This is a genomic window from Paraburkholderia panacisoli (genome assembly GCF_008369935.1).
Taxonomy (GTDB): Bacteria; Pseudomonadota; Gammaproteobacteria; order Burkholderiales; family Burkholderiaceae; genus Paraburkholderia; species Paraburkholderia panacisoli.
The window spans coordinates 1-56646 of record NZ_VTUZ01000016.1; the positions used below are offsets into that span (position 1 = coordinate 1).

A 56646-nucleotide genomic window follows, 5' to 3' on the forward strand; every position below is an offset into this window, starting at 1 on the left:
GGACATGCCGTAGCCGGTAAAGATATCGATGCCACGATCGAGCGCAGCGCGCGCGAGGCCGTGAGGCAATGCGCCGCCGCCGATGATGACTTTCCACTTGCCCAGATCGACATCCTTGGCCTCTGGACAGCCCAACAGCATGTGCAGAATCGTGCCGACGCAGTGCGAGAACGTGACCTCCTCGTCGCGTATCAGTTGCACGAGCCGCTCCGGCACATAACGTCCAGGATAAACCTGCTTCACGCCGAGCACCGTGGCGATGTAGGGCATGCCCCAGGCGTGAACATGAAACATCGGCGTCAGCGGCATATACACGTCGCCGCGATGAAAGCGTTGCCCCGACACCGGGCTCGCCAGCGCAGCCATGCCGGTAATCGTGTGCAGCACCAGTTGCCGATGTGAGAAGTAGACACCCTTGGGCAAGCCGGTGGTGCCTGTCGTGTAGAACGTGGTGGCCCGTGTGTTCTCGTCGAAATCCGGGAACGCATAGCTGGACGCGCTCCTGGCAAGCAGGCTCTCGTATTCGTCGGAGAACGGAATCGTATGCGCGCACGCTTCGCTGCCTTCCTCATCGATCCAGACAAATGTGCGCACCGTTTCGAGCTTGTCCTTGATCGCTTCCACCACAGGCAGGAAATCGGTGTGAACGAGCAGGATCTCCGCGCCGGCGTGATTGATGGTGTAGGCGATTTCTGAAGGCGAGAGCCGCACGTTCACCGTCTGCAAGACCGCACCCATCATCGGGATGGCGAAGTAGCATTCGAGGTAGCGATGACTGTCCCAGTCCATGACCGCGACGGTACTGCCATGCTGCGCTCCGAGTCCGCTCAGACCACTGGCGAGCCGCGCAATGCGTTCGCCCAGCGTCCTGTAGGTCAAGCGTTTCTGCCCTCTGTAGACGATCTCCTGGTCCGGCGCCTGGGCGAGCGGCGTATGCAGCAGATGCTTGATCAACAATGGATAAGCATAGGCTGACGGCGTCGGGTTCATCGTCTGGTCGTGCATCTACATCTCCCTGGTTCCGATAGTGGGTACCCGTTCACGAATGCATCCGCCAACGGCGTCCGCGTAGTGACTTCTCTGCGATGCTCTCGCGTCGGGTTGTGCAGCCATACTATTGAGGGCATAAACCCATGACTGCCAGAAACCTTGCAATCTCGGGTTTCTCCCAATCGCCCAGCGCGGAAAACGCGGGGACCGGAACCGGTGGAACAATGGGTGCAGTCGGCGTGGAAAAGCAGATCGGTGTTTTTCTTTCGCTTTCCCAACTGCCGAAGAGGCGCTGCGGTTCTGGGCTTGCCTACCGCTTATTGGCGCGACGGAAATGTGCATCGGCGGCGGCGAGCGACCGGGCACGCCGGCGACGCACGCGTCGATGGATGGCTGACATAAGTCTGGAAGCGGTGTGACCACCGATAACAAAAGTAATGCGACGCAGGATCCTCAGACGTACTCCTGGAATGCCAGGAGCATTTCTTTCGACAGAATCTCAATGCGCCCGTAACGCAAATTGACGGCACCCTTCGCGGCCATCGCCTTTAGCTCCAGAGCCAAAGTTTGTCGAGTAATTCCGAGCATCATCGCGAGTGTGTCCTGCGATACGGTTATTTCCCGGCGAATCTGCGGCGCCATGGTCACGTCGCCGTATGCAAGGAGCAAAAGTCTCCGGGCGATTCTTGCCCGCGTCGAATGCAGCGTGACATCCTCGACCATTCGATACAGCCAGTTCATATGTATCGATTGGAGATCCGCGATGGCCCTGAAAAACGTGGCGTTTTTCATCAATGCCTCGAATGCCTGTGGCTTGACGGTGAAGATCGTTGACTCATCGAGGGCCACCACATCGCGCATGCGAGGCAAGCGCTGGGTCAGCGATGTCTGGCCAAACCAATTGCCGGCTTCAATGACAGCAAGAATCGCCTCCTTGCCATCTTCACGCACCGTGGACGCCTTCAGGCGCCCACGATTGAGTCCACAGAAACCATCAGGCGCGTCTCCCTGCCGGAACAAACAATCGCCAGCCTGCAGCGTGGCGACTTCGCTGCTGCTCAGCAAAGCCTGCTGCTCAGCCGGCGGCAACGAGCTGAACCAGGCGTTGACACGCATTTCTTCGGACGTATCCGTAATGGAGGGCATTCGACACCGTTGATGTTAAAAAATACGAGAAGACACCAACAATATGAAGTCAGTGGTCTTTATCGAGGAGGGGTTACGTGAGTCCGTGCGACTTTTCAGGCAGCATTTCGTCATTCCGGATCGTACGAACAGCTAATGTAACGAACTTCTGACTCACGATACTAGTGCCGGATTACGTTTCTCGCGGTGGACGGCTATTGCGGGCGCCACTTTTTTCCGCAACTCCAGCGCCGGAGTTCAAATAGTCATCCAGGTCCCGTGACATCGCTGAAAAGCGTTCCACCAGGAAGTCGAGGAGTGTCCGTACGCGCGGCGCCATATACCGGCTACGTTGGTACAGGGCGTGCACAGGAACATCCGGAGACCGCCACTCCGGCATCAGAATCTTTAGTTTCCCCGCGCGCAGATCCGATCCGATGTCCCATACCGATTTCATCGCTATGCCGTAACCAGCCACTGCCCACTCGCGCGCGAGCGCGCCGTCGTTTGTCTCCCGAGAGTTTCCAAGGGGCACGGTATAGGTCTCCACCTCATCGCCGCGCGTGAACCTCCAGTCGTTCGCAAGCCCGGATGTCGTCCCGAGAACGATGCAGTCGAAACGCTCGAGGTCCTGCGGACGCTCCGGCGCGCCGTGCGTCGCCACGTACTCCGGCGACGCACAAAGCACGCGTCGATTGGGTGCCAGGCGCCGAGCGACAAGCAAACTATCGGGAGGCACGCCAAATCGGATCGCAAGGTCGATTTCATCAAACAACAGGTTCGACAACGAATCGGACAAAACCACCGCGAATGTGACCTCCGGATATTGAACGTTGAACTCGTCGAGCCAACCCTTCAGGACATGACGGCCGAAATCCGAAGTCGCTGAAACCCGCACTTTCCCGCTAACAATGCTCCGACCAGCTTGCAGCGCTGCATGGGCATCCTCCAGGGACTGAAGCGCCTGCTGACAATGCATCAGATAAATCCGGCCCTCTTCTGTGAGCCGTAGCTGGCGCGTCGTGCGCTCAAAGAGCCGCGTATGCAGGGTCGCCTCCAGCTTCACAAGGCGTGCACTCGCAGCAGCCGGAGACAGCCCGAGCTTTCGCCCGGCTACAGATAACCCGCCCAGGTTCGCCGCTTCTACAAAAAGCCGGATGTCACCGAGGTTCTCCACGAGATTTCCGTTTTTTTTGAAGATCATTCAAATCTTACGCCAATTATCAAAGTGTCCTGGGCTCAGCACAATACGCCACATCAGCAATCAACCACCGCCCACATGAAGCTCGACCACGCAACCATCGTCACCAGAGACCTCGAAGGTGCGCGGAACTTTCTTTGCAGCATCGTCGGCCTGAGCGACGGCCCGCGGCCTCCTTTCCGGGTAGGTGGCTACTGGCTATACGCCGACGGTCGCCCGGTCATTCATCTCGTCGAGGCAACCCGTCCTGCGCTCGAAGGGAAGACCTCACCGCGTATCGACCATGTTGCGCTGCGTATCGATGACGCCGCGGAGTGGGCAGCGCTGCTTGACCGCATACGGTCAAACAGCGTTCCTTATGAACTCGCAGAGGTACCGCTAGCAGGCGAACTCCAGCTCTTCGTGTCGCCGGCACCCAGCGTGGTCATCGAATTCGTAACCCGGAAAGGCATTTCCATTTCAACCTTCGTCAACTAAGCACGGATATCCGCAACCATGTCGACTACTACCACCTCGCCGCTTTTCGCACCGATCACAGTCGCCGGCCGCAAGCTCGCTCACCGCGTCGTGATGGCCCCCATGACGCGTGCGCGCAGCTCTCAGCCCGGTGACGTGCCCAATACAATGAACGCCCGCTACTATGCCCAGCGTGCCTCGGCTGCGCTGATCGTGACCGAAGCCTCCCAGATCTCGCCTCAAGGCAAGGGCTATTCCTTCACGCCGGGCATCTACAGCCCCGAACAGGTCGCCGGATGGCGACTGGTGACGGATGCGGTTCACGCCGCCGGCGGCCGGATCTTCCTGCAACTCTGGCATGTGGGCCGCATGTCTCACCCGGAGTTCCACAACGGCGAGCTGCCGGTCGCTCCTTCCGCCGTCCCCTTCGACGCCCAGATCTGGAAGGTTGACCCGGCCACCGGCGTCGGCGCCATGTTCGACTGCCCAACCCCGCGCGCACTCACCCGTGACGGAATCAAGGGCGTAGTCAACGATTTCCGCCTGGCTGCCCGCAACGCCATGGACGCGGGATTCGATGGCGTCGAGGTTCATGGAGCCAACGGCTATCTGGTCGACCAGTTTCTCCGCACGACATCCAACACGCGCACCGACGAATACGGCGGCTCACGTGAAAACCGATTGCGCTTTCTCAAGGAAGTCGTCAACGCCGTAGCGGACGAAGTTGGCGCAGAGCGCACGGCCATTCGCCTGGCTCCGTTCCTGACCGCGCGCGGCATGGCCTGCCCAGACATTCTGCCGACCATCCTCGAAGCCACTGAATTCCTGCAGGCACGCGGCGTTGCCTATCTGCATCTGGTCGAGGCGGATTGGGACGACGCACCGCAGTTCACCGAGAAGTTCCGCCAGGACATCCGTGCCCGCTTCACGCGGCCGATCATCGTTGCCGGCAACTACGACGAGGCGCGTGCCGAATGGGTTCTGTCCAGTGGCTATGCCGACCTGGTCGCCTTCGGCCGACCGTTCGTAGCCAATCCGGACCTCCCGCGCCGGCTCGCTGAGGGCCTGCCGTTGAGCGCCCTCGACGGCAGCACGCTGTTTGGCGGCGACGAGCGCGGCTACAGCGACTATTCGGCTTCGCCCGAAGCGGAAGTTTTCGTCGGAGACCAGGACGCAGTCAGCCTCTCGTGAGTAGCGGCACTGCCGATGTAGATCGGATCGCCGCGTGAGTCGATCCGGTGCCCGCACACTCCCGGACTTCAATTCCCCACTAATCCGGGGACCAGCAACCATGTCCACCAGTTCGTCACTGCGTTTCGTGCCGGCTGCCATCGCCGTCGAATGACGTGACCAGCAATTTGCATCTGGATCAAACGTGCGGAAGGGCATGACACATTACGTTCAACGCAAGGAGCAGAACATGTTTGTCTATCGCGGCGCGACCGCCCTGATTACCGGCGCATCGAAAGGATTAGGGAAGGTCTTCGCAGAAGCACTTGCCGCGCGTGGCATGAACCTCGTGTTGGTGGCCAGGTCTAGCGACGTTTTGAACGCCTTATCGTCAGACCTTGCAGCCAGGTACGGCGTGCAATGCGTCCCGCTCAATGCCGACCTGGGGGTTCCCGAAGCCCCTATCCAGATCGGCGAGGAACTCAAGCGCCGCGGCATCCAGATAGACCTGCTGGTCAACAACGCAGGGCTGGGGCTGACTGGCAGCTTCCTCTCGCACGATCTCAAGAAGGAACAGTCGTCGATTCAGGTCAACGTTCAGACGCTCGTCGGCCTCGCCCACCTGTTCGGGCGCAGTATGGCAAAACGTGGCAAGGGGGGCATCATCAACCTCGCATCCAACGCGAGCTTTCAACCGCTCCCTCATATGGCAACCTATGCCGCGACCAAGGCCTTCGTTCTTTTCTTCAGCGAGGCACTGCAATTCGAGGTCGCCGGCACGGGCGTACATGTGATGGCCGCTTGCCCAGGGCCGACTGCAACGAGCTTCTTTGATGGGGTTTCGACCAGTGTGTCGCCGAAGGATATGGACAGCGCGGAATCGGTTGTTCAAAAAACCCTCAAGGCTTTCGATCAGAGAAAAGCTGTCGCCTACCCTGGACGGACAAGCGTCCGAGTGGCAACCTGGTTGTCGCGATTTCTTCCTCGAGCGCTCGTTGTGCGCCTCGCGGCGATGGCTAGCGGCAAAATGGGGCTTCACAGCTGACAACATCTGCATCTGATGTGGGCCGCCATGATCGAGAGCTTTTCCACGATCCGGTTACCCACGCTGCACGAGTGGTCCCCGTTTAGATCTCTCGACGCGTGGTGCCTCGTATCCGGATGCTATTTCTCATCTAGAATACCATTTGCTCTTTGAATTCTATATGGTATTCTTAGACATCGATTTGACTCAAGCCATCTGCACCGCGTTGCCGAAGACGGCCATCCACATAGTCGAAGCAGGGACACCAAGCGGCGCACGACCCAGTTCTCGCGTTCCCCGGAGCACGCGCAACTCAACAACTCGCCAGAACCCAGACGGCGACTTTAACTCTCAGATCCAATGGATTGCGGGCCTGAGACATCAGCAAAGAATGCTGAACTATCAAGGAGAAGTGCAATGAAGATTCTCGTGACCGGCGCGACCGGTTTCATCGGTGGCGCTGCCGCCAAGGCGCTCGCCAAACGGGGACACGAGGTCTTCGGCCTCGCGCGTTCGGAGGATTCTGCCGGGAGGCTTCGCCTTGCCGGAATCACCCCTGTCGCCGGCGACTTCGCCGACAGCGCAAGTCTCATCAAAGCGGCCAACGAAGTCGAAGCGATCGTCAGCACGGCAAGCATTGGCTCATTGGCGGGTAGCGCTGAAACGTTCGCGCAGGATCGGGATGCGATTCGCGCCATGCTCGGCGCTATCGAAGCAACGGGCAAGACACTGATCTTTACCAGCGGCTCGGCAGTCCTTGGCATCGTCAATGGCGGCGAGGCTACGCCCAACGTTTTTGATGAAGATGTGGATCTACCGTTGCCGCCTTCAGTCTTCGCGCCTGCGTCGGCAAATGTGCCACCAGTGATGGTCGAAATGTTCGGCGCAGCCATGGCCGCGCGCGTCGAGACGGAGAAGGAAGTAGCGAGCGCCTCTGGCGTCCGCGGCATCGTAATGCGCCCCGGCCTCGTCTACGGACATGGCGGCAGCTATGACCTACCCGGCCTCATCCGCATGGCTCGCGCTCAAGGGGTCGCGCCACACCTCGGATCCGGTGCGACGTTGCAGGGCTACGTTCATGTTGATGAACTCGCCGAGTTGTACTGCCTCGCTGTCGAACGCGCACCCGCTGGTGCGGTGCTGCACGGCGTCGCAGGTGAAGTGAGCCAGCACGAACTCGCCGCCGCCGTCAGCCGCATGATTGGGGCCGGCGATCGCACGGCAAGTCTTGAGTTCGCGGAAATGTTCGCGACCGGTGGTCCGATCGGCGTTAGTCTTTCGTTGAACAAGCGCATGTCGTCAGAGAAGACGCAACGTCTGCTGGGCTGGTCGCCGACCCGCACGGACATCCTGCACGACATCAAGTTTGGGTCGTACGCGATCTGAATCCGTTGAGATTGCGTTTGTAGCAGAAAACACATCTCAAGCTGCTCCAACTCCGCGTATGGTGCCGTGGAGAGCCCTGCGTGCGCAGTCGCTCTCCACAGGTGCCTGAGCGGCGCTTCCTGTCGGCGCGCTCGATGACGAGTCGCGACAGCCGCGCAATCTTGCCGTAACGAGCGATCGGCCGATCCGGCATTGCGCAATGCATTGATTTTCGTGGGAGCGGAGGGCCTAGGTAGGCTCAATCAGGCACAACAGCGCTTCGACCATGTACAAACGCTGTGGCTATCTTCAGGATCGGCGATACCGGGACGAATGCGTCACGGCTGACCGCCGAGTAGGACGAGCGGCGACTTCCGATGCCGAGGAACGCCATCAGAACCACGGATGCGCGGTGCGGCGGACTGGCACGCATTTTGAACGAGTTTGAAATTGAACAATGTTGGCAACGCACTGGACCAGATGAGCGACCTCGTTGACGCTCAGACGAAGACCATGGGTGTTCCAGGGCGCACGGGCACTTGAGCAGGAATCGGCCGCGCGTCAGTAGTTGACCCCGGACAACTGCTTTTGTGGGCTGCTGAACCCCGCCTCAGGTCCCAACACTCACCGGGACAATCGGGCCGCTCGCAGCACCCGCTACTTCGTCAGAAGAACCTGCAAAAGTTCATCGATCACCCTGCCGGCCTGACTACGGGATCTGGACTTGCCCATCGGACGCTGGAGGCTCAGACCATGGGCCAGCGCGATAATACATGCCGCAAGGTCCGCGGCATCAATTGGAAGGTCGGCCGCAGACACCTTGAAGTACGCGCGAAGAATGCGGGCGAGAGTGCGTATCTGCTGCTCCTGAAGTGCATAATAGTGCTCCGCAAACTCTGGACTGCGGCGAGCCTGCAACTGAAGCTCCGTGGCAAGAACGGGACAATCGCTTTCCGAATGCATGGTAGCAAGCCATTGGCTGATCGCCTGATAGAGTTCCTTTGGCTCCAACTCGACGATTTTTTCCAGCGCCTCCATGTCGCGCTCCATGTTTAGTCGCAACAACTCGAGGAACAGATCCTCCTTCGTTGCGAAATTGGAGTAGATGGCGCCTTTCGAGAGGCCTGCTTCTGCAGCGATGACGTCGACCGAGGCGCCACCATAGCCGAACCGGGCAATCGCACTCTCGGCCGAGGCTAGCAGCCGCCCACGCGTGAGCGCTTGCTGTTCAGCACGACTACGGCGAACGGGACGCTGAGCTTCCATTTGCATTTTGAAGTTTAATCGGTATTTAGAATGTCACTGTAAGTTGTAACCTATTTTTGCCGTTTAGGAAAGCCCCTTTGCATATACCGCCCCCGTCCGGGCGACGTAAAGCGCATCGCGCGAAACCGAACGACAAACCAGCGTAACCATACCGACAGATACTCCAATGTCCATCCCTGACCAACCCAGCACTATCGGCTTTGCGTTCAATCCCCTCGACCGGCGCAACGAAAAACGCGACGATACAGCGTTCATCGAGGGTTTGCGGCGCGATCCGTCAACGCGTTTTATCGTCTTCTCAGTGGAAATTCCTGTCCTGAAGCGCGGCAGCGAGCACGACATGCTCTTCTCGGCACTCGAAGTATCAGAGTTCGGCCCCCCTGCACAGGTCGTTTTCCTAGGACTGGCTGACGGCGGGTCGGCACGCTTCGCCCTCGGGTTCCATCAAGGTGCGTTCGATTCCCCTGCACTATCGACACGCTTCGAGCTGATCGATCTGCGTTCAATTGCGGTTGGCGGCCTGGCCTCGCCCCGCCTGCTGGGCGCACTCGGTCAGGCAAAAGCAATGCTCGATTGGCATCGGCGCCATCGCTTCTGCGCAAATTGCGGCCAACCGAGCCGAGCGTCGACCGCAGGCTGGCGACGTTCGTGCGATGCTTGCGGATCGCAACACTTTCCACGAGTCGATCCGGTCGTGATCATGTTAGGCATCAACGACAATCACTGTCTGTTGGGACGTCAACGTCAGTTCGCAACAGGAATGTACTCGGCGCTTGCTGGCTTCGTCGAGCCCGGCGAAACGGTGGAAGACGCGGTACGTCGCGAGGTGCTTGAGGAAACCGGCGTGCATTGTTCACAGGTCGCCTATTTCGCTTCTCAGCCCTGGCCGTTCCCGTCATCACTGATGATCGGCTGTTTCGCTCGGGCGAATGATATGGAAATCACCGTTGATACGACAGAACTGGAGGACGCGCGCTGGTTCTCACGAGAGGAAGTCGTCGCGATGTTGTCCGGCACGCACGCTGGAGGACTGTCCGCACCCAAGCCCTTCGCCATTGCACACCATCTGCTCCGCGCGTTCGCCAGTGAAGGCGCTGCGGTTCTGCGCGCTACTGAACCGGCTCCTTCCTGAATCCGTGCGTATCATGTCGAACAGAAGCCGTTAGCCTCCGATCGCCCACTCACATGGCGACCTGCGGTTTCCGGACAACATCCACTCCCCAGCTCAACTGGACGCAACGCGTGACTTCGCCCCTGGTGAGCCCGAATCTTTCTCCGTCGAAGGCAATTTCGACACGTCCCTCAACAGAAAATGCGAGAGAGCTGGGATCAGGACCAATGCGCCAACCATATTCCAGAGAAACATGAAGGTAAGCAAGATCCCCATATCAGCCTGGAACTTGATTGGCGACCACGCCCAGGTCACCACAGCAGCGGCTAATGTGACGCCAATGAGCGCGATCACTTTTCCCGTAAAATTCAAAGCCGACAGATGCGCCTCCTCCAGGGAGTAGCCTCGACGCTGCATTGCCAGTTGTACGCTAAGAAAATATAAGGCGTAGTCCACGCCAATACCGACTCCGAGTGCTGTTACCGGCAGAGTGGCCACCTTTACACCTATCCCCAGCACCACCATCAGTGCCTCACAAAGGATCGACGTTATCATCAGCGGAACCAGCGCGACGACAACCGCGCGCCAACTGCGGAAGGTAACGAAACACAGCAACATCACCGCGCCGTAGACCATGAACAACATACGTCTATTCGCATTGCGGACCACGATATTCGTGGCAGCCTCGATACCAGAACTGCCCGCCGCAAGCAGGAATTTGGTCTCGCCTGTGTTATGCGTAGCCAGGAATTGCTGCGCGGTTGCAACGACGCGTTCCAGGGTCTCCGCCTTGTGATCCGAAAGAAACGCAATAATGGGGGCCACGGAACGATCGTTGTTCACAAGTTCCGGGTTTGCAACATAAACATTGTTGATCGCATCGTTTGTCACATAGGGGTCCCGATTGATCGTCATCCATCGCGGGTCACCCTCGTAACCAGACGCGGTGTACAAGCGCGCGAGGCTGCTGGCCGAGGTCGTAGTTTGCACCCCGGGCACATCGCGCAACGCTTCCTCGAGCCGGTCCATCTCCAACAGTGTCCGAAAACCGGTAACTCCTGTTTGCGGGGTCTTCACGATGATCGCAAATTGATCCGTCGACAATCCGTAGTGGTTTGTGACGTAGGCCGCATCACGGTTGTAACGCGAATTGGCACGCAATTCAGGCGCCCCCGGATCAAGGTCGCCTATCTTGAGATGTTCGCCTACGACAAGGCCGCCAACAGTCAGGCCGAACGCGAGAAGCAGGACAACGCTCGCCACGCGACGGCGTGAGAACGGTGCGAGAAGTCGTATAAACGGGTGACTAGTGCTCGTTCGCAAACTGCGTTCAGCCGCAGCCTCGCTCACACCCGTATATGACAGCAACACGGGCAACAAAATCAAATTCGTGAAAACCAGCACTACCACGCCAATACAAGCTGCCAGCGCAAGCCCACGGATAACGGGAATGTCGATGAACATCAGAACAGCGAACCCAACGGCGTCCGCCAGCAACGCAGTCAGGCCCGCCGCAAATAATCGGCGAAACGTATAGCGCGCTGCCACATATCTGTCTGTCCCACGACCGATGTCCTGCGTCACGCCGTTCATTTTCTGCGCACCGTGCGAGACGCCCACCGCAAAGATCAGGAACGGTACAAGTATCGAATACGGGTCAAGCTTTGCACCCAGCAGGCGCATAATCCCAAGCTGCCACAATACCGCCGTCAGAGAGCATAAGCTTACGAGTAATGTACTGCGTGGACACCGCGTGTACAGGAACACAAACCCCATCGCGATCAGTGCGGCAAAAATGAAATACACGACGACCTGTCTGAGGCCGTGAATCAGGTCACCCGTGAGCTCGGCAAAGCCGATCACGTGGATCGCAATCTGGTCATTTGAATAGTCGGCCCGGATCTTCTCAATCGCGTCTCGAACAGCAAGGTCATCAAGGGGCTTTCCACTATCGCCGTACGTTGTCAGTAGCGGCACAAAAATCGTACTGGAATTCTGGTCGCCTCCGACAATGGAACCGACAATGCCCGCGCGAGCAATATTGACGCGAAGGCGCTGAATACTTGCCGGTGAACCATCGTAATCGTCAGGCATGACAGGACCGCCCTGGAACCCGTCGGCGGTGACTTCCGTCCACCGGACAACGGGCATCCAGAGAGATTTGACAAAAGCGCGATCGACCCCACGAATCACGTAAACCCGGTCGTTGATCTGGCGCAATGTTTGAAGATACTGCGGGCTATATATGTTCCCCTTTTTGTTTTCAACAACAATGCGTACCGAGTTACCCAGACTACGCAGAGAATCAGCATTCTCGAGGTAGTTATGGATGAATTCGCTTGATTGGGGCATCATGTCGCGGAAACTCACGCCTATTGTCAGCTTTGACGCTTCGAACCCCAAAATAGCAACCAACAGTAGGCTGATGATCATGATCAACCGTCTGTGATTGAAAATCAGTCGCTCCAGACGGGATCCTGAACGGCGATCGAAGTCTTTTTGCGAACGTACGACAGGCATCCCGTCACCGCTTCCGATATTGCTTTCCATAAGACACTCTCAAGATCTCGAAGCAAAGGCCCTACCAGGGGCCATCTGCTAAAGTCAATGAAGCGTTAAGACGCGCGTGCCATCTAATCCGGACAACGCCACTGCGCTGTTTCCCATGTCGTGAACGGCCGTAAAGACAGTCGGTTTCCCGATTACCTGCAACTGAAACCTCTCACCCATCTCATCGCCGGTCGCAATCTCTCCGGCGCTTGTCACCAGCACAAACGCGTGACGCTTCGGGAGATAGGCTGCGCCGGTGATGGCGCCGTGCATAGGTACGGTCGTCGGCATCCACGTAGTGCCCGAGTCCGTGCTGCGATAGACAGTACCGCGCAAGCCGTAGGCCAACAGCACCTTGGCGTTGCCCACAATGCCGAAGAAGCTTCCCGGGTAACCCGTGGTCGTTGCGACAAACCGTCCAGATTGGCGGTCGAATTTGAAGACGGTCCCTTTCTCCGCGGCAATATAAAGGTTCCCTTCGATGTATTGAATCGAGTTCAGATGCAGGAACTGCGGGTCATCAATACGGTCCAGATACGGTTGCCAGGTCTTTCCACCATCCTCAGTTGCTACGATCATCCCGAAGGAACCAACCGCGAACCCCCTGCGGGCGTTTTCGAAGGCCACGCTGACGAACGGCAACGTGGGGCCGCTTTTATAGTTGAGATTCAACTGGTCCAGATAGGGTTGTACGGACTGATCGCCGGCCGCGACCTTCTGTTGATATGTGGCAGACAAGCTACGGGCCGCAACGCGCCCATCCAGTTGTCGACTCCACGTCGCCCCGCCATCCCCGCTATGCAGCACCACACCGTCGTGCCCCACCGCCCAGCCTTCGAGGTTCGTTGGAAAACTGAGCGCCAGCAAATCGCTTTGGACCGGCACAGAAGCCTGCGCCCACGTCTTGCCGCCGTCATCGGATATCGCGACCAAGCCGCGCATGCCTACCGCAACGAGGCGTCGACCCGCACCCACAACTGACATTACGGGTCGTCCGCCAACCGACGTACGCATCAGCGCCGGCGCGTCAAGAGGATCGACGAAAGCTCGGTTAGGCGAGCCGTCCGCTGCCGACGTTGAGGCATTCGCGGCCTGATTGCCCAGTCCCGCACACGTCATTGCGATAACCACAGCGACGCTTGCCCACTTCCTCATACCGCGGGCGTTCAACACCTTCTCGAAGATGACCATAGCAGTAAACCCAATCAAAGACCGATTCGAGGCATAACGCACTATCCAGATCCATTTTCAGAGCGGCACATCCGAAGGTCGGACCGATGCGCCGCTCTGATTTGCATCAGTGCATACCGGTTCCGGCCATGCCTGCTGGAGTGAACAAGTTCTCTTTTTGATGCGTATCGGACGGCTTGATCAAAGGACGGCCATCGACGGGGCCGCCAGAATTTGTTCCGAAATAGTTTCCTTTCTGTAAATCGTAAATGTTATAGGTTGCGCTAAATACCCCTCCGCCTCCATCGTAATAATTGAATGTGTAGTCAAATCCAACCTTCCATAGCTTTCCTTCCGGATCGTATGCGTCCGCTTCCACGATGGCCCAGCTATCCTCATCAACGTAGAAAGTTCTCTTCGAATAGGCATGCCGCTCCCCATGTTTCAGAGTTGCTTCGACAACCCATACCCGGTGCGCCTCCCAGCGAATTGCGTCCGGATTCAAATGCTCCTTCCCAAACAGCTGGTCTGGCGGTGTCGACAGATACTTATATGAGCTGTACGGAATAATCAATTCCTTCTTACCGATCAAATTAAAATCGAACCGGTCCATCCGCCCATGAAAGAGTCCAAGGTCGTCCCAGAACATAACGCCACCGAATTGGGAAATCGGTGTGTCGTATTTATAATCGGGTGCCATTCTCGTCCGCCGTTGCCCTGGCATATAGAGCCACGTCGTTTGATCGTCTACCGAATTGTTAATTGGAGTGTACGCAAGTATTGCCGTACCGACTCCGGTTGGTGGCGATACCTGAACAACGTGATAAACGTCGTAAGCGTTATGCGGCGCCTTTCCTTGCCCTAACGCCCGATCGTAGTACGGCCTGTAATCGTTCGCATCATTCTCGGGAAGTTCGCTTCGATTTCCCGCGCTGTCCACCAGCCAGGACTTTGCCTGATCTTCGTACTGGGTCCTCTGGAAATTCAGACTGCTATTGAACATGACTTCATAGCCATCTTTCGGAATTGGAAACGGAAGGCCGCCAAATGCACCCTCCACGCCATCCCCTTGAATCTTCCCAACAAGCTTTGCGTTGGTGGCGTTCTTGAGTGTGTTGTCGAGCACCCACTTCGGATAGTGCATGGTCCGATGTGTGGGGTAGACGTCAAGACGGTAAGTCGGAAAGCGCTTCAGCAATGCCTGGACCCCGGGCGTCAGTCGATCCGCGTACTGCGACATATTCTTCGCGGTAATGCTGTATAGCGGCTTTTCGTCCTTAAACGGATCGGGAATCAAGCCGCTCTTCGGATCAAAATCTGCCGGTGGCGTAGTAAGTCCGCCCGTATACGCGGGAACCGCGCCATCCGCACTTGCTTGTTTCTCAGCGCCGAACTCTGTCAGCGAGGTGCCCAGCTTACTGGCCTCGTCCGCCGACACCGCTGCGAGCGCAGTTCCTGAATGCGAGACAATGACAAGCATTCCCGCGACGATTCCAAATACCTTCTTCATAACGTCTCCTCCAACAAGAATTACTAGAACGAGCTTTGCAGTGTGAGTGAAACCCAGTTACGGTCGTTATTGCCAAACAGTCCGTTGCCGCTCGAGTAGTAGGCAAGACCGCTTGGTGTAAAGGCAATGCCGTTGGTATGAGCGTGGTACCCGTTGTATGCGAGCGTCACGGTCGTTTTCTGTCGGATCGTGGCCTGTACACCAATCGAAAACGAGTTGGTCCCCTGCCCGTTCTGTGCGGTGCCGACCTGCGCACTATTTCCGTAGATACCGAACACGTCCGAAATGGGCATACTCAGATCGACGCCCGGAAAAACCTGTAGCCATTGCGGCTGGAACAGAATTGCCGCCGCGGCATAGTTGCGAGTTGAGCAGCCGTCCCATTTGTTACCGCTACTGCAACCGGCGTAACCCACGCCGTTGTAGAGAGCCTGATTCGCAGTAACGGACAAAAGCCTGGTATACGCGAGTTCGCCAGTCAGCGTGCCTGTATCCCACAGAAACGACCGCGACAGTGGGACAATCGCATTCGCGATAAGGTTGAGCGTGTTTCCCTTCGCACCTTCCGGCTCAGCCGCGACGAGCGGACTAGGAGTGCTATTCAGTGCTGTGTTTCTCCGGTACGACGCTTCAAAGCCAGCGCCGACATTTCCTATCGTGGTATCAAACGAGTATCCGAATAACTGAACGCCCCGGTTGTACGATAAATGGTAATCCGTAGGAACTCCGCCCGGACCGAAATCCAGCAAGGGAGCCCACGGCTGCGTTTCGTCGAAACGTCGGAAATAGAATCCCATCCCACCGTTCAGAGACGCCGGAGTCCAACCCACTTTCACACCGAAATTGTTATCAAGATTCCGCGGCACATTGCTTGCGCCAGCCGGTACGTTGATTGGCATGAATCCGCCCGCCGGCAAGCCCAATTGACTGCTAGGCACAGCTCCAACGAAGAAATTGGAGGGGCCAGTAAATAGAAAATCAGCGGGTGCGAGGAATGTCCCCCCGGCAGGTAAGCGATTTGAGTTGAAAACGAATGCGTATTGCCCTGAAAGCGAGACCTCAGGCGTGAGATGCGCAGTCAAACTAAGTTGCGGGCGAGGCAGAAATAGCTGTTGAACCTCGGCTCCAGGATTTGTAGACAACGCTATGGCGTCGATAGCTCCCTGACCGTATGAGATGCCTTCAAGTGGAAAAAATAGAGCGTTACCCCAATATTCCGTGAACTGCCCAGCCTTCAACGAAACGTTTTTCCCCGCCACATCAAAGTCATCAAACACAAATGCATCAAGCAATTGCTGGCCCTGCACATAGTATCTATTCGTAAAAGAGGAAAACTTACTGTCCGGATAAGAATCGATGGAGCGGTACGTGATAGGGGGCAAACCACCACCTGCGGGCGCGTAGATCCCAGGATTTGAGACGTTCCCGCCTCCGTAAGCGAAGTCTTTCCATATTGATGCAGAAAGACGAAAACCTGCATGCCCCTTGTAGGTTACGTTTAATTCTGAAAGCAATGCTGTACGGTTGGTGACGATGTCGCCCGCGTGCGCAAACTTATAGTCGGATTCGTCATTGTCCGGATTGTTACCTATGAGCGGATCAATACCACCGGCGCGCATTCCGAGGTTGTATGTCAGCGTGTTGTCCCAACTGACCTGCCAGTCCGACGGCATGTTGAATGAAAATGCCCACGCACCCGTGGGGACCGTGGCCATCAACACCGCTGAGAGAGCAATCGTTCCCTTCAGCCGCCCGGCTATCGTCTCTTGCGATCTGGCATCCAACATTTCCGGCGTCTCCTGTTTGCTTAAAGCCGCGATGTTCAGCGCAGCCGTCTAGTACTTATGTCCGGGCAGCCATTTCATCCCGAACCATTTATATGAATTGCATTCCTAACTATCGTCCATTGATACTCGTCAACTCTCTCGCAACGCAGAATTACATTTTCATGGACTTTGAGCCCAACCGGATCGCAACATTAGCCAGCCTGAAGACTCTCAACTGCTACAGGCCCCGTGGTCACAACAATCCGTGCGCCGCCCCTCGCCACGCTTAAGACGATTGCCACCTTCACGGTCAAGTGAACCGCGAGTCATAGTGTCGGCCTTGTCGATTGCGCCTCTGCATCCGTCAGTCAACCTACTGCAAATGTCTAGCCTTCGACAAATGATACCAATCAGACTTTAAATATCAATTGGTATTTGTATTGACGTCGCAAAAAATCACCGAGGCTCAGGAGGCTGTGCCGACGATTTGGCGACGGGGGTTTGGCCCTGCGGTGACGTCAGGTAGCAAGCAATTCACGCCGATATCTTTCTGCGCATCGTCGAATCACGTCGCTCTGTCGAACAAGTTGACTACACCTTCGATGCAACGTGGCCGGCACGCCCGGGAACGCGACAGATCTTGATAGCCCAACGGTCGTCGCTTCCTTCGAACAACACGTTCGGCGCTCAGGGAGCAGTCTGCGTTGCTCGGCCCGCAGCAGCGACTCAAGAAATCCACGGGAGAGCTTCAATGACTGCCATCCCCGTCGCCACCCCGATGATGGCACCAGCCAGGCTTGGACGATATCGTTCAAGTTTGAGCGCTCTAAGCATGTTCCCGATGAGAACGATCCCGAGCAGTGAGAAAACAACAAGAAGAAAGCAGATTTCGAAGGGGTTACTGATAGTCATGACACTCCCTATCTTCGTTGCTCACAACCGCCTCGATGACGAGCCAAGTTCTGCCCCCCCGAAGTCGTTGGACGAAAATCCTCTTTGGCGCCAGACGGAAGACATAGCGTCAGGCTTTTTAGTGCCCTGGCGACTGCCGAGTCGATGTCGCCAGTACCCCATGCAACCCGGTTCTTCGTTGACTTCCTTTCTTCACGTGTGACGATAGTCCGTTCTGCCTCGCTCATCATTGGCCTACACGATCAATCAGCCCGCTCCATGCCGTTCTACACCTGCGCCGCTCCACCGTCCGCGAATATTTCGGTACCTGTCACGAAGCTGGATGCATCAGATGCCAAAAACAAGGCGACGGTCGCAATTTCCGCCGCGTGAGCCAATCGGCCCGCCGGAGCCAAGCTAGCAAATCCGGCCTTCATGTCGTCCGACATCGGCGCGATGATCGGCGTATCTGTCGTCCCTGGACTTAACAAATTCACCCGGATCTTGCGATCCTTGAGCCCCGCTGTGCAGGTCCTGGCTAGCGAACGCAATGCCGCCTTGGTCGCGCTATAGACGACCAGATCGCCAAAACCCTTTGCGCCAGCGATCGAGCCGGTCAGGATAATTGAACCGCCGTCTCTGAAGAGCGGCAACGCCTCCTGAACGGTGAACAACGTTCCTTTGAAATTGACACCGACAATATGATCGAAGTGCGCTTCGGTGATCGTGCCGATAGGCCCAACGTCACCCACACCAGCGTTGGCGAACAATACGTCAATGCAGCCCGCCTCTGCCGCGACTATTTCGTAGAGGCGTCGGCGATCGGCAGCGTTGGAGATATCGCCTTGTACAGCGCGAACATGATGGCCAATCTCAGACATCGCGCGATCCAATTCAGACTGTCGCCGGCCTGTAATGAAGACAAACGCCCCTTCGTCAACGAACAGCTTCGCTGCTTCAAGGCCAATTCCAGTGCTTCCGCCAGTTACCACGGCGACCTTGCCTTGCAAACTCGTGCCCATTGCTCTCTCGCTTTCGTATTGGCAGTGCGCCGGTTTGTCGAAAACCGGCGCATTCCAGTCATTCATTCGCACGGCAAACTGTGGAGCCGCGCACCGATTCGATGACTAAAGTCTTGCGCCGGCGTCCACCGCGACCTCCGCGCCAGTCATGTAGCTGGCTGCGTCTGACGCCAGAAAGGCAACCGCTTCGGCCACTTCTCCCGGCTTGGCCATCCGTCCCAGCGGCACCATCTTCGCGTAGAACGCGTTGGTCTCCGGCGAGTTGCCCGCCAGCATAGGTGTGTCAATCAGGCCTGGAAAGACCGTGTTGACTCGTATGCCAAAAGATGCCAACTCCACTGCAGCACAACCCGTCATTCCGCGAACGGCCCACTTGGTAGACGAGTATGCAAACTGACCAGGCAGGGCGCGCAATCCGGAAACGGACGAGATGTTCACAATCGAGCCCCCGCCAGAGGACTTCATCGGCTCGACCACTGCGCGCATACCCAGGAACACTCCGAGTTGGTTGACTCGATATTGCTTGTCGAGTTCTGCCGGCTCCGTTTGCATCAACGGTTTGGGGTCGAACATAGCGGCGTTGTTAATCAAAATGTCGAGTCGGCCAAACCGACCCAGTGTCTCCGCGACGACGCGCTCCCAGGAGCCCTGATCCGCTACGTCGTGCTTGACGAAAAAGGCCGCCTCACCCAATTCAGCCGCAACTTGGGCGCCAGCCTCCTGAATGTCCGCGATCACAACTTGAGCCCCTTCCGCAACGAACAGCCGTGCCTCTGCCGCTCCCTGCCCGCTCGCCGCCCCAGTAATGATCGCTACCTTGCCTTCCAGCCGAGCCATGAGTCTTCCTCCAAATATCTATTAGGTTCCAGAATCACCGAACAAGATGTGAAAACATCAAAGTCGCATGTAACGCCATGCTGAGATCAAGAATACCACTAGATCTTCCAATATCAATTGGTATTTGTATCGATGGGAAATTCAATCGGATGCGTCGGCTGATTCGCTTCCTGCCTGAAAATGTGCGACGCGTGACGGACGAGGGACCGTCGTCTTCACATAGTGGCCAACGAGGTCGCCAAAGATGTTCGTAGCTCTCGATCCGGAGCGTTCGTGGCAGTTAGGCAGAGTTCGAACCAGTCGCGCTCGCAGCGTATCTGTCGATGTGATACCGGGGGGTTGCCACTCAATTTTCCGTTAGAACGCAGGAACGCACGGGGGCACCGAAGCGATGACTTACGCGCGGATAAGAACCTTCAGCATGTCGTCAATGAGGGCGTCCGACTCACGGTGCGTCGCGGCTGTTTGGTCAGATGCCTGCAGACTCAGCCCACGAGCCAAAGCGGTAATTCCATCCGCCAGGTCCACTGCATCGACCGGAATAACTATGGACTGCGCCTCAAAGTGGCGCTCGAGGATACGCGCCAGCGTGTCAATTAAGTCCTTTTGAAACGAATGGTAGCGGGACGCGAATTCGGTGCTTCGCCGCGTATGAAGCATCAGCTCCGCAATGAGCTGTGAGCTGGCTTGGGTCGTCTTGACCCAACTCGCCACTGCATCAAATATTTTCTCTGGCTTCAGGCGATCAATCCGCTCCAACGCCGCGATATTGTTTTCCATGTGGAGACGCAGTACTTCGGAAAAGAGACTCTCTTTATCGGAAAAATTGAAATAAAGAGCCCCTCTGGTGTAGCCGGCCTCCGCTGCAATCAATTCAAGCGATGCTCCTTCGTAGCCAAACCGGGAAAACGCGGATTCGGCGGCTCTAACCAGCCGCCTGCGCGTAAGCGCTTGTTGCTCAATCCGTGAAAGCCGACTGGTTTTTGCATTGTTCTGCACCGTTGACATCTCCTATGTCGACATCCGGTCCGTACTCTGGGCCTGCGAAAACGACACCGGCCGTTACGCCTCGCTAGCAGACGCATACCACGCTTGACTTCATACCTTGCTTGCGTCGATCGCCTTGATAGACAATTTCCTGCTCTGCCGCTGTCGATCCCTCAAGACTCGAGCAAAGCGTACAGATAGGCCAGTTCTCTCCAAGAGAGTTATCCGCGAAGCGCGCTGAAGAAGATGCCAGGCAACTTTAGCCAGGAAGGACTCGCCTGAAAGGCGACAATCTTGCGAGCGGTGGCAGTTGCAGTACGATTCGTCACGAACCACGGCGGCCGTGGCAGCAGAGCAAAGCTCCCGTGCAGAATTCCACGAGGAAATGGTCTGAAGGGTGCGCGGACGATCGAGCGTTGCGGCCGATCAAACAGAAAGCCGTTGTGAACGAATCCTTTGCCACTCTGAATGTCATTTAGCCGGTGGCCAGGGAACGCGCCCCAAGGGGTATGCCCCAGCAGAAATCCCAGTCCACTCCAGGCATTCACCGCTATACATCCGTACCGCAGTTCGGCTAACAGAAGCTCAAAATTCGTTCCAAGCGCTTTTTCACTCGCCGGATCAATGATGACATTTGCTCCCAATGTGCCGTGCAGGCGATCGTTCGCGAACGCGATCGCGTTCGATAAGAAGCTCGCGGGATCGCTCCCCTCAACAAACACCACGCCGAGAGCCGGGCCAAAAATTTCAGTTGAAAAACTGGATGGCTCTTCACCCGCTTCGAGATTGATATAAGAAATAATGCGCGTCGCGTCTGCAGCATCTCCGAGTTCAATTGCGTCGGGATTTTCTGCTAGAAACCCGGCGAGCCGTTCCTGCGCGCCTGGATAGTAAAGCGACCGCGAGGGTGCACGCGCGAATGCACGACGCAATTCTTCGAGGAATGCATCCTTCAACGGCCAGGCCCGAGGCAAAATGAGTATCTGTGCCGCAATGCAGTTAAATCCGGAGTTGTGAAGCTTCTGAGTGGCAATGTGTTCGGCCTGAAATCGCAAATCAGCCTTTGTCCATGAGCCGGGGGCCACGATTGTCGGACAGACCGCGCCCAGTTCACTCGTGATGGGGCGATTGTTTAAAGGCCGATTCTGCCTCTTGCGATCCGCCCCATCGCCTCCTACACCGAAGATAATGGCGTCATGCGAAGCGGAGCTTCCAGTGATGTGTAGCGTATCGACAAGCGGGTGTGTAGTCAGATAGATGCCAACGTCAACTCCACCGCTCGCAATCGCGAAGTAGCCCGCGTCAATCAGCGGTTTGAAGATGGTCTCGAATATCGGCTTGAGATAGTCTGTGACCGGGTTGAGTTTGACGACAGTAACGCTATTTTCCGCGTAGAGTTTATAGAGTGCGTCGAGCGGCGCAATGCTGGTGATATTGCCGGCGCCTAGCACAAGCGCTATTCGCCCCTCGCTTGAGGAACGTTCAGCACTATAACTGCCGGCTGATGATTGCCTCAGCGTCTCGGGCGAAACATCCGGTTCCATCCACACTTCCGCGCTCACGCCGCTGAGCAGGAGCCTGTCGGTAACGGTTAGCGGAAAGACTTTTGCCGCCGTTTGTCCGTTCGCGGTGCGACGCACCTTGACTCCGTTCAGGTAACGATGACCGTCGATGCGCTGAAGGGTGCGCAGCAAGATGTCGATGGCCGTCAACATCGCCCATGGCCCTGACATCCATTCCTCGCCCGCGAGCGTCGAGTCGACCGCCAGGCCTTTCCGCGCAACGGCGAGTAGCGCCCACGCCTGGGCAGTTTCTACGACGCCCGCACGTACCTGCTGGAGAAGATCGAGGCGTTGCTTGACTGGAAGTCGTGCCCATTCACGCTTGTTGGCGGAAAGTCGATCAATTACACGGTCCAAATGACCGGGATTGAATGACTTTTGCAGACCGTTTTGGGATGCCGAGGTTTCCATCGGGCTCCTTTTGCATAACTTGTGGTGTGCGGGTGACTTGATCTGGACGCAAGTGGCAAATTCCTACTCGGCGCACCTATCAACGCCCTTAATCACACGCACTCGATAAAACCGTATATATGCGGGCGCACAACGATTCCGTGGCGTAATGCTTTGTGCGCGCATTTCTTTGGATGTAGCCTGAAAGCTCACCCAGCCTGACTCAAACACCCGACATCCAGAGTACGAGCGCATCCTTTTTGCTTCTGGGGCCGCGCAATTGGTGACTGGTAGCAGTGAGGCTAGTGCTCCGCCCCACTGCCAGCGAACTCTTTTGGGGTCGATCGATAGACACAGTGATTGGTCGCCGCATCGATCGATTGCACATCTGGTGCCATATATCGACCGAAGTGGCGTCAGACGTCGAAGCGATTGCTTTATATTCCCATCAATTAGGTGCTTTCGGCTTTTGAATCGGAGCGGCAAGTATGCCGCCGTCGACCATCAACTCCGCACCGTTGACGTACGACGCTTCATCCGATGCAATGTAGACAACTGCCGCAGCCACGTCTTGAGCGGTCCCAAGTCGGTTCGACGGTATCGCTGAAGCGAACATCTCATCCACACCCGTACCGGCTCCGAAACCGTAGTGGGCCTCTGTCATGGGGGTATGTATGACCCCTGGATGGATGGAATTGCAACGAATCGGCAGCCCAAGACTCGCGGCCTCGGCCATTGCACATTTGGTCATCAGCCTGACTGCGCCTTTGGATGCGCCGTAAGCAATCTGATTCGCCGCGCCGATCATGCCCCCGAGCGAGGACAGATTGATGATGGACCCGCCGCGCTTACCCATTGAAGCGAAACCGTACTTGATACCGAGGAATACGCCGTCTGTATTCACCGCGGACACGCGATGAAAGTCCTCAAGGCTAGTCTGCGCTATGGACCGCACTACCAGTATCCCGGCGTTGTTAACCAGTATGTCCAAAGCCCCAAGTTGGCGTTCCGTTTCAGCGATAACCGCCGCCCAGCTAGCAGGGTTCGAAACGTCGTGCAACATTGCGATGCAACCCCCTCCCTCCTTGCGAATTGCATCAGCGGCCGCGTCCGCCGCCGGCTTATCGATGTCCGTGAGGACAACGGTGGCGCCCTCCTTTGCCATGGCAAATGCAATGGCTGCACCGATACCACGTGCGCCGCCCGTTACCAGTGCTACCTTGCCGTTCAACTTATTCATGTGCATCCTCCGTTTTCAATTTCGTCCGTCAACGTCGATGGATTGATAGCCTAGTGTATCAAGCAAATATACCGGACGGTATTAGCATACTGTTAGGTATTTACGATGATAACCGAGGCAGACGTGATGTCAGGAGGCGTGTGGTTACATTTAAATGGCTGTAGCACGCAACCTTATACGTCACACCCCAAAAGAAACCTACAAGGTCGTTCTGACATATCGCATACCTAGTCGTTTTATTTGCTGCGCACATCACTCTATCGGTATGCGCGACCCGCCAGTGGTGATGCAAGGGCGCTCGAGCGAACCTGTCACTGATGCGCCCGTGGCGGGTTATCGGTCCGACTCCAAAGCTCGCGCCACCCGACGCTCGCGATTGCTACCACGAACAAATGCCATCAGGAAATTCATCTTGGGATCAGCAGGAAGTCCGTCGGCTAAACGAAGAAGTTGCTCGTTATACCAATTCATCGTCCCAAATCCATTGATTGCCTTGAGGATCTTGATTGGAGAGTGCGGCCCCAGAAGTCCAGGCCCCAACCGCAACCGATGCTCCCATGGTTCGAATTGATGAAGTTCACCCTTCAATAGCCCGGAAGGCGCGTCCGGATAGAGACAGAGCGGTCGCCCCAATCCGATCAAGTCGATACCATCGTCGGTAATCGCCTGAGCCATGCCCTTTGCCGAGCGAAACCCCCCGGTGACCATGAGCTTGGCCCGACTGACACTGCGTCGGATCTCGGGCGCAAAGCGCGAAAAGAAGGCCTCCCGCTCCTGAGTGGATTTGCTGATGGTGGGATCAAAGGAAGGTTCAAGTCCCTCAATGTTTGCCATCTTGGGCTGCTCATAGGTGCCCCCGGAAATCTCGATCAGGTCGACTCCCGCAAGATCAAGCCAGCCCGCGACAATCTGACTGTCTTCGAAGCTGAAACCACCGCGCTGAAAGTCTGCCGAATTGAGCTTGACGCCGATCGGAAAGTCGGCCCCAACGGTGGCCCGAATTCGTCCGACCGCCTCCAGTAGAAAGCGAGCTCGGCCGGCCAAATCGCCGCCCCAGCGGTCGCTTCGCAGATTGGTGAGAGGCGACAGGAACTGGGAGATGAGGTAACCATGAGCGGCGTGCAACTCCACACCGTCAAAACCGGTCTGACGAGCCACCCCCGCGGCGTGGGCAAACCGCTCGACGAGATCCTCAATTTCATCGGAGGTCAACGCTACCGGTGTCCCGAAACGATCGCCCGGCAAGTTCACCTTAACGGCGGAGGGGGCTTTGGGCGCAGGATTGATCGACTTCTGAGTCTGTCGGCCGGAATGCGACAATTGCATCCAGACCTGACCGCCGAATGCCTTTGCGGCCGATGACCACGCCTTGAGTGCCGCGAGGGCTTTAGCGTCTTGAGGACCTTGAATCACGACATTTGAGCCGTGCTCCAAATGCAGCCGATCCACCTGCACGTTGCCAGTGAAAAGCAGTCCAGGACCCTTACGCGCGAACGTGCGATAGAGCGTGGCATGCTTCTCCGTCGCGCGATTGCGAGAATCGGCAAGGAACTCTGACATCGCACCCTTGACCAGGCGATTTGGTAGCGTTGCGCCGCAAGGTAATGTCAGCGGCTGGCTCAGAATGTCCGAAGGGCGTTGTGATGGCTTGCTGTATATGGCGATAGACTGCATATGAAGCTGACTCCATGTCCGTGAAAATTGCGGTGCGCATGGTGCGTTCCCGCGAAGGCTGAGCTATCGTTCTGCGGTCCACATGCCGCACAAGCGTCGACAATACGGGCCGCCTCGGCGCGACAACGAGTTGTCAGACACGGGTGGACCCGCATCTCATGTGGAATCCTGACTTCCCATTTCGTGCAAAAAAGCGACCGTTTGGACGGGATCACCGTACTCCAGAAACGCGCTGCACCCTACTGGCTCTTCCCCGGACCACCACGTCTCTTCTATGCAACCGGATCTTCGAGGCAGTCGAGGCGCAATCGTGAGCGACCGCTGGACCACAGCTTAACGATACCATATGGTATTTGAATATCACAAGGTATTTTTTAGACTCTTCGGCGCCCGAGCCAATCGTCAGAAGGTGCAGACCTTATATGGTCTTCAGAACTGCGGCAAGAAACGGCACGGTGCAGCTTCGCAAGCAAGTCAGATGCATCCGTTCGATGCCGCAGACGGGTTCCGGCAGCGGTTCACGTCACCCCGCATGATTTACCGCATTGATGATGACGCATGTCCGAACCTCGAACGGACGCGGCTTCAGGACCGCGTCGTCAAGGCATATCCATAGGCTTGCAGCCATGGAGGCCCATCGCGCCCATGGCGATTGCCGTTAAACGAACAATGATCGCTCGAGGAAGCAATGGCGACAGCCATCTAATGACCCTCACGCTTGCTATGGTTTGCCGTCGGTCGAAGGGTTAGCGCTCTTTGAACAACCGACTGGGAACTCTCTATGTCTTTCGACAACGCATTGATCGCAACCTTTGCGCCTTCATGCGCCAACAGTCGAGCCGTAGCGAACCCCAATCCAAGTGCGCGACCCGTTACCACCGCTACCGGCCATTCGAAATCTTCTGACTGAATGGACCTAGTCAGCGACGGCGCCAAATCGCAAAGCGTCCCGCGCTCACAACCGTATTGGTCAAGTGATCAATTTTATCAAAGAGAGAAGCAACCCCTCGAACAGCCTTTATTTAAAAGACTGACATCAATGCTGCGGCGCACACAAACAGCAAAATTCACGTAAACCCCTATAAACTGCGAAAATTCTGCCTCAAGCCTCCTTGAGAAGAACCTGTTAGCGACGTGGGAGTACCTCCGCACTTCGATTTTCCGTTGATCCATTCCATACAAGATGCTAGTCTAATATTTATCAATTGACCAATTTGTGGAGGCTTCATGAGCATCGTACAGCTTGACCACTTCACGTTGCGCACGGCTAAGGTCGAGGAGACCGCCGCATTCTTCCGTGACGCCATCGGAATGACAGAAGGCTGGCGCCCCGGATTCAGATTCCCCGGCAGGTGGATGTACGCCGGCGACCGGCCCATGGTCCATATCGCCAACGTCGAAGCCGACAATACGGAGATGGCGGCATATCTGGGCAATCGCGCGGTGTCGCCCGGAGGTGGTTCGCTTGACCATATAGCGATGCGCTGTATTGATCTGGCGGACTATCAGAAACGCCTGGGCGCACTGGGTTTGCCATTCCAGGAGCGGGTCGTTCCGGAACTTTCGGAGCACCAGCTCTTTGTCGAAGATCCAAACGGGATCAAGATCGAGCTACTGTTTCCTTACTCGCCGGACAACAAAATCCTGGGCGATAATCTTGGGAGAATGGATGTGCATGCGGTAGCGCCCGTACCGTCGTCTGCCTCGTAGGGCTACCCAGACGGTGTCCGAGCGCGAAGCGACCGATGATTTCAGCGCAATCAGCAAGGAACCCGACAAACGGATGAAGCCTAACAACTCTTTTGCGGGGCTCGCACAGACTTCCGCGGCCCGTAAGACGCCTCGCAAAACCGCCGGAGCCGACGGCGGACCGACTGTGGACGGCACGACGGACAAAGTCAGAGCAAAGCACATGCTGGCCACGGACCGGGAAGCGCAGATCGTTCGGCGCGCGGTCGAGTATTTTTCCGCACACGGCTTCGGTGTGAGCACGCGTGAACTCGCGAAGCATATCGGCGTCACGCAACCATTGCTCTATCACTACTTCGGCAGCAAGGAAAAGCTGGTCGAGCGAGTGTATCGAGAAGTCTTCTTTTCTCGATGGAATCCGGAGTGGGAGGAGTTGCTCAAAGACTCCTCGAGGCCGCTCGATGAACGGCTCGTTGCCTACCTGGAGGACTACACCCGTGCCATTTTAGGTAACGACTGGATCAGGTTGTTCGTGTTCGCCGCGCTCGATGACCCATCTCTCAACAAGCGCTATATCGGCTTGCTGCGGGAGAGAATTTTCAAGCCTGTGCTGCGCGAATTGCGTTCGAGCAAGGGGATGTTGCCTGAACCCACAGAGATCGACCTCGAACTGTTTTGGGGCTTCCATTCGAGTTTCTTTTATATGGGCGTGCGGCGATGGATATACCGGATGGAAGTACCGGACGACCTGACGCGTTTGATTGAAGCACACGTACATAATTTCTTATTTGGGTTTCACGCTACGCTCGCCGCAGGATTGACAAGCAGTCGTTGCGAGGGGTGACAAGCGATAAGGCCGTATTGATTGAATCGGTGCGTTGCCCGTCAGGCACGGGAAAGCAATGCGCCCGCGTCGCGGACGATCGGCTCAAGCTTGCGGCGCCCAACCGCTCCGGACGGTATATGACGCGCTCGAAACGGTGCGGATTTGCTCTCCAGGACCACCTCGTCCGGCGCCTGCTACCCTGTCAGCCGCCGCTCGAACTCGTGCCACGGCACCGACTGCTTCCGGCCAACGGACACTCACCTGCTTTGATTGAATGACCGCTTGCGCTGGCGGATTCAACCAGTGGAAGCAATAGGTTGCTGGAACCGCGCCGGCTTGAGGCTGCTATTGCAGCCACGGTTTCGTATACCTACCCACACAATAATTCAACGAAATATTTAATAAATCAAAACTCGAAATATCGAGATTTTCCGATAATCCCAATAATCAAAACCTACGCACATCCTTTTATCGGACCGGGAAAATTAACATGACACGACAAATCGGGTTTTAGAAAATCTAAACCCGAGCATCAAATAATATCGTTTGCGCGCCAAGGCGGCCGAACGCTACTCTGACCAGCATGGATCTCCAGAGCGAATCCCGCTTTGAAACTTGTTTTTCCACCAACTTCACTACACGCATTCAACGGAGGAAATTCAGAATGAGTTTGGCGCACATTCAATCCCGGCCAAATAAGATCTTCGAAGTTCAACTCGGAGAATCAGACATTTTGATCGAGCAATTCATTGCCGTGGCCAGACATGGCGCACAGATAACGTTTTCGTCCGGCTATCGCGAGCGCGTGTTGAATTCGCGCCGCCTGGTCGATCTTTTTCTGAGCCAGAACCGGCTTGTCTATGGTGTGACGTCCGGGTTCGGCGCAAATTCGACACGCGTCATCAGCCCGAGCGACGCCGAGCAGCTTCAGCGAAATATCGTGCGCTCCCATGCCGTCTCGGTCGGCGAACCGCTGCCTCGCGAAGTTGTCCGCGCCACGCTCCTGATGATGCTGATCAGCCTCGGCAAGGGTTATTCCGGCGTAAGCCTCGAATTGCTGCAGCAAATCGCCGGCCTGCTGAACAACGACATCACGCCGTTCGCGCCGGGCGACGGATCGGTCGGTTATCTCGCGCCCGAGGCCCATATGGCGCTCGTGCTGATCGGTGAAGGAGAAGCTTTCTGCCGCGGTGAACGCATGAGTGGCGCCGAAGCATTAGAGCGAGCGGGGCTGAAGCCACACTCGCTGCGATGCAAGGAGGGACTGGCGCTCACCAACGGCACCACGTCAGTGACCGCGATCGGGATGCTGGCGCTCTACAACGCGATCGAGCTTTCGAAGGTTGCCGACATTGCCGCATCGATGTCCCTGCAGCCCCTCAAGGCAACCACGCGCTCACTGGATGCCCGGTATCACTCCATCAAGAAACATGTCGATCAGAGGAACACCGCCGACAACATCCGGCGACTGCTGGCCGGAAGTGCGCTATGCGATCGTTTTGCCGATTACAGACTGCAGGACGCCTACAGCCTTCGCGGCATTGCTCAGGTACATGGGGCGTCCAAGCGGGCGATCAATGACGCATACGACGCGATTCTCGATGAAGTGGGGTCGTGCGGCGACAATCCCGTCATCCATCCCGATGGAGAGGATGGTACCGCGATATCCGGCGCCAACTTCGACGGTACGTTCGTCGGCATCGCGTGCGATCTCCTCTGCATCGGCATGACCACGCTCGCGAAGATCTCCGAGCGCCGGACGGACCGGCTCGTCAACCCGTACTTCAGCGAACTGCCCGCGTTCCTCGCGAAGGATCCGGGGCTGAACAGCGGTTACATGATCATTCAGTACACGGCGGCCGGATTGCTGGGCGAGATGCGCACCCTCGCTCAACCAGCAAGCGTCGATAGCGTGCCGACGAGCGGCAACCAGGAAGACCCCGTGAGCTTCGCCTATCACGCGGCACGAAAAGCCTACGCAACTTCGCAGAAGCTGCAGCACGTGCTGGCGATCGAGCTGCTCACCGCCGCTCAGGCGCTGGACTTCTTCGATCCAGCCGACGCATCACCCGCAACCGCAGCGGTGTATGCGCGAATTCGGCAGGTCGCCCCGACTGCAGACGGCGACCGGTTTTTCTATCCGGACATGATGGGAGTCCACGGCCTCGTCGAACAGGGCGACTTGCTGGGCATCGTGGAGAACATCGCCGGCACGTTGCACAGCTGAAGCCGGTAGCGCACGCAATCCCGCGGAGCGTGACGATCCGGGTATTTCCAATCCAGGCACGACCTCGATTCGACACTATGGAGGTGTAATGTGAATATGATTTCCACCAACGTCCTGAAGGCTTCTCTCGCCACCCTTCTCGGCGTGCTGGCACTGGCAGGAAACGGCGCTCAGGCAAAGGAATGGAAGACCGTGAAGGTCGCCCTGGAAGGCAGTTATGCTCCGTGGAATCTGACATTGCCGAGCGGAACAATCTCGGGATTCGAACCCGAATTGCTCGACAACCTATGCAAGCGGATCAACCTGCAATGCGACACGGTCGCCCAGGACTTTGACGGTCTCATTTCCGGCCTGCAGGCGGGCAAATTCGATGTTGTAATGGACGCCCTCGCGATCACACCGGATCGCGAAAAGGTCATTGCCTTCTCCAAGCCCTACGCTGCAACGCCGGCCGCGTTCGCAAGAATAGATGAGCATGGATTGGCGAGCACGGCAGGAAAAACCTCTTTGCTCAAGCTGACTGGCGACCCTAAAACCGACAGAGCCATGATCGCCCCGCTGCGCGATCAACTGAGAGGGAAATCGATCGGCATTCAATCCGGCACGGTTTACACCAGGTTCATCACCGACAACTTCAAGGACATCACTTCCGTTCGCCTCTACAAGACCTCGGCCGAACGTGACCTCGACCTGGTCAACGGACGCGTCGACATGGCCTTCGACGACGTAACCTACTACGCCGGAATCGCCGGCAACAAGGACACAGCCCGAATCCGGATCGCCGGACCAGCGATCGGTGGCGCGATTTGGGGCCCGGGAGAGGGACTTGGGTTTCGCAAACAGGATACGGAGCTGAAGGCAAAATTCGACGCAGCCATCACGGCGGCACTTGCGGACGGTACCGTGGCGCGGCTGTCGGAAAAATGGTTCAAAGCCGATGTGCAACCGTAAGCGTGCAACATTGCATGACGCCCTTGCGCGTTAGGCAGGGGCTTCGAATAAAATGCGGAACGCGCGGTCGGTATGAAGAACCGCGCGTTTCCGTCCATCCACCCGACGGCCTTTCCTGAGTCAACGAGATGAGCCGCCTTCCTCCCCTTCGAGCATTGCAGATATTCGATGCCGTCATTCGTTACGGGGGTGTCGTGGCCGCCGCGCAGGCGCTTCACGTGACGCCCGGAGCGATTAGTCAGCAGATTCGTGTTCTCGAAGACTTTCTCGGGGTCGCGCTTTTTGAGCGGGAGAACACCGGCCTGCGACCGACACCGCTCTGCGAGCTGTACCACTCGCACATCTCCCGGGGATTCGAGTGCTTCCATAGCGCCCAGGCGGCGCTCAAGGCACAGACGGGGCGCCGGCTCACCCTGATGACCTTTCCGTCGGTTGCGACCCATTGGCTTGCCTCCAGATTGGACACGTGGCACACCGTCTGCCCTGACGTGCAGGTTCATGTCGAGGTCGTCGATCACGAAACCAGTATCGGTGCGAGAAGTGCCGACGTCCGGCTGACGTATGGGGCACTACCGAATGACGGAACGCCCTATCACGTCGTCTTTACGGACAGGGTTGCACCCGTGTTTGCACCCTCGCTCCTGCAGGCGGACAGGCCGATCTCGCAACCGGCGGATATCTTGCGCTACCCGTTGATTCACGTCGAGTGGGGATGGGCAAACAGGTCACCACCAACGTGGGGACAGTGGTTGCATGCGGTTGGAGTGCCTCTGCCCGAGGCGTTGACGCCACTCACCTATTCCGTTTCAGGCATGGCAATCGATGCAGCTATTCGGGGGCGAGGCATTTCGTTGGGACAGGGCTTTTTTGCCGTTGATAGCATCAAGCGACACGAACTCGTTGCGCCGTTCAAGATCGCCCTACCCATGCCGTTCCCCTACTTCATTTGCTGGAAGCAAGCTGTAGCCGACTCTCCTGCGACCAGGCAATTTCTCGACTGGCTAATCGAGGAAGCCGAGCAGACGGGACGCGACATAAAGGCCATGTTTGGCGACTGAAGCGCGCATGTAAAGGCGCAACGAACCGCCTCGAAAGCACGTGAGCGTCACCGGCGTCTCAGGTGCTCGTCCTGCTCGAACAGCGCGACGACCCAGTCGATGAACACGCGCACTTTCGCGCTCAGATAGCGGTTCGGCGCGTAGATCACGTGCACCGGAATGGTCTGTTGCTGCCAGTCCTCGAGCAGCGGCACGAGTCTCCCGGCGGCGAGAGCGTCGCGCACCGAGTACGTCGGCGCCTGGATGATCCCGAGGCCCGCAAGGCCCGCGGCCAGATACGCGTTCGTATCGTTCAGGACGAGCGTGTGATTCAGCGCAAGATCGCGTTGCTGATCATCGTACAGAAACGGAAACGACGCCGAATAGCCGCCGCCCGACGGGATCATGCCGACAGTCGGCAGATCGCGTAATTGGTCCGGCGAGGTAGGCGTGCCGTGTGCGTCGAGAAACGCGGGCGCCGCGCAGGTCGTGAAGCCGAAGCTGCCGATCTGCCGCGCGACCAGGAACTGCTCGTCGACTTCGCCGGCACGGATCGCGCAGTCTATGCCCTCGGCGACCAGGTCGATGCGCCTGTTGCCGACGTCGAGCTCGATCTCGATGTCCGGATAGGCGCGGTAGAAGTCGGCGAGCGCCGGCACGAGCACGAGCGTGCCGATCGCGGTCGGGACATCGACGTGGATCCTGCCCGACGGCTTCCTCAGCGCATGCGTGGTCGACGCTTCGATGTCCGCGAGGTCCGCGAGCAGGCGCACCACGCGCTCGTAGTAGATCGCACCTTCCGGTGTGACCGTCACCGAGCGCGTCGTGCGGTGCAGCAGGCGAACCTTCAGATCTGCCTCGAGCCTCTGGATGAGCCGCGTCACCGTCGCGTTCGGCACGTCGAGGGTGTCGGCCGCCTTCACGAACGTCCCGGCTTCGACCACACGGACGAATGCGTTCATCGCTGCGATGCGGTCCATGATGCGCGGCTCCGTTCGATGGGGGAGAAGCCATTAGACCGCAATCCCGCTGCTTGCTGCTAGCGCCCGTTGAAATCCATCACGGGTCGCGGGCGGCCCGCGTTCAGCGCATCGACTGCGGAGCGGATCCCGCGCTGCGCGTCGTCGGTGTCGAACAGCGGCATCGCGATGTCGAACATTGCCTGGTCCGCGGCCGCGACGCCGCCGACCGCCCATGCGCGCAGCAACGCCTTGTGCGCGGCATAGGCCCGAGTGGGCCCGCGCGCGATCTTGCGCGCGAAGTCGGATGATTCCTTCAGCAGGTCCGCGTCGGCGACTACGCGGTTCACGACGCCGAAGCGCTCCATTGTCGCGGCAGGCACCTTCTCCGACGTCAGCGCCCACTCGGTCGCTCGCGAGCGGCCCGCGCGTTCCGCGACCCGGTAGATGCCGCCCAGCACGGTGACGATCCCGAGCGTCTGTTCAGGATGCCCGAACGTCGCCGATTCGGCCGCGAAGATCACGTCCGCGCGCAGCGCAAGTTCGAGGCCACCGCCAAAACACAGGCCCTGCACCGCAACGACGACCGGCAGCGGCAATTGCTCGAAACGGTTGAACACGGACATGTAGTGGCCGAAGCGGGCACGCAGTTCGCGGATGCTCGCATCGGGCCACGTCATGATGTCGCCGCCGAACGAGAAGTTTTCGCCTTCGCTGCGCACGAGCACCGCGCGCGCGTCGCTGCGTTCGATCGCGGTGACCGCCGCGGCGAGTTCGTCGACCATCTGGTCGTCGATGCGATTCTGCGGTGGGCGGTCGATGACGATCGTCGCGAGGCCGTCGTCGAAGCTGAGAGTCAGGTGAGACATGGGGAGGTCCTTTGTCGTGAAAGTGGACGTTAGCCGAGGTGCTGCCTGAACCACTCGACTGCGGCTTCGCTGGAAAGCCGGAATTGCGACAGATACGGATCGAAGTGCCCGCCTTCGATCGTCACGAGCCGCTTGGGTTGCAGCGCGCGTTCGTAGGCTGCGAGTTCGAGGTCGGTCAGCGTAATCGTGTCGCGCGTGGCGACCACCATCAGCAGCGGCGTCGGCGATACGCGCGCGATCCAGTGGCCGGGCTCGTACATGCGCGCGGCGCGTGTCGAGCGGACCGTCACGTTGTTTTCCCACGCGCCGTCCGGTAGCGGCTGCTGATAGAAGTCGATTGCGTCCTTCGCGCGATACGACGCGGGGATCGCGGGATCGGCACTGACGATCGCCTGACGCCGCGGCGGCTCGCCGCGCAATTGTGCGCGATCGTCGTCGGCGAACGCTTCCTCGATCGCCGCGACGTTCTCCGGCGGAATCCGGCGCAGCCCCTGTTCGTAGCCGCTGATCGTCGGCACCTGCGCGACGACGCAGCGCAGGCGCCGCTCGGTCGCGCCGAGCACGATCGCATGGCCGCCCGCATAGCTCGTGCCCCAGAGGCCGATGCGCGTGGGATCGACGACGTCGAGCGTTTCGAGGAAGCTGATTGCGCGCCGCCAGTCCGCGATCTGACGCCACGGATCGATGTCGTGGCGTGGCGTGCCTTCGCTCGCGCCGAAGCCGCGATGGTCGTGCAGCAGCACGACAAAGCCCGCTTCGGCGAACGCGCGCGCGAACGGCTCGAGCCCGTGCTGCTTCACGCCGGCGTAGCCGTGCGCCATCGTGATCGCGGGTCGCCGTCCCTCGCCGGGCGGAACAAAGAGCCAGCCGCGCAGCTTGATGCCGCCATCGACTTCGAATTCCACATCGGTACGTTTTATCATTTCGATCTCCTGAATCCTTGATGGGTGCGCGAATTACGCGCTGCGATAGAAAAAGCTTGTGTCGACCTGCCCTTGCAGGACGCGGCCGAGTTCGGCTGAGAATTTCAGCGCGCCGCCGAGCGGGCGATGATGGATCGCTACATGAACGATCTTGCCTTCTGCGTTCTTCGTCAGCACCGTGACCCCGCGCATCTGCTCGCCGCCGAATGCCTGTACTTCCCATTCGAGGTAGTCGCGCATGTCGTTGTGCGCTTGGTGCGTGAACGAGAGCGCCTCGTAGATCTTGCTCGCCGCGCTCATCACGGTCTTGACCTGATCGACACCGGCGACCGGCTTCGCGAGCACGCTCGCTTCGAGCACGACGTTCGGCGCGAACGCGTCGGCGAACGCGTCCGCGGACTTGTGCTCGAACGCGCGCGTCCATCCTTGCGGCGCGTCCGGCGCGTCCGGCACGTCCAGTGCGTCCGGCATGTGAGAGGCCGGTTCGACATTCGCGAGAAACGCTCCGACGATGCGCGCGACCTCGTTCGGCTGCTCGACGTGCGGCCAGTGGCCCGCGCGCTCGATCGACACGACGCTCGGCGCTTCGAAGCGCGGCATCACGCCTGACGAGATCAGCTCGGCGGTGACGAATGCGTCTCCGCCGCCGCGGATGATCAACACGGGGCCGCGGTATCGCGCAGGTTCGGCGCCCGACGGATGGCCGTTGTTCCACAGATCGGCGAAGATGCCGACCGCTGCGGCATCGACGCGGTCGCCTAGCTGGCCAAGACGTTCGAGTTGCCCGTCGTCGAGCTTCACCGACAGGTTGCGGCGCAACTCGCGCTGCGCGGCCCGATTGCCGCCGAGCGCATGGAAGGTGCGCATCGCGTCGTCGGGCAGGCCAGTGCCGCGCAGCGGCACCGGCGTCAGCAGCACGAGGCCGCGGACCTGCGCGTCTAGCCGTTGGGCGACGAGTTCGGCGATCTGCGCGCCCATGCTGTGCCCGACGAGCACGACCGGGCGCGACAGCTTGCGGACCTGCGTCGTGATGTCCGCCGCGAAGCGGTCGAGGCTGTACGGGCCGGGTTCACCGGCGCGCGCGCCCATTCCCGGAAGATCGACGCGCAGCGCGTCGGCCGCGCGGTCGCCCAGGCCCCGGGCGAGGTCGCACCACGCGTCGGCGCCGTCCAGAAACCCGTGGATGAACACGAGCGCGGGCTGGGTCGGATGAGTTGGATTCATGCGTGTCTCTCTTGATTCGTTCGGAAATCAGCGCGTCGCGCCGGAGGCGGACCAGTTCGCCGCGTCGATCGGCGAGTAGCCGTCCTCGAACCCGTCGAGCCGGCCGATTCTCTTGTTCTGCAACAGCGTCAGCGCCTGTGGGTCGAGCGGCGTCGTGAACGCGTTCTGCACGACCGTGTATTCGGCGGCGAGACGGGCGACCGCCTGCAGACCGGCGGTGTCGATACGGCCGCGATCGAGGTAGAGATCGTCGCGAATCTGGAAACGGAGCACTTCGCCGAAGACCACGTGGTCGTTCTGGTCGCCGATCGGGATGATCCGGTCGACCTTGCATTCCAACGCGATCGGCGCCCCTTCCACGCGCGGTGGACGAACCGTCAACGACTCGGCCTTCTTGAGGCCGACCGCGTCGAACTCGTCGACCTCGGACGGGAATTCGAACGCGGTGCGGTGCATCGCGTCCGCGAGCTCGAGGCTCACAATATTGACGACGAATTCGCCGGTGTCGCGGATGTTCACGAACGTGTCCTTCAGCGTGACGCCGTCGGAGCGCGGTTGCATCGAGATCGACACCATCGGCGGCTTGCGGCCGACCGCGGTGAAGAACGAGATCGGCGCGAGATTCGCGACGCCGTCTTTGGAGAGCGTGCTGACCCATGCGATTGCGCGCGGCAGGATCGAGCCGATCAGCAGTTTGTAGTTCGCGGTGGCGTCCTGAGTGGAGGGATCGACGATCATGATATGTCTCCTGTGTCGACCGGAGTTGGCGCTTTAGCGCCTACTCCGGTCCCATGCAAGTTGTATGTCGACCGGAGTTGGCGCTTAGCGCTTACTCCGGTCCCATGCAGGTTGTATGTCGACCGAAGTTGGCGTGTCGACCTGAGTTGGCGCTTTAGCGCTTACTCAGGTCCCAAGCAGCGCTGTCGACCTGAGTTGGCGCGTTAGCGCTTACTCAGGTCCCATAGCGCCTACTCCGGTCCCATGAAAGATGGTTGCTGTAAATGGATCGGGTATTGGGCGTTACACGGGCCGGCGGGCGACGACAAGCTTTGCGGTCAGGTTCTGCACGACTTCGCCGTGCTGATTGATCGTTCTGGAGCGCAGCACCAGCATGCCGCGATCGGTGCGCGATCGGGACGGGGTCAGCTCCACGATTTCGCTTTCGACATGCAGCACGTCGCCCGGGCGGGTCGGCTTCTTCCATTCGATCTCACCGCCGGCGCCGAGCACGCCGTTGGCCAGCTTCGGGCCACCGGAGACGAGCAGACGCATCGTGATCGCCGCGGTATGCCAGCCGCTCGCGGCGAGCCCGCCGAACATCGTGTCGCGTGCGGCTTCATCGTCGAGATGGAACGGCTGCGGATCGAACTCCGCGGCGAACCGCTTTATATCGGCAGCGCTGACTTCATGCGTGCCGGTGGTGAAGGTATCGCCGACCTTGAGGTCGTCGAAATAGAGCGTCTCCTGACTCATGGCCCTGTCCCTTTAAAGGTGAGGATGGCGGGCCGACCGACTGACGTCGTTCGCTGTCCCGCGGGTATTGCAGCTACTGTAGGGAATCTCGCTGAGGGGAGAAAGACAATACGGATGAAAGCATCATTTCAATTCGATCAATTATCGGTACGGGCTGGCTGTACAACGCTGAAATACCGCGCTTCAAGGGAGAGTGTTGCCGCTTCCGCCGTGTGCATAGCCGCCTCGGGAGGCGCGCCGACATTCCAAAGCATTTCCAAAGGTCGGCCCGTGCATGATCTGCCGGGCCTCAGAGTCAGGTGGACGCACGTTCTGATAGTCATCGGGAATGACCACCCTGACAAGCGACGGGTAATGACAAAGATCCGGGATGTTTTGCAGGTCGCTCGCGTTTGCGGCAGCGTAGTCCCAGGGCCTACCGCAAACTTCGTTTATTTCTTTACCGTATAGGGAACATCGATACGGGGGCGGCCAGCCACGGCCTTTTCCATGGCGTCGATGCGTTCGCTATCGAGCAACAAGGTACGAGCGGTAAACGCGGTGGTCCAGGTCTGCCCGTCGATACTCCAGGTCCCGCTCGGAATCTCCTCGACAATGCAAAATACGCGTGGGCCGCTGCCGTCGCCCTTCGTTCCGTCGACTTCAAGGATTGAGTCGGTCAGCTCACGGGCAAGACTGTCGATCCGCTTTTGATCCATGAACCCGGCCATGACCCGAACATTGATTCGATAAACGTTCTGCGCAGGAGTCTTTCCGGCGACGGTGATGTGATGTTGGGGACGTTCATCGAAGTAGACCCACGCGACCGACGCGGACGTCTCGTTAATTTCGATTCCTTCCCAACGAAGTGCGATGGACCATAGCTTCGCCGAGAGCCTGCTTTGGGCGTCTGTGTCCAGTGAACCTTGCGCAAAGGTAACATCCATAAGTGGCATGGCCAGTACTCCTGATATTAAAGGGCGGGTGCATCAAGGATTGCCTCGCGCCTGGGCTGGTGAGGCATCTCACTTACCCCAGGCGGAGCTTCGGCCCTCCGGGTCGCCAGTGCGGAACCCGTGCGGACTGACGGACTTATCGTAGCCGTCGTCGGGGAGTACTGATTGCATTTCCGTGCACGGTGAATTGCTGTATAGCGCATTCGCTGTGACGCTTCGTGGTGCCATGTATTTCCCAACCATTCGTCGTCAGAGTCGAAGTGCTATAGCTTGACGATGACCGGCGCGGTTATCGCGCGTCGCTTTCCGGATCACGCCGCGTGGCACTGGCGAGAGCGCCCGCGTCCGCAGTATTTCGCGTCGTTGTACATCGATTGCCCCATCAAGCTCGAGGCGAAGGCGGACAGATGCGACGCCCGCTCGCCGTCTTCGCCGAAGCCCGAGCGACGATGGGGCTCACTGTGGCTTGCACCGGGAACAGCAAGGAACTGCCGGGCATGTCTGAGTAATCGAATCGGGGTTGCGGTATGCCCGTGCGCGCAAGGTCAACTCCTTTTGCACTGTGGAGCAAGCGTTGGACCGCAATGAGAACCAGAATGGGGAGAGCCGAGTCGCTCAGCTCATCCCGACCATGTGGGAGGTATCGATGGCCTTCCCGCGTGGTCGGGGAAGTTCCCCCTTCCAGGGTACGGGCCAGCAAAAGTGTGCATTTCCGGGGTTTCGGTTCGCGTCGGACACGGCTTTTGTGTGACGTTTAAAGAGCCGGCCTTTCTGTACACTTCGAACATTGACGTTAGCGACTGGTACGATAAGGCTAACGCGTTACGCGCTGAAGGTAAGCGCTATGGGACCAGGGTAAGCGCTAAAGCGCCAACTTTGGTCGCTGCGAGGAGACAGACTTGCCAAATGCTTTCACCGAATGGTCGATCGACCGGGTTCCCACGAACGATCGCACAGATGCCTGGCAGGATGTGCTGAGTCACAGCTACAGGGAGTGGCAGGTTCCGCAACGGTTGCCTGCGACGTTCTATGCGCGTGTGAAGCAACACGACTTCGCCGGCGCAGGGATTGTTGAAACGGTATGTGACCCTTGCATCGGGCAACGGACACGCGCTCAGGTACGGCATGACGACGAGCTGTATGTTGGAATGCAGCTGACCACGGGCGGCCGTGAGCGGTTCAAGATCGGCGATTCTGGGGTGGAGGTGACATCGGGCGACCTCGTTGTATGGACGACCGACCAGGTCGTGCGGTTCGAAGTGCTTGAGCGGCTGCACAAGGTGACGCTGATGATCCCCTGGACGTTGATGCGGGAGCGTTTGCCGGAGCGAAAGCAGCCGCCGTCGGGCGGCAAAATCGAAAGCCGTACGGGCGTCGGCTCGCTGCTGGCTGTCCACCTGCTGGCATTGTCGAACCAGATCGACAGCCTCGACCAGAGTGTTCAGGCTTCTGTGAGCCGGTCCACGCTCGAACTACTTGGCATTGCCCTCTCGGGCCAGCAGCCGTCGGCGGTGTTCGACGCGAGTGCAGCGATGCTGCGCCGCGTGAAGGACTTCATCTTGCAGCACCTTCATGAGGATGATCTGAATCCGACACGCATCGCAGAGGCGAACAACATCTCGCTGCGCTACCTGCACATGCTGTTCCAACGCAGCGAACTGACCGTCTCAGGATTCATCCTGGACAGTCGTTTGCGCGCATGCAGGCAGGCGCTGATTGATCCCGCCTTCCAGCGCCTGCAAATTTCCGAGATCGCGTTCCGCTGGGGCTTCAATTCAGTGAGCCATTTTTGCAGGACCTTCCGGGAGCGGTATGACGCCTCGCCCAGCGATGTGCGCCGCGCAGCGCTGAGTGGCACTGCGGGCGCGGGCGTTGTTTGACACGCGGGGCGGTGGCGCGCCTGCTTCGCCACAGCACCGGATCACATGTAATGCCCTCCGCGCTCCAGCACCTCGATCTTGTAGCCGTCGGGGTCCTGGATGAAGAAAAAGCGCGCGAGGATCTCGTCGCCACGTTTGAATTCCTTCACCGCGGTCGGATCGATGCCCAGTCCCGCCATCCGCTCGCGCTCAGACTCGACGTCTGCTACGGCGACAGCGACGTGCCCGTAGCCATCGCCATGCGTGTAAGCCGGCTCGCGCCCCTTGTTCCACGTGAGCTCGATCTCGAAGTCGTTCTCTTCGTTGCGCAGATACACGAGCGAGAAGTCGGGGAAGTCCAGGCGGTGGCTGGTCGAGAGTCCGAGCGCATCGCTGTAGAACTGCAACGACCGGTCAAGGTCGTGAACACGGATCATGGAGTGTATGATCTTGGCCAATTTTTTCTTCCAGAATATGCAGGTGTTGACATCGACAGTTCCGCGTCGGCTGACTGGAGACCGTAACGACCGCAATGCGGTTTTCAGGCTTTCCCTCCCTCACTTCCCCTATGTAGTAATCCTCTATAAACGCGAATGTCGAGCCTGTCCGTACGGTCCCTGCTGACTGGTGCAAGGGGCTCTTAGCCGGAGAAGGAGGTGAAGGTCTGGACCGCGATCTTTCCATCCTTGACGACCAGCGTATCGGTGGCAAGCGTCACCCAAGGCTTCGCCTCCCACACCAGATAGGCGACTTCGCCCGCCGTACTCTTGCTCGTGATCTTGAATGCTGGCCAGAATCCGGGATCAGCGCTGTCGAGGAACGCCTTGAAGAAGGCGCGGATCTCCGCGCTGCCACTATAGGTTTTGTCCGGCGTGATGATCGTCGAACTGTCGTCGTAGTCTTTCAGAAGCTCGTCCAGACCCTGAGCGAACGCGCCGAGATGATGGTCGAACACCTGCTGGGTGGCACCCTCGATCTGTGCTGAAGCAATGGTCATGTTCAATGTCTCCAAAAGCCGGTTGCAGATCCCGCGAACAGGCTGTCGCGGGCATTCGGCTCAGTGCAGGCTTAGCCCGCGTAGGCGCGCTGCGCTTCGTCCCACGTCACGACGACGATCGGCGTGCCGTCTTCCCTGATGAATGACAGCGGACCGAGGAACGTCATGTAGAACTCGCTGTCGACGGGGAAATACGTCTTGTCGTGCCGCGCGTTCGCGGATTCGTAGCCGTATGCGGGAGCGACGACGGTGTCACCACCATGCTCGGCACCGCCGCGGACATCCATGCGGCCTTTTGTCAGAAGATATTCGCCGGGCCCGACGTGGAAGTGGGCATTGAAGGAGGAGCCGGCCGGGCAGTCGAAAATCGCCGTCCAGGCACCCATCTCCGGCGAGGCGTGCAGCATCTTCCAGCGGATGCCGCCATGGGAAAGCGCATCGGGAAACGCCTTCCAGGGGATATCGTTGAGTTGAACCGCTTCCTCACGGACCTTCGGCTTGATTTCCATCATCGTCTCCTTTGATATTGCCGCTCCCCAAAGGGGCCGGCAGGTTTTGCGCGGTGAGACAACAATACCGCCGATAGACCAGGAAATGCTTGCCCGATAGCGCAGCTCCGTTGCCTGATAGTGCATGGATAGTAATGGGACCCTTGAGGGATAACAGGTCAGAAACCGCCGCTAGAACTGAAGGAGATCTGGACGATCCGATTTCGTCTGCAACCGGCCGCACGGACCCGCGATCTTGCGATGTTCCACCTGGCCATCGACAGCAAATTCAGAGCGTGCGATCTGGCCAGATTGCAAGTGCTTGATAAGCGGCCGACCAACGTATGACGCCCCGCTAACGCCAGCGTCTAACGCAATACAAAGGACTGTCTGTGGGCTCCGTCCGAGACGTCCTGGCATCTTCATTCGGTTACTGCATCCTTTCGTTGCATCGGTCCATCAGCACTCGGCCATCGGCCTTGGCGAGCTTGAAGTTGTGTTCACCGAACATGCTGCACCTTCCCCCGGATAAGGTTCAGGGCACGGGCTGAAACGCGCTGCTGGTCCTTTCACTACAGCTGGATGCTTCTCTCTCCAGGCCACGCAAAAAACCTTTCGAACGCGCCGATTGTTGTCCAGAATATTGTGAGAAATAACGAACATCATCCTCACAGCCTCATGTCTGCGTCGCTATTGACAATCGAAGACACAGTGACTGTCAAACGCTGCTAACCGCGACGCTTACCGAATCAGAGGTCGCATGATCGACGATTCGCTTACAGTCCGTAACGCACGGTTGAACGCCCGCCAGCGCTGGACGATTTTCGTCGCGAGCACCGGAGGGGCGCTCGAGGTGTTCGATTTCGCTGTCTACGGCTTTTTCGCGCAGAGCATCGGCCGCGAATTCTTCCCGGCACGAATGGGCCTGCCTCCAGAGACACTTTCGTTCGCGGTCCTGGCCGTCGGTTACACGTCGCGACTCGTGGGCAGCATCTTCCTCGGCGGGTTGGGTGACAAGTACGGACGGCGCATTGTTTTCGCCTCGTCGGCAATGATCGCTGCCGTGTCGACCCTGGTCATTGGAATACTTCCCTCATACGAATCGATCGGCATTGCCGCGCCAACGCTCCTGGTTCTGCTGCGGCTCACACAGGGTTTGTGTCTGGGCGGTGAATTGCCGGGAGCGGTCATCTATGCCGTTGAAACAGCGCACGATAAACCCGGGGTTTTATGCGGCGTTGTGTTTCTTGCTGTCAACATTGCGCTGATACTCGCAACCAGCATCAATCTCGGTGTGCAGATGATTTTCACGTCCGAGCAGGTAAGCACATTCGGATGGCGGATCGGCTTTCTGATCGGTGGTCTGCTGGGCCTGCTGAGTTTCGCTGTGCGGCGCACGTTGGTCGAAACCGACGAATATGCGAGGACAGTCGGCACCCGGCATCGGGAACCGCTCGCGGTACTGTTCGGCAATCATGCCGCGTCCGTGCTGGCAGGTGTTGCGGCGGCGTCGTTGGTGGGTGCGTCCAGCGGACTCTTCGTGGTGCACATGCCCGCCTACCTTCAGATGCTTCACTATGATCCGCAGCAGATTGCCAGTGCCCAGACGCTGTATGTAGCCGCCATCTCGGGGTGCATCCTCGTTACAGCGTACGTCGGCGACCTGCTGTCGCGACGTTATGTCTTCCGGTTGGGCGCCGTAATGTCAGCGCTGTTCGCTCCTTTCTTTTACATTGCGGTCACCCGACATCAGACCAACTTGCCCCTGCTATTTGTGATGGCGGGTGTCGTCGCTTCGTTTGCAAATGGAACCTACGCGTGTGCGATTGCGGAGATGTTTCCCGTCGACGTGCGATTCAGCGGCCTTGCTACCGCGATGAATATCGGTCTGGCCGCGCCGATGGCAATGGCGCCGCTCGCCGCAAGCATTCTCGCATCCAGAATGCGCTGGACACCTGCGCCTGCGCTTGTCATGCTGCTTTGCGCAACGTTCGCATTCGCGGCGTCGTTTCGAATGAAGCGTCCCCTGCCAGCGGCCGCACCATTCAAAATGGGCAATGAGTAGCTGTTGCAGGAGCGAAAATGAATCCGCCGGAATTCGTCAGGATTGGAGACATTGAACTCGATATCCAGCGCTACGAATTGCGTCGGGCTGGACAGCCAATCCGCCTCGAGCGCCTGCCGATGGAGTTGTTGATGCTGATGGCGTCCCGCGACGGACAACTGGTGACGCGCGCGGACATCGTCAGGACGCTATGGGGTGGCAATGCTTTTCGCGAAACGGACAACAGCATCAATACAGCAATCAGAAAGATTCGGATTGCACTCGGTGAATGTCCCGACCACTCGTTGCTTCTGACTACAGTCAAGGGAAAGGGATATCGCCTGAACGGCACGCGGGCATCCTCCGAGGCGCCTTTGCCTATTCCCGCGGAAGCGGTTCGCGTACTGGTCCTGCCTTTCGAAAGCAAGACCGGCGACTCGAGCGAGGACAGTCTCTGTGACGCGCTTGCAGACGAGGCCTCCGCCAACCTCGGCATGCTCGATCCCGAGCGGATCCTGGTGATTGCCAGGACGACGGCCGCCCGGTACCGGCGAGTGAATAAGAGCATCGCGGAGATCGCGCACGAACTGTCCGTCGACTATGTGCTGGAAGGTTCGCTGACGCGGGACACAGGAAGGATTCGCATCCTGGCGCAACTGATCCGCTGTGTCGATCAGGTACAGATCTGGAGCCGTGCGCACGAACCGATGACCCGAGCTGCACTGGATATCCAGAAAGAGGTCGGAGCCGCTCTGGCTCAAGAGGTATCGCCGGCACTCGCGCAACAGCAACAACATAGGCTCGCGAGGCGTTTGCCGGTCGATCCGGCGGCGCACGATGCCTACCTGCGCGGCCGATATTACTGGACTCGGCGCGTTCATTTCGATGCTGGGTTCGCCGCACATCACGCGTTGAGCGATGAGGACTTCATTCGCGCACGGAGCTACTTCGAGAGTGCTGTCGATCGGGACCCGACCTACGCGCTGGGCTATGTCGGCTTGTCGAACATCTTCGGCTCGACCGCGACGCACGGGTTCTACGCGCCATCGCAGGGCTACCCTAAAGCACGCGAGTCGGCACTGCGTGCCCTGGAGCTTGACGCGAACCTTCCGGAAGCTCACCAGGCACTTGCAGGTGTGCACTACTTCTACGATTGGGACTGGCGCCGCGCAGAAGCCGAGTTTCTGAAGGCCTTGCAGCTCAACCCGAGCCATGCGGAAACAAGCCGCCTCTATGGGCGACTTCTACTGGTGCTTGGGCAGGAAGCGGAGGGCCGAGCGCGGATGGAGCTCGCCGAAAGTGTGGACCCGCTGGGATTCGAAGGTTCGCGCATCTTCGGTCTCATCCAGTCCGGCAGATACGAAGAGGCGATCCGCGAATATCTCGGCACCGCGCACGAGGATCGATCGCCGTTGGTCTATCAATTGCTCGCCACAGCATTCGAGGTCCAGGGTCGATACGAAGAGGCGATCGAAGCGACTGTCGATGCGTTGACACGGTGCAATGAGTTTGCCCGGGCGGCGTCCATTCGGGCGATCTGGGATTCCGGCGGCTATCAGCGGGTTCTGCAGTGGTATCTGCAGGATTTGCAGGGAAGGAGCCGAAAGCGCTATACATCGCCGCTTCTGTTTGCGGAATTGCACGCACGCCTCGCACAGCCGGATGAGATGTTTCACTGGCTCGAGGCAGCGGTTGCCGAACGCTCGCCGCGACTATGTGAACTGCGCACTAACGCATGGTTCCAGCGCTACCGGTCGATGGGACGGTTCCGGAAAATCGAAAAGCATGTTGGTTACTGATCGGACGGTCGAAGCAACGCCCGGAAGTAAGCAAGTGCATGCGGCTCGTCAACTCGGTACCGTTGGGCCGCCACGCGCACAGTAATACGTTGCACGTATTACGTCATTCCGGCGTGAGGTTCGACCGGTGGCGCAGGCCACCGGTTCTTCATTGGCCGCCGCGGTAGAGGTCGCCCCACAGGCGGGCTTGTTCTCCGCTTTGCTGTGAGCGAACGAGATCCTGATAAACCTGTTGCCGCGAGACTTGCATTGCGTGTCCTGCTTCGCCTGTTGAGGAGCTGGGCGTGCCGCCGACGTCCTGAGCGGCAGACGGTGCTTCAGACGGCACTGGTTTGTCTTGCGCCCACGCTTGTCCCAGTGAGAGGGCGAAAGCGCAGATCGCCACGAGTCGAAGTGTTTTCATGTCAATTGACTCCAGCAAGGTAATGCGGAAGCGGTCAACAGACGGTCGGCCGCAATGGCGGTTTCGGACTACTGCGCGCGCAGCGTCTCGTTCGTAGCGCTTACCCCATCTTCCGGTCGAACTGCCGAAATCACTATCGACACAATATGAAGAAATCGTTAACTTGCACGGGCCCGCACATGCGAGGCGATGGTTCGCGGCGCACCGGCGGAAGATCAGTAATAAAGCCAGCGCCCGTACTCCGGCGACCACTCTGGTCTTCGTCCGTTGCGTCTAGCCTCGTGCCGGACATTCAATCAGAAAATCCCGGTTGTGCGCCATGCGTCACGACAGAGACGCCGGGGCGATATGGGAGTAGGGCCTACGGCTTGCTCCAGACCTGTTTCCAGCACATGAGAAAAGTACCGCGAGCGTCCCTTGAGACCGCGCCTTCGACCGGACACGCGGTGTCCACCAGTGCGGGGCCGAAGCGGGCGACCTCTCTATCCGCGTCAGCGAGTACGTCGGCAGGCACCCGGCCCCAGATCGACAGGCTGGCAAGAACGCCAGTACAGCCAACCAGGATAACGAGCATACGTTTTAATCGGGTCGGGCGGCGGGCGATAAAATCAAATGGCATTGGGAAGCCTCTTCTGGCGGGGGGACTTATGAGCGGTCTTATCGGCACCGATCTCCGAAACCGTAGACCTCCGTTCAATTATTTTTTTCGGACCAGATCGTGAGGGGAACGGCGAACGATGGGACGAAGCTAAGTGCGCAGGAAAGCAGTGCCGCATTCAGGCGGCAAGTACCTCGTGAACTGAACTCTGGAAGACACAGCCCGAGCGAGGTGTAGGCATCGGTGCCCGCTCCTCCCACCTATCCGTTTTCGGATCGTAGCCAACATCTTCCCGGTCCAACGTTACAGCAGTCGATCATTGAAGTTGCTTCGAACGGCGCGGTGTGGCCGGCGGGAGTCGCTCTGTCCAACTCCGCAAGCAAGCGGCTCGCCTTACACTATGCTTCCGATGCGCCCTTTGTGCGGTGTACCGCCGGCCTGCCTGGTGGGCCCGGCTCTTGCGCACTTGTAGCGCACTCACTTTTTGACACGGCTTTTCGGCGGCCCCGCCGATCCCGCGCGAAAAAACGCCATCGTCTTTTTCACCGACGCGTTTCGTGCGGGCGTCATCGCATTCACTTGAGGAGCAAGCAATGGAAACGACCAACGGAGAAAAAACCGTGCGGGAGGCCGCTGGCGACGCGCAGCAGGCCGCGGAGGATCTGCTCGGCGATACCGTCACGCAAGTCAGCGCGCACGCGAAGGAATTGAGCGACCAGGCGCGACAGCTCTATGCCGATTTCACGAACGTTGTGCGCGAAGCCACCGTGGAGCGGCCGTTCGCGGCGCTCGCGATCGCTGCAGGTGTCGGCTTCATCCTTGGCGCGTTGCGCGCGGCAAACCGCTCGCGGCCCGACGACGGGCGAGACGACACGAGGTAGCAGCAGTCAGGCAATGCACGTCCAGCCATTGTCGAACCGAACCAACATCCACCGAGGAGTCACGACATGTCCGTGCGCTCAAAAGTCACGAAGTGGCGAAACGTCGGCCGATTCTGCGTCGAGCGCGCCAGCGATTATGGTGAGCTTCTCGGTGTCGAACTCGAGGAAACCAGGAAGCGTTTGGTCCACGAATTAAGTGCCCTTGTCGCCCTAGCCGTCGCGGGACTGTTCACCCTTTCATTTGTCTGCATCGCGATCATCGCAACGGCGTGGCAGACGCCTTATTTTCTGCAAGTGGTCTGGGGCGTGGCCGCGATGTGGCTGATTGTGTCCGTTGTCGCCCTGCTCATCGTCCGATCCGGGAAACCGGGGCGATCGCTTCACGTTCTGCAGCGGGAGATTCGAAGTGACCTCGACACGTTGAAGGAGGCGCTTAAATGAACCGCGCACTGACCTGCAAGGAAGCCGAGGCCGCCATCCTCGCCCGCATGGCCGCGTCGCGCGTCGCCTTGCTCGAAGCGAACAGCACTCCCACCGACGTTTCGGTGGCACGTCGCCAGATCAGGCTACCCGCAGCCAGTTTCGTCGGTGCCATGACACAGGCCCCCCGCGTTACCGCGGTCCTCGCGCTTTGCGTCGGCGCGATCATTCTGGGACCTCGCCGGACCGTCGCAATTGCCAGCCGCTCGGGGATCGCCGCATGGGTAGGCAGCAGCGTGCGGAAACTGTTCACAAGGCCGGGGGAACGGGTCGTCGTCGATAAATAGCCGCCACGCAGCGGCGCGCGAAGCCTGGATCGTTACTCTTCTGAGCGGCGGTATTCGACTGGCGCATGCGAACGATTCATCGTGCGCCAGCCCAGCTTTCCTTTCGATGTTTGCGAGGCATGCGCGCTGCCTGCCCTCCCGGGCGCTGCAGCGATCGGCGGGATCGTCGCGACGCGATCCTCCTCGCGCAAGTGGCGGCACGCCTGCCTTGCTCGTTCCGCGGCTCAGCCGATGTATCGCCGCTTCGCTCCGCGGGCTCAGCCAATGTTCGCCGACGCGCTCGCGCAACGAAGACAGGAAATGTCTTGCGCGTTCGCCCTCGCCCGACGCGAACGTCGTTTCAATGAGCGTATGCGCTTGCGGAGCAGGCTGAGCACGGGTTCATGAGAGATGCGCTCGCAACGTGGCGCAATACGAGGCTATGCCCAGGATGACACGAACGATGTTTTTTCCGGCGTTCACGCTCTGAAATACGAACCAGCGCCTCGACATGCATGGCGAATGCGGTGTTTGACCCAGTGATAGCCAGCACCGCGAAACACCGCAAAGAGACTTGGGCATAGCGCTTGCGCACTCTGTTTCTGCCTAATCTGGAAAGGAGGAAATCATGAGCACGCTCGACCCGCGGGGCACCTCGTCTGGTGCCGGAGCCCGCATCGTTGGCACCGGCGTAGGTGATGGTCCGGGCCCGGACGTCATGGCATCGGCCACGCTTGACGGAACCAAGGTTGTGACCTCCGACGGCGAAGACGTCGGAAAAATCTCGGACATCATGCTCGACGTTCGGGGCGGCAGGATCGCATATGCGGTGCTGTCGGAAGGCGGCTTTCTTGGAATGGGCTCGACGCTGCACGCCATTCCGTGGAGTGCGTTGACACTGGATACCGACGCGAAACGCTTCCGCGTCGACATCACCGCCCAGCAACTCAAGGACGACCCTGGTTTTGACAAGGACCACTGGCCTGCAATGGCCGACGTAACATGGGGCACGCAGGTACATCAGTATTACAACCGTTCGCCATATTGGGCGACGACGCGGGAGCTTGACCCGGGAATCGACAGTGATATCTGAACGTCCGAATGGTTCCAACTGGCAACCGCGCCGATGCCAACGGAACGGCACGGCGCGGTCAGCAAAATTTCCCGGGGCAGCGAGGCGGCGCTGGATGGGATTCGGATCACCACCATGTCTATCGTGCTTCTGGTCGACGACGACCGCGACAATCTGTGGGCTCTGCAACTAGCTTTGGAATCCAGCGGCCATCACGCGGTGCTTGCGCAAAGCGGACGCGAAGCGTTGCGTACTCTTTTGCACGTCGTTCCCCGTCTCATTGTCACCGACTGGCAGATGCCTGAAATGGACGGTGCAGAGCTATGCCGTCGAATCAGATGCCAGCCGGCACTCGCTGGGATGCCCATCGTCATGCTGTCATCCCTGCCTGAGCCACCAGACGAACCAGTATGTTGGTCGGCCTTTTTCCGTAAACCGGCAGACCTCGCGATGCTCATGCACACGGTGAACATATTCATTTCCGAGCGGCTGGCGAGCGCTTCAGGCTCCGGCCCGGCCCGTTAAGTGGTTGCCGGGGCATTGGAGATAGCCGCGCCATTTCCGCGATGCTCGCGGGTCGCCCGTTGTGCTATGCGGACGATTTGATCGGTGCGTTCATCTACAGCAACCGCAACGTGTCAGGATCGGCCTCCCCGTTGAAGTATTTGCGTAGCGCCTCGACGAATACTTCATTGTCACTCGTCGCCCGCGCGAACAGGCTCATCGACGAGCGAAACTTCAGGTAGTCCGGATAGCCGAAAATGTCCTCGATCGAGCGACCGTCCACGCGGTTGACGAGCTGGGTCGTTTCCCGCAGACGTTGAGCCAATATCGGATGGCGCATGTACGCCTCGGCTTCCGGCAACGACGAGATCGCAAAACGTTGCGCCATCGGACTCGATCCAAGACCCCGGATCTGCGGAAAGACAAACCACATCCAGTGGCTGCGTTTGCGCCCTTCGGCGAGCTCTTCGCAAACTTCTGCATAGTGCGGGTTCTGCGCGTCGACAAAGCGCTGAAGGTCGTACGTATCGTCCATAACAAGCCCCTATGTCAGGCATCGGGACGGCTGATCGGGCGAATCGGCAAAATGCGTGGCTAGCCGTCCACTGAAAGACTCAACATCTGGCGACGTCCATCCGAGCGCCGCTGACCTTCACCCAATGCCGGACCCAGCATCGAACAAGGGTGCATTACCAGTTTTCGGATTTCGCGTTGGCGGCCTGCTTCGCACCCTGGTGAAGGGCTGATTGATGACTCATTTCGGCGCCAATCGCACCATCGTCATCAAGCCGACAGCATCTGGAAGACGCTTGCCGTTTCAGTATAAGCACTTCGTGATCGCCGCCACTCCGGACTTTTCCCTGGGCGTATTCTCCGCGCACGCGCAATCCGGGCCACGGCGCTGGTGGTGATGACATTCATCAGCTGGGGATGGGCGGCCCCGCTCAATCGGGCCGCTTCTCAAAGACATCTCTAACGACGGGGAGTGCCGTAAAGACATTGGGCCAGCCCGTATAAAACGCCAGTTGCGTCATGACTTCCGACGCCTGCGCTTTGGTCAGCCCGTTATCCATTGCCCGGTTCAGGTGATAGGTCAGTTGTGCGACCTGCCCCGCGGCAACCAGTGCGCTGACCGTCACGAGACTGCGGTCTCGCGGCGCGAGGTCCGGTCGCAGCCAGAGGTCCCGAAAGATCGCGTCTCGTGTGAACTGGACAACGCCCGGGGCCACGGCACCAAAGTTCTGCGCAACTGACGAATCGCGCTGCGCTTCCGCTGCCTCGTCGAGAGGAAGAAGGGCACCGGAGGCCGGTGGAAGCGGCGCTGCACCGATTCCGCGTTTAGCAAAGACCGTGTTCGTCACCTTGACGGCCGCCGTCGCATTTGCCCAGCCGGAATAGAAGGCCAGATGCGTGATGAGTTCCGCAATCTCGCTCGCCTTCAGGCCGCTGTCGAGCGCCAGATCGAGGTAGTACGGCATCTCCGCGCTCTGATTGCGCGCGATCAATACCGAGAGCGTTACGATGCTGCGGTCTCGCGCGGACAGTTGCGGGCGCTTCCACAAATCGCCTAGCACGACGTCGCTCGTATAGCGCTCAAGAGCTGGCGAGACCGTGCGCATACCGTCAATCGCGTTGACGGATGCGCGTGGAGTTGAGCTTTCCATGTCTGTTTTCCTTTCGATCGGCGAGCAGGCTGCAAAACCTGAAGAAAGCACCAGCATCGCCACAGCGACTATTTTCATAGGTCATATCCCTCGGCAACCGCTCGACCCGTGTTGAAGACTCGCATGCTCGATGCTTCTTCTGAGAGCCCGGCGATTCACCGCTCCGCAACGAACCTGTCCCGACCGGCACTGCTGCGATGGGTGTTTCGCGACGTCTGCAAATCTAGCCTTCACACGCGCGCCTGACTAGACGCTAAAATCGGCAAACACCTATGAAACGAGCTCATTAATGCCGCGCGAAAACTATAACGACCTGATCGCCTTCATCGCCGTCGCGCGCGAGCGCAGCTTTACTCGTGCCGCCGCACAACTGGGCGTATCGCAGTCTGCGCTGAGTCACACGATCCGGGCGCTCGAAACACGGCTCGGTTTGCGCCTCTTGACCCGCACCACGCGCAGCGTTTCGCCGACCGAGGCCGGCGAGCGTCTGCTCCAGACAGCCGCGCCCCGCCTCGAGGAGATCGAAGCCGAACTGGCGGCCGTAGCCGAGTTTCGCGACAAACCCGCCGGGACGATTCGCATCACGGCGACTGACTACGCGACCAAGACGGTTCTTTGGCCTCGCTTATCGAAAGTCCTGCGCAAGTATCCGGAAATCAACGTTGAAATCATCACGGACTATGGTTTGTCCGATATCGTCGCCGATCGCTATGACATAGGCGTTCGCAACGGCGATCAGGTCGCCAAAGACATGATCGCGGTGCGCATTGCGCCCGATATGCGCATGGCAATCGTCGGTACGCCGGCGTATCTGGAGAAGCGGGAATGGCCGAAGAAGCCTCAAGACCTGACCACGCACAACTGCATCAATCTTCGTTTGCCGACTCTTGGCGGCTTCTATCCGTGGGAACTGAAAAAGGGCAACCGCGAAGTTCAGGCTCGGGTGGAGGGCCAGCTCGCGTTCAACGGAACCTATCAGATGCTGGAGGCGGCGTTGTCCGGATACGGTCTGGCTTATGTGCCGGCCGACCTCGTTCAAACGCATATCGCAGCGGGCCGTCTTGTTTGGGTATTGGAGGATTGGTGTCCCACCTTCCCCGGCCTGCACGCCTACTACGCCAGCCGCCGGGAATTTTCGAGGGCAATGACCGTGGTGATCGACGCAATCCGCTATCGCCCCGAAGAGAGGAAGCGGTGACGTCCGCCGCATTCATGATCCCAGTTCATAACGGCTTGCCGTTTTATGGACTTTATCGCTAGATCCGATCTGCCTATCATGTATCCCTATTCGACATTGGCAATCGCAGGCACGGGCCTGCAGGGAGAAATGATGGACTACCGATATCTGGGTCGTAGCGCTCTCAAGGTTTCGCCGCTGTGTTTGGGTGCCATGATGTTCGGCGGCGAGACGGACGAGCCCACCTCCAGGACGATTATCGACAAGGCGTCCGATCAGGGCGTGAACTTTCTTGATACCGCCGACGTTTATCACGCTGGACGCTCCGAGGAAATCGTCGGCCGCGCGATTGCGTCACGGCGTGACAGCTGGGTCGTTGCGACGAAGTTCGGCTATCCCGCAACGGCCAATGCGGGTCCGAACGAACAGGGGCAGTCGCGCAAATGGATTTTCCAGTCAGTCGAGGCCAGCCTGAAGCGTCTGGGCACCGACTACATCGACGTCCTCTACTTTCATCGGTCGTTGAACGATGCGCCGCTGGAAGAAGGCGTGCGTGCCATCGGCGATCTGATCCGCCAGGGCAAGGTGCGCTATTTTGGCCTGTCCAACTTCCGCGCGTGGCGCATTGCAGAGATCGTGCGTCTGGCCGATCAGCTCGGGATCGATCGCCCCGTCGCAGTCGAGCCGCTGTACAACATGGTCGACCGCACCGCCGAGGTCGAACTGATGCCGGCGGCCGGGCACTACGGAATCGGGTTGGTTCCGTACAGCCCGCTCGCGCGCGGCGTGCTGACAGGTAAATATGCACTCGACGGCGCGCCGCCAGCCGACTCCCGCGCGGGGCGCGGCGACAAGCGTATCCAGCAGACCGAGTGGCGTCCGGAATCGCTGGCCATCGCGCAGAAAGTCGCGGCTCACGCCGCTGAACGCGGCACCACTTCGATTGCCTTCGCCATCGCCTGGGTGCTGAAGAACCGCCTCGTGAGCTCCGCGATTGCGGGTCCTCGCACAGAAGCGCACTGGGACAGCTACGTTCAGGCGCTCAAGCTGCAGCTTGGACCGGACGACGAGAAGTTCGTCGACAGCCTGGTTGCGCCGGGCCACGCGTCCACGCCGGGCTATACGGACCCGAACTATCCGGTCGAAGGCCGCCGCGTCATCGTCTGACTTGCCAGCATGTGACAGCCACTCGCGTGCCGCAACCGCGCGCGACTGGCTGTCCGCTTACTCTCCCTGGAGCGCGTGCTCTGCCGACGCATGCTCAGGTCTGCGAGAACCCGCGTAATCTTCAGTTGAAAGAACACGTCATGAACATATCCTTCGAGAACAAAGTCGCACTCGTCACCGGCGCCGGCTCGGGGCTCGGCCTTGCGACTGCCAGGGCTTTCGCCGCATCAGGTGCTTCGGTGGTGCTGGCGGACCGCGATGAAAAGTCCGTGCAATCCGCCGCGGACGAATTGATCGCCAAAGGCTTTGCAGCACTCGCCGTTCGTTGCGACGTCGCTGACGACACCCAGGTCGAGCAGATGGTTGCGCAGAGCGTTGCGACGTTTGGGAGACTGGATGTCGCCTATAACAATGCTGGCGTTCAAAACGTCCTCGCCGAGACAGCCGATTCTTCCCGAGACGATTACGACCGTGTGATGTCGGTCAATCTGGGCGGCGTCTGGAGTTGCATGAAGTTCGAGTTGCAGCAGATGCGAAAGCAACGCAGTGGCGCGATCGTCAACTGTTCATCGTTGGGCGGTCTTGTCGGCGGCCCGGAGCGTGGAACCTATCACGCCGCGAAACACGGCGTGCTTGGGCTGACCAAGAGCGCGGCTCTCGAATACGCCGCGCGAGGCGTTCGGATCAACGCCATATGTCCGGGGCTGTTCTGGACGCCGATGGCGCAACAGATGGCAGCCTCCGGCCAGGCGGAAGCGCTCGACGCATTGCTGAAGGCCGTTCCCATGGGCCGGTACGGACGACCGGAAGAAATCGCCGACGTCGTGCTCTGGCTTTGCAGCGACGCTGCAAGCTATGTGACCGGTCAGTCGATCTCGGTAGACGGTGGGTTCATCATGCGCTGAAAGAACGTCGACGAGGTCTTGTGAATGCCTGCGGGAAATCCTTAAGCACTAACATCACAATATTCTCTCTTCGCGACCAATTTCGACCTGGCATCCGTGTAGCAAGCGAACTGGACAAGCCCGCTGGCGATTGCATGAGTTCCTCGCGCGCATAATCGCGTCACTCGTCAAAGACTTCACGACCATGCCATCTACCATCCGCAACTCGCTCGTCTGGATATTCGACGCCTTCGAGCGAGATGCGACCTACGTTCGCAAGCGAATGTTCGGCTGCGATGCCGCTTATGTCGAAGGCTTGTTGTGGCTGGTCGCCGCCGATCGCGAAGCGCCGTGGAACGGCTTGCTGGTCTGCACGTCACAGGAGCGGCATGCCGCGCTGATCGACGATATGCCTGCGTTGCGGCCGCATCCGGTGCTCGGAAAATGGCTCTACGTCCCACAGGACGATCCGGCCTTCGAAACCGTCGCGGAAAGACTGACGGCACTCGTGCTCGCGCGAGACTCTCGCGTCGGTGTCGAGCCTAAGCCGCGCCGACGCGGCAGGAAGCCCTTGTTGCCCAGGACATGACGCGCCGCGATCAGCGAGCGGTCTAGCCGTGACCGCTTGGGCCTGATGCGTTGCCGTCGCACCGTTGCAGCTTCCGGGCCACCCCATGAGCGCCAGTGCGGCCACCGCACCGGTCATAGCAGCGGGCAGCGGGTTCAATGAACGGGAGCAGTCCGCGCCGCCTCGACAACCCTGGCGCACGGGTCGCACGCCACCGGCACGCTCACCGGCACCCGATCGCGCAACCAATCAACCCGAACGCGCCGACGAGCCCGACGCCCGCCCCAAGCCCGAAGGTTTCGAGCGAGGTTGCACAGCCTTGCAACCCGCAAGCGCACGCCAGCGTGGCGGCCAGTAACAGGCGCCGGGCCTGGTTGCGCACCACCGTGCAATGTCGACTGCCGTGGATCATCCTCTCCTCCGTCCGTTCCGCTTGACCGCATCCTGTGCAAAGACGCAATCGCCGCAGCGAGTGTAGCCAGCGCGAGCGGGCGGAGAATGGACGAATAGCGGGCGGAAAGACGGGCCTGCTTACCAAAGCTTGCGCGGTTGTATCCGCTCGCCGCGGTTGCCGTCCGCTACGCGCGCCCGGCGAGCCGGCTTTTGATCGCAAATGCCGGTTCTCCCACATACCTCAATGGCGCGCTTTGTCATGCTCATGATTCGGGCGTTGTAGGGGAGTTCGCCATGTCAGTCTATGTCGATGAAGGGTTCCGGCCCTGTGTGACGGAGTGCGCAACGGTCGCGTTCCGCGTGTGCTGCGACGACCGTGCGCAGATTTTCGAGGTCAGCGCCGAGGCGCTGGTCGCGTTTTGCGGCGCAGCGAGCAAGCGCAAGCGCGACCTGCTGGTCGCCTTCGAGGACGCGCAGCAGGAGATTCTGTCAGTTGCCGCGCAAAAGTGGACGTTCAGGCCGACCGAGCCGGTGCGGCTCGGGCTCGACGAGTTCCGTATGGTCAGACATTAGCTGTGCGAGAATCGGGTCATGACCTGGATCGCCGCCCTGCCGATGTACAACGTCACGCCCGCGCTCGACCTCGAGTGGCGCGAATGGCTTGACGACGTGCTGCGCAGAGTCAAGCCGGCGTGCCGCATCGTCGAGCCGGACGAGGAGTTGCACGGCTTCTGGCGGCGCCCCAACCTGCTGCTCTCGCAAACCTGCGGCTACCCGCTGATGCGTGGCCTGCACGAGCAGGTCCAGCTGATCGCGACGCCGCGCTTCGACGCGCCGGGCTGCGAAGGCGCGCACTATGCGAGCGTGCTGGTGACGCGCGCGGACGCCCAGTTCGATACGCTGGCGGCCTGCCGTGGCGCGCGCGCTGCCTACAATCAGGAAGACTCGAATAGCGGCATGAACGTGTTCCGTCACGCGGTCG

General features: G+C 59.0%; 54 protein-coding genes and 2 pseudogenes (1 of these 56 only partly in view). 27 read left to right on the forward strand and 29 right to left on the reverse strand.

Annotation, left to right across the window (positions count from 1 at the left end):
- The 3 genes from FVF58_RS23225 to FVF58_RS23235 form a co-directional block, all read right to left on the reverse strand.
- A partial coding sequence (locus FVF58_RS23225) for an AMP-binding protein (RefSeq protein WP_149672185.1) occupies positions 1 to 1005 on the reverse strand: 1005 nt, incomplete at its 3' end.
- Positions 1006 to 1443: 438 nt separating this feature from the next.
- A complete protein-coding gene (locus FVF58_RS23230) occupies positions 1444 to 2136 on the reverse strand; it encodes a Crp/Fnr family transcriptional regulator (protein WP_246217168.1) in 693 nt (230 codons plus the stop codon).
- Between the two features lie 172 nt (positions 2137 to 2308).
- Positions 2309 to 3292: a LysR family transcriptional regulator gene (locus FVF58_RS23235; RefSeq protein ID WP_149672345.1), complete on the reverse strand. Its 984-nt coding sequence runs from the start codon at positions 3290 to 3292 to the stop codon at positions 2309 to 2311.
- 102 nt (positions 3293 to 3394) lie between these two features.
- Here FVF58_RS23235 and FVF58_RS23240 point away from each other — a divergent pair, with 102 nt between their 5' ends.
- The 4 genes from FVF58_RS23240 to FVF58_RS23255 all read left to right on the forward strand — a co-directional run bounded on the left by FVF58_RS23240 (position 3395) and on the right by FVF58_RS23255 (position 7352).
- Positions 3395 to 3793, forward strand: coding sequence for a VOC family protein (locus FVF58_RS23240; protein WP_149672187.1), 399 nt, complete (start codon positions 3395 to 3397; stop codon positions 3791 to 3793).
- A gap of 18 nt (positions 3794 to 3811) precedes the next feature.
- Complete coding sequence (locus FVF58_RS23245; RefSeq protein ID WP_149672188.1) at positions 3812 to 4963, forward strand: alkene reductase; 1152 nt, start codon at positions 3812 to 3814, stop codon at positions 4961 to 4963.
- A 229-nt stretch (positions 4964 to 5192) separates the two neighbouring features.
- A complete protein-coding gene (locus FVF58_RS23250) occupies positions 5193 to 5987 on the forward strand; it encodes an SDR family NAD(P)-dependent oxidoreductase (RefSeq protein WP_223191169.1) in 795 nt (264 codons plus the stop codon).
- Between the two features lie 396 nt (positions 5988 to 6383).
- Positions 6384 to 7352 (forward strand): NAD-dependent epimerase/dehydratase family protein, encoded by a 969-nt coding sequence (locus FVF58_RS23255; protein WP_188130907.1) that lies wholly within the window; start codon positions 6384 to 6386, stop codon positions 7350 to 7352.
- A 636-nt stretch (positions 7353 to 7988) separates the two neighbouring features.
- Here FVF58_RS23255 and FVF58_RS23260 read toward each other — a convergent pair.
- Positions 7989 to 8597: a TetR/AcrR family transcriptional regulator gene (locus FVF58_RS23260; protein WP_188130908.1), complete on the reverse strand. Its 609-nt coding sequence runs from the start codon at positions 8595 to 8597 to the stop codon at positions 7989 to 7991.
- A gap of 166 nt (positions 8598 to 8763) precedes the next feature.
- Here FVF58_RS23260 and nudC point away from each other — a divergent pair, with 166 nt between their 5' ends.
- The gene (gene nudC, locus FVF58_RS23265) at positions 8764 to 9729 is read left to right on the forward strand and encodes an NAD(+) diphosphatase (RefSeq protein ID WP_149672192.1); all 966 of its coding nucleotides are present in this window, start codon (positions 8764 to 8766) and stop codon (positions 9727 to 9729) included.
- Positions 9730 to 9822: 93 nt separating this feature from the next.
- On the opposite strand, the gene FVF58_RS23270 is transcribed toward nudC, so the two are convergent.
- From FVF58_RS23270 to FVF58_RS23320, 11 genes are all read right to left on the reverse strand, one after another.
- The gene (locus tag FVF58_RS23270) at positions 9823 to 12258 is read right to left on the reverse strand and encodes an efflux RND transporter permease subunit (RefSeq protein WP_149672193.1); all 2436 of its coding nucleotides are present in this window, start codon (positions 12256 to 12258) and stop codon (positions 9823 to 9825) included.
- Between the two features lie 54 nt (positions 12259 to 12312).
- Complete coding sequence (locus FVF58_RS23275; RefSeq protein WP_188130909.1) at positions 12313 to 13467, reverse strand: WD40/YVTN/BNR-like repeat-containing protein; 1155 nt, start codon at positions 13465 to 13467, stop codon at positions 12313 to 12315.
- An 88-nt stretch (positions 13468 to 13555) separates the two neighbouring features.
- On the reverse strand, positions 13556 to 14938 hold the full coding sequence (locus FVF58_RS23280; RefSeq protein ID WP_149672195.1) for a DUF1329 domain-containing protein: 1383 nt from the start codon (positions 14936 to 14938) through the stop codon (positions 13556 to 13558).
- Positions 14939 to 14961: 23 nt separating this feature from the next.
- Complete coding sequence (locus FVF58_RS23285) at positions 14962 to 16725, reverse strand: DUF1302 domain-containing protein (RefSeq protein WP_149672196.1); 1764 nt, start codon at positions 16723 to 16725, stop codon at positions 14962 to 14964.
- A gap of 705 nt (positions 16726 to 17430) precedes the next feature.
- On the reverse strand, positions 17431 to 17616 hold the full coding sequence (locus FVF58_RS23290) for a hypothetical protein (RefSeq protein ID WP_149672197.1): 186 nt from the start codon (positions 17614 to 17616) through the stop codon (positions 17431 to 17433).
- A 266-nt stretch (positions 17617 to 17882) separates the two neighbouring features.
- Positions 17883 to 18617 (reverse strand): SDR family NAD(P)-dependent oxidoreductase, encoded by a 735-nt coding sequence (locus tag FVF58_RS23295; protein ID WP_149672346.1) that lies wholly within the window; start codon positions 18615 to 18617, stop codon positions 17883 to 17885.
- A gap of 105 nt (positions 18618 to 18722) precedes the next feature.
- Positions 18723 to 19454 (reverse strand): SDR family NAD(P)-dependent oxidoreductase, encoded by a 732-nt coding sequence (locus FVF58_RS23300; RefSeq protein WP_149672198.1) that lies wholly within the window; start codon positions 19452 to 19454, stop codon positions 18723 to 18725.
- Positions 19455 to 19850: 396 nt separating this feature from the next.
- Positions 19851 to 20453, reverse strand: coding sequence for a TetR family transcriptional regulator (locus FVF58_RS23305; protein WP_188130910.1), 603 nt, complete (start codon positions 20451 to 20453; stop codon positions 19851 to 19853).
- A gap of 209 nt (positions 20454 to 20662) precedes the next feature.
- Positions 20663 to 22414: an aldehyde dehydrogenase family protein gene (locus FVF58_RS23310; RefSeq protein ID WP_149672200.1), complete on the reverse strand. Its 1752-nt coding sequence runs from the start codon at positions 22412 to 22414 to the stop codon at positions 20663 to 20665.
- 427 nt (positions 22415 to 22841) lie between these two features.
- On the reverse strand, positions 22842 to 23633 hold the full coding sequence (locus FVF58_RS23315) for an SDR family NAD(P)-dependent oxidoreductase (RefSeq protein WP_188130911.1): 792 nt from the start codon (positions 23631 to 23633) through the stop codon (positions 22842 to 22844).
- A gap of 333 nt (positions 23634 to 23966) precedes the next feature.
- Positions 23967 to 25307: an NADH:flavin oxidoreductase/NADH oxidase family protein gene (locus FVF58_RS23320; protein WP_149672202.1), complete on the reverse strand. Its 1341-nt coding sequence runs from the start codon at positions 25305 to 25307 to the stop codon at positions 23967 to 23969.
- Positions 25308 to 25653: 346 nt separating this feature from the next.
- Between FVF58_RS23320 and FVF58_RS23325 the strand changes: the two genes are divergently transcribed.
- The 6 genes from FVF58_RS23325 to FVF58_RS23350 all read left to right on the forward strand — a co-directional run bounded on the left by FVF58_RS23325 (position 25654) and on the right by FVF58_RS23350 (position 32058).
- A complete protein-coding gene (locus FVF58_RS23325; protein ID WP_149672203.1) occupies positions 25654 to 25923 on the forward strand; it encodes a hypothetical protein in 270 nt (89 codons plus the stop codon).
- 611 nt (positions 25924 to 26534) lie between these two features.
- On the forward strand, positions 26535 to 27017 hold the full coding sequence (locus tag FVF58_RS23330; protein ID WP_149672204.1) for a VOC family protein: 483 nt from the start codon (positions 26535 to 26537) through the stop codon (positions 27015 to 27017).
- Between the two features lie 13 nt (positions 27018 to 27030).
- Positions 27031 to 27840, forward strand: coding sequence for a TetR/AcrR family transcriptional regulator (locus tag FVF58_RS23335; RefSeq protein ID WP_246217169.1), 810 nt, complete (start codon positions 27031 to 27033; stop codon positions 27838 to 27840).
- A 565-nt stretch (positions 27841 to 28405) separates the two neighbouring features.
- Positions 28406 to 30049 carry an HAL/PAL/TAL family ammonia-lyase gene (locus FVF58_RS23340; protein WP_246217170.1) on the forward strand — a complete coding sequence of 548 codons (1644 nt, stop codon included), beginning with the start codon at positions 28406 to 28408 and terminating at the stop codon, positions 30047 to 30049.
- Between the two features lie 96 nt (positions 30050 to 30145).
- Positions 30146 to 31000, forward strand: a complete 855-nt coding sequence (locus FVF58_RS23345; RefSeq protein WP_149672349.1) for a transporter substrate-binding domain-containing protein — start codon at positions 30146 to 30148, stop codon at positions 30998 to 31000.
- Between the two features lie 128 nt (positions 31001 to 31128).
- On the forward strand, positions 31129 to 32058 hold the full coding sequence (locus FVF58_RS23350; RefSeq protein WP_149672205.1) for a LysR substrate-binding domain-containing protein: 930 nt from the start codon (positions 31129 to 31131) through the stop codon (positions 32056 to 32058).
- Between the two features lie 47 nt (positions 32059 to 32105).
- On the opposite strand, the gene FVF58_RS23355 is transcribed toward FVF58_RS23350, so the two are convergent.
- The 7 genes from FVF58_RS23355 to FVF58_RS23385 form a co-directional block, all read right to left on the reverse strand.
- Positions 32106 to 33017 (reverse strand): LysR family transcriptional regulator, encoded by a 912-nt coding sequence (locus FVF58_RS23355; protein WP_149672206.1) that lies wholly within the window; start codon positions 33015 to 33017, stop codon positions 32106 to 32108.
- Positions 33018 to 33076: 59 nt separating this feature from the next.
- Positions 33077 to 33865 (reverse strand): enoyl-CoA hydratase/isomerase family protein, encoded by a 789-nt coding sequence (locus FVF58_RS23360; protein ID WP_149672207.1) that lies wholly within the window; start codon positions 33863 to 33865, stop codon positions 33077 to 33079.
- Positions 33866 to 33894: 29 nt separating this feature from the next.
- The gene (locus tag FVF58_RS23365) at positions 33895 to 34788 is read right to left on the reverse strand and encodes an alpha/beta hydrolase (protein WP_149672208.1); all 894 of its coding nucleotides are present in this window, start codon (positions 34786 to 34788) and stop codon (positions 33895 to 33897) included.
- 33 nt (positions 34789 to 34821) lie between these two features.
- Positions 34822 to 36012 carry an alpha/beta fold hydrolase gene (locus FVF58_RS23370; protein WP_149672209.1) on the reverse strand — a complete coding sequence of 397 codons (1191 nt, stop codon included), beginning with the start codon at positions 36010 to 36012 and terminating at the stop codon, positions 34822 to 34824.
- Between the two features lie 27 nt (positions 36013 to 36039).
- Positions 36040 to 36750, reverse strand: a complete 711-nt coding sequence (locus FVF58_RS23375; protein WP_149672210.1) for a flavin reductase family protein — start codon at positions 36748 to 36750, stop codon at positions 36040 to 36042.
- A 282-nt stretch (positions 36751 to 37032) separates the two neighbouring features.
- Positions 37033 to 37485, reverse strand: coding sequence for a MaoC family dehydratase (locus tag FVF58_RS23380; protein WP_149672211.1), 453 nt, complete (start codon positions 37483 to 37485; stop codon positions 37033 to 37035).
- A gap of 431 nt (positions 37486 to 37916) precedes the next feature.
- Positions 37917 to 38420 carry a tautomerase family protein gene (locus FVF58_RS23385; RefSeq protein ID WP_149672212.1) on the reverse strand — a complete coding sequence of 168 codons (504 nt, stop codon included), beginning with the start codon at positions 38418 to 38420 and terminating at the stop codon, positions 37917 to 37919.
- 899 nt (positions 38421 to 39319) lie between these two features.
- On the opposite strand from FVF58_RS23385, the gene FVF58_RS23390 reads away from it, so the two are divergent.
- Positions 39320 to 40300 (forward strand): helix-turn-helix domain-containing protein, encoded by a 981-nt coding sequence (locus FVF58_RS23390; RefSeq protein ID WP_149672213.1) that lies wholly within the window; start codon positions 39320 to 39322, stop codon positions 40298 to 40300.
- Positions 40301 to 40341: 41 nt separating this feature from the next.
- Here the strand turns inward: FVF58_RS23390 and FVF58_RS23395 are convergent, their stop codons facing one another.
- The 3 genes from FVF58_RS23395 to FVF58_RS23405 form a co-directional block, all read right to left on the reverse strand.
- The gene (locus FVF58_RS23395) at positions 40342 to 40737 is read right to left on the reverse strand and encodes a VOC family protein (protein WP_149672214.1); all 396 of its coding nucleotides are present in this window, start codon (positions 40735 to 40737) and stop codon (positions 40342 to 40344) included.
- Between the two features lie 182 nt (positions 40738 to 40919).
- Positions 40920 to 41276, reverse strand: coding sequence for a nuclear transport factor 2-like protein (locus FVF58_RS23400; RefSeq protein ID WP_149672215.1), 357 nt, complete (start codon positions 41274 to 41276; stop codon positions 40920 to 40922).
- 71 nt (positions 41277 to 41347) lie between these two features.
- Entirely contained in the window at positions 41348 to 41785 is a 438-nt protein-coding gene (locus FVF58_RS23405) for a cupin domain-containing protein (protein ID WP_149672216.1), read from the reverse strand.
- Between the two features lie 150 nt (positions 41786 to 41935).
- Here FVF58_RS23405 and FVF58_RS52925 point away from each other — a divergent pair.
- The 4 genes and pseudogenes from FVF58_RS52925 to FVF58_RS23420 form a co-directional block, all read left to right on the forward strand.
- Positions 41936 to 42091: pseudogene (locus tag FVF58_RS52925) on the forward strand (integrase); the annotation flags it as partial.
- 433 nt (positions 42092 to 42524) lie between these two features.
- Positions 42525 to 43829 carry an MFS transporter gene (locus tag FVF58_RS23415; RefSeq protein ID WP_149672217.1) on the forward strand — a complete coding sequence of 435 codons (1305 nt, stop codon included), beginning with the start codon at positions 42525 to 42527 and terminating at the stop codon, positions 43827 to 43829.
- Between the two features lie 17 nt (positions 43830 to 43846).
- Positions 43847 to 44140 (forward strand): annotated as a pseudogene (locus FVF58_RS54230) (winged helix-turn-helix domain-containing protein); the annotation flags it as partial.
- 162 nt (positions 44141 to 44302) lie between these two features.
- Positions 44303 to 45607, forward strand: coding sequence for a tetratricopeptide repeat protein (locus FVF58_RS23420; protein WP_246217184.1), 1305 nt, complete (start codon positions 44303 to 44305; stop codon positions 45605 to 45607).
- A 148-nt stretch (positions 45608 to 45755) separates the two neighbouring features.
- Here FVF58_RS23420 and FVF58_RS23425 read toward each other — a convergent pair whose 3' ends face one another.
- A complete protein-coding gene (locus FVF58_RS23425; RefSeq protein WP_149672219.1) occupies positions 45756 to 46010 on the reverse strand; it encodes a hypothetical protein in 255 nt (84 codons plus the stop codon).
- Between the two features lie 1191 nt (positions 46011 to 47201).
- Here FVF58_RS23425 and FVF58_RS23435 point away from each other — a divergent pair.
- From FVF58_RS23435 to FVF58_RS23455, 5 genes are all read left to right on the forward strand, one after another.
- On the forward strand, positions 47202 to 47489 hold the full coding sequence (locus tag FVF58_RS23435; RefSeq protein WP_149672221.1) for a CsbD family protein: 288 nt from the start codon (positions 47202 to 47204) through the stop codon (positions 47487 to 47489).
- 66 nt (positions 47490 to 47555) lie between these two features.
- Positions 47556 to 47930 (forward strand): phage holin family protein, encoded by a 375-nt coding sequence (locus FVF58_RS23440; RefSeq protein WP_149672222.1) that lies wholly within the window; start codon positions 47556 to 47558, stop codon positions 47928 to 47930.
- Positions 47927 to 48256 (forward strand): hypothetical protein, encoded by a 330-nt coding sequence (locus FVF58_RS23445; protein ID WP_149672223.1) that lies wholly within the window; start codon positions 47927 to 47929, stop codon positions 48254 to 48256. The genes FVF58_RS23440 and FVF58_RS23445 overlap by 4 nt, the downstream gene beginning before the upstream one ends.
- A gap of 607 nt (positions 48257 to 48863) precedes the next feature.
- Entirely contained in the window at positions 48864 to 49328 is a 465-nt protein-coding gene (locus FVF58_RS23450; protein ID WP_149672224.1) for a PRC-barrel domain-containing protein, read from the forward strand.
- Between the two features lie 33 nt (positions 49329 to 49361).
- The gene (locus FVF58_RS23455; RefSeq protein ID WP_149672225.1) at positions 49362 to 49832 is read left to right on the forward strand and encodes a response regulator; all 471 of its coding nucleotides are present in this window, start codon (positions 49362 to 49364) and stop codon (positions 49830 to 49832) included.
- A 94-nt stretch (positions 49833 to 49926) separates the two neighbouring features.
- On the opposite strand, the gene FVF58_RS23460 is transcribed toward FVF58_RS23455, so the two are convergent.
- Both FVF58_RS23460 and FVF58_RS23465 read right to left on the reverse strand, forming a co-directional pair.
- The gene (locus tag FVF58_RS23460; RefSeq protein ID WP_149672226.1) at positions 49927 to 50346 is read right to left on the reverse strand and encodes a DUF1810 domain-containing protein; all 420 of its coding nucleotides are present in this window, start codon (positions 50344 to 50346) and stop codon (positions 49927 to 49929) included.
- Between the two features lie 409 nt (positions 50347 to 50755).
- Positions 50756 to 51475: a carboxymuconolactone decarboxylase family protein gene (locus FVF58_RS23465; protein ID WP_246217171.1), complete on the reverse strand. Its 720-nt coding sequence runs from the start codon at positions 51473 to 51475 to the stop codon at positions 50756 to 50758.
- A 289-nt stretch (positions 51476 to 51764) separates the two neighbouring features.
- Between FVF58_RS23465 and FVF58_RS23470 the strand changes: the two genes are divergently transcribed.
- The 4 genes from FVF58_RS23470 to FVF58_RS23485 all read left to right on the forward strand — a co-directional run bounded on the left by FVF58_RS23470 (position 51765) and on the right by FVF58_RS23485 (position 55292).
- A complete protein-coding gene (locus FVF58_RS23470) occupies positions 51765 to 52673 on the forward strand; it encodes a LysR family transcriptional regulator (RefSeq protein ID WP_149672228.1) in 909 nt (302 codons plus the stop codon).
- A gap of 132 nt (positions 52674 to 52805) precedes the next feature.
- Complete coding sequence (locus tag FVF58_RS23475) at positions 52806 to 53819, forward strand: aldo/keto reductase (RefSeq protein ID WP_149672350.1); 1014 nt, start codon at positions 52806 to 52808, stop codon at positions 53817 to 53819.
- A gap of 140 nt (positions 53820 to 53959) precedes the next feature.
- Positions 53960 to 54724 carry an SDR family NAD(P)-dependent oxidoreductase gene (locus FVF58_RS23480; RefSeq protein WP_149672351.1) on the forward strand — a complete coding sequence of 255 codons (765 nt, stop codon included), beginning with the start codon at positions 53960 to 53962 and terminating at the stop codon, positions 54722 to 54724.
- A 184-nt stretch (positions 54725 to 54908) separates the two neighbouring features.
- Positions 54909 to 55292, forward strand: coding sequence for a hypothetical protein (locus FVF58_RS23485; protein ID WP_149672229.1), 384 nt, complete (start codon positions 54909 to 54911; stop codon positions 55290 to 55292).
- Positions 55293 to 55494: 202 nt separating this feature from the next.
- Here FVF58_RS23485 and FVF58_RS23490 read toward each other — a convergent pair whose 3' ends face one another.
- On the reverse strand, positions 55495 to 55683 hold the full coding sequence (locus FVF58_RS23490; RefSeq protein ID WP_149672230.1) for a hypothetical protein: 189 nt from the start codon (positions 55681 to 55683) through the stop codon (positions 55495 to 55497).
- A 275-nt stretch (positions 55684 to 55958) separates the two neighbouring features.
- Between FVF58_RS23490 and FVF58_RS23495 the strand changes: the two genes are divergently transcribed.
- On the forward strand, positions 55959 to 56237 hold the full coding sequence (locus FVF58_RS23495) for a DUF1488 family protein (protein WP_149672231.1): 279 nt from the start codon (positions 55959 to 55961) through the stop codon (positions 56235 to 56237).
- Between the two features lie 18 nt (positions 56238 to 56255).
- A protein-coding gene (locus tag FVF58_RS23500) for a phosphate/phosphite/phosphonate ABC transporter substrate-binding protein (RefSeq protein WP_149672232.1) crosses the window boundary here: on the forward strand, positions 56256 to 56646 show its 5' portion. Its footprint extends 401 nt past the window's final position; 391 of the gene's 792 nt are visible here — the first part of the coding sequence; its start codon is at positions 56256 to 56258; its stop codon lies beyond the right edge, outside the window.

Bases quoted from the DNA above. Each gene is read 5' to 3' on its own strand.
- FVF58_RS23230 (WP_246217168.1), bottom strand. From the start codon at position 2,136: ATGCCCTCCATTACGGATACGTCCGAAGAAATGCGTGTCAACGCCTGG.
- FVF58_RS23240 (WP_149672187.1), top strand. From the start codon at position 3,395: ATGAAGCTCGACCACGCAACCATCGTCACCAGAGACCTCGAAGGTGCG.
- FVF58_RS23245 (WP_149672188.1), top strand. From the start codon at position 3,812: ATGTCGACTACTACCACCTCGCCGCTTTTCGCACCGATCACAGTCGCC.
- FVF58_RS23250 (WP_223191169.1), top strand. From the start codon at position 5,193: ATGTTTGTCTATCGCGGCGCGACCGCCCTGATTACCGGCGCATCGAAA.
- FVF58_RS23255 (WP_188130907.1), top strand. From the start codon at position 6,384: ATGAAGATTCTCGTGACCGGCGCGACCGGTTTCATCGGTGGCGCTGCC.
- FVF58_RS23260 (WP_188130908.1), bottom strand. From the start codon at position 8,597: ATGGAAGCTCAGCGTCCCGTTCGCCGTAGTCGTGCTGAACAGCAAGCG.
- nudC (WP_149672192.1), top strand. From the start codon at position 8,764: ATGTCCATCCCTGACCAACCCAGCACTATCGGCTTTGCGTTCAATCCC.
- FVF58_RS23270 (WP_149672193.1), bottom strand. From the start codon at position 12,258: ATGGAAAGCAATATCGGAAGCGGTGACGGGATGCCTGTCGTACGTTCG.
- FVF58_RS23280 (WP_149672195.1), bottom strand. From the start codon at position 14,938: ATGAAGAAGGTATTTGGAATCGTCGCGGGAATGCTTGTCATTGTCTCG.
- FVF58_RS23285 (WP_149672196.1), bottom strand. From the start codon at position 16,725: ATGTTGGATGCCAGATCGCAAGAGACGATAGCCGGGCGGCTGAAGGGA.
- FVF58_RS23290 (WP_149672197.1), bottom strand. From the start codon at position 17,616: ATGACTATCAGTAACCCCTTCGAAATCTGCTTTCTTCTTGTTGTTTTC.
- FVF58_RS23295 (WP_149672346.1), bottom strand. From the start codon at position 18,617: ATGGGCACGAGTTTGCAAGGCAAGGTCGCCGTGGTAACTGGCGGAAGC.
- FVF58_RS23300 (WP_149672198.1), bottom strand. From the start codon at position 19,454: ATGGCTCGGCTGGAAGGCAAGGTAGCGATCATTACTGGGGCGGCGAGC.
- FVF58_RS23310 (WP_149672200.1), bottom strand. From the start codon at position 22,414: ATGGAAACCTCGGCATCCCAAAACGGTCTGCAAAAGTCATTCAATCCC.
- FVF58_RS23315 (WP_188130911.1), bottom strand. From the start codon at position 23,633: ATGAATAAGTTGAACGGCAAGGTAGCACTGGTAACGGGCGGCGCACGT.
- FVF58_RS23320 (WP_149672202.1), bottom strand. From the start codon at position 25,307: ATGCAGTCTATCGCCATATACAGCAAGCCATCACAACGCCCTTCGGAC.
- FVF58_RS23325 (WP_149672203.1), top strand. From the start codon at position 25,654: ATGGTATTTGAATATCACAAGGTATTTTTTAGACTCTTCGGCGCCCGA.
- FVF58_RS23330 (WP_149672204.1), top strand. From the start codon at position 26,535: ATGAGCATCGTACAGCTTGACCACTTCACGTTGCGCACGGCTAAGGTC.
- FVF58_RS23340 (WP_246217170.1), top strand. From the start codon at position 28,406: ATGGATCTCCAGAGCGAATCCCGCTTTGAAACTTGTTTTTCCACCAAC.
- FVF58_RS23345 (WP_149672349.1), top strand. From the start codon at position 30,146: ATGATTTCCACCAACGTCCTGAAGGCTTCTCTCGCCACCCTTCTCGGC.
- FVF58_RS23350 (WP_149672205.1), top strand. From the start codon at position 31,129: ATGAGCCGCCTTCCTCCCCTTCGAGCATTGCAGATATTCGATGCCGTC.
- FVF58_RS23355 (WP_149672206.1), bottom strand. From the start codon at position 33,017: ATGGACCGCATCGCAGCGATGAACGCATTCGTCCGTGTGGTCGAAGCC.
- FVF58_RS23360 (WP_149672207.1), bottom strand. From the start codon at position 33,865: ATGTCTCACCTGACTCTCAGCTTCGACGACGGCCTCGCGACGATCGTC.
- FVF58_RS23365 (WP_149672208.1), bottom strand. From the start codon at position 34,788: ATGATAAAACGTACCGATGTGGAATTCGAAGTCGATGGCGGCATCAAG.
- FVF58_RS23370 (WP_149672209.1), bottom strand. From the start codon at position 36,012: ATGAATCCAACTCATCCGACCCAGCCCGCGCTCGTGTTCATCCACGGG.
- FVF58_RS23375 (WP_149672210.1), bottom strand. From the start codon at position 36,750: ATGATCGTCGATCCCTCCACTCAGGACGCCACCGCGAACTACAAACTG.
- FVF58_RS23380 (WP_149672211.1), bottom strand. From the start codon at position 37,485: ATGAGTCAGGAGACGCTCTATTTCGACGACCTCAAGGTCGGCGATACC.
- FVF58_RS23385 (WP_149672212.1), bottom strand. From the start codon at position 38,420: ATGCCACTTATGGATGTTACCTTTGCGCAAGGTTCACTGGACACAGAC.
- FVF58_RS23400 (WP_149672215.1), bottom strand. From the start codon at position 41,276: ATGACCATTGCTTCAGCACAGATCGAGGGTGCCACCCAGCAGGTGTTC.
- FVF58_RS23405 (WP_149672216.1), bottom strand. From the start codon at position 41,785: ATGGAAATCAAGCCGAAGGTCCGTGAGGAAGCGGTTCAACTCAACGAT.
- FVF58_RS23415 (WP_149672217.1), top strand. From the start codon at position 42,525: ATGATCGACGATTCGCTTACAGTCCGTAACGCACGGTTGAACGCCCGC.
- FVF58_RS23420 (WP_246217184.1), top strand. From the start codon at position 44,303: ATGCTCGATCCCGAGCGGATCCTGGTGATTGCCAGGACGACGGCCGCC.
- FVF58_RS23425 (WP_149672219.1), bottom strand. From the start codon at position 46,010: ATGAAAACACTTCGACTCGTGGCGATCTGCGCTTTCGCCCTCTCACTG.
- FVF58_RS23435 (WP_149672221.1), top strand. From the start codon at position 47,202: ATGGAAACGACCAACGGAGAAAAAACCGTGCGGGAGGCCGCTGGCGAC.
- FVF58_RS23440 (WP_149672222.1), top strand. From the start codon at position 47,556: ATGTCCGTGCGCTCAAAAGTCACGAAGTGGCGAAACGTCGGCCGATTC.
- FVF58_RS23445 (WP_149672223.1), top strand. From the start codon at position 47,927: ATGAACCGCGCACTGACCTGCAAGGAAGCCGAGGCCGCCATCCTCGCC.
- FVF58_RS23450 (WP_149672224.1), top strand. From the start codon at position 48,864: ATGAGCACGCTCGACCCGCGGGGCACCTCGTCTGGTGCCGGAGCCCGC.
- FVF58_RS23455 (WP_149672225.1), top strand. From the start codon at position 49,362: ATGCCAACGGAACGGCACGGCGCGGTCAGCAAAATTTCCCGGGGCAGC.
- FVF58_RS23460 (WP_149672226.1), bottom strand. From the start codon at position 50,346: ATGGACGATACGTACGACCTTCAGCGCTTTGTCGACGCGCAGAACCCG.
- FVF58_RS23465 (WP_246217171.1), bottom strand. From the start codon at position 51,475: ATGGAAAGCTCAACTCCACGCGCATCCGTCAACGCGATTGACGGTATG.
- FVF58_RS23470 (WP_149672228.1), top strand. From the start codon at position 51,765: ATGCCGCGCGAAAACTATAACGACCTGATCGCCTTCATCGCCGTCGCG.
- FVF58_RS23475 (WP_149672350.1), top strand. From the start codon at position 52,806: ATGGACTACCGATATCTGGGTCGTAGCGCTCTCAAGGTTTCGCCGCTG.
- FVF58_RS23480 (WP_149672351.1), top strand. From the start codon at position 53,960: ATGAACATATCCTTCGAGAACAAAGTCGCACTCGTCACCGGCGCCGGC.
- FVF58_RS23485 (WP_149672229.1), top strand. From the start codon at position 54,909: ATGCCATCTACCATCCGCAACTCGCTCGTCTGGATATTCGACGCCTTC.
- FVF58_RS23490 (WP_149672230.1), bottom strand. From the start codon at position 55,683: ATGATCCACGGCAGTCGACATTGCACGGTGGTGCGCAACCAGGCCCGG.
- FVF58_RS23495 (WP_149672231.1), top strand. From the start codon at position 55,959: ATGTCAGTCTATGTCGATGAAGGGTTCCGGCCCTGTGTGACGGAGTGC.